Source organism: Burkholderia sp. USMB20, from assembly GCF_000949135.2.
Classification (GTDB): domain Bacteria; phylum Pseudomonadota; class Gammaproteobacteria; order Burkholderiales; family Burkholderiaceae; genus Burkholderia.
In genome coordinates, this window is the sequence record NZ_JTAN02000007.1 from 1 (window position 1) to 41,432 (window position 41,432).

Genomic DNA, 41,432 nt, shown 5'->3' on the forward strand with positions numbered 1-41,432 from the left:
GAACCGGTCGCTCACTCAAAGCTGACAGGAATATGAATCACTTCATAAACCTGACTTACTTTAGTGTGAGACTCTTGATACTTTCGCTATCTGATCCGAGGATCAGCTCGCTGCCATCAAGCGCCCACACTTATCGGCTGTTAATTTTTAAAGAGCATTTCTGCGAGAAACTTCGTGTTTCTCAGCAGCGCTGCGTTTTCAGCAGCAGAGAAGCGAGATTATCAACCGTTTTTTAAAACTCGTCAACAACTTTTTTAACTACTTCGTTGCGACGACTGCGGTTTAAATTCGTATGCACTGGAGTCGATAAAACCGACTTCAACAGTACCGCTTCCCTTCTTTCCCCCGCGCTGCGTTTCCGTTAGCGCGAAAGAGGCGTGATTCTAAGCACCTGCCCCGGTCTCCGCAACCCCTTTTGTGAAATATTTTTGACGTGCTAGGCCGGGAGCGCGCTGCGCCGCCGCCGCGGTCATATATAAGCAACACGGCAGGAGCAGCCTCGGTCGCCCGTGAACCGCCCCGCCGCAGCGAACTCAATCTTCTGTCGATTACCGCCCAACCATCGCCCTCACCACGCCGTCCCGTCGAATCAGTCCGTGATACAGCGCCGCCGCGAAGTGCGCGAGGAACGTCAAGAAGAACAGATAGGCCAGCACGCGATGCGCAACCCGGAGCCAGGCGAACGCGACCGGATCAGCCGCAACGATCGCCGGCAACTGCACGCCGCCGCCCAAGGTCACCGGATACCCGCCAGCCGACAGCATCGCCCACCCGATCAGCGGCATCGCCAGCATCAGCGCATACAGCACCAGATGCGACCCATGCGCGGCAATCTTCTGCCACCAAGGCAAATCCTCAGGCAACGCCGGCGGCTTCGACGACAGCCGCACCACGATCCGCACACACACCAGCACCAGCACGGCAATCCCCAGCGGCTTGTGCAACGCCACCAGGAAATCGTGCCGCCCGGAAACCGACGCCACCATTCCTACCCCGATGAACAGCATCGCGACGATCATCGCGGCCATCACCCAGTGCAGCAGCCTCGCCGGCAAGCCAAACTTCGTAGCAGCCTTCATCATCGTCCCTCCGCACTCAATCGCGCCGCGCCGGCCACGCCGGCCTCTTCACTCGTCCTGCGCAGATACGAATCCGCATAAGCCGCCGACCGCGCCGCCAGCAACGGATCCCCCGACACCTGAATCCCCTGCGGCAGCACCGTCGGGTCGTAATTCACGTCCCGGCACGGCCCGCTGTCCTGCTGCTCCACGCGATCGAGCACGAGCGTGCCCGCGTCGATCGTCATCCGCTGCGCGGGCCAGGTCTTCGTCGCGTCGTCCACCGGGTCGCCGGGTTCCGCCAGCGTGACCAGCAGCTTCCACTTCTGCGCGCCGTCCGCGATGCGCCGCGTCAGGTCCTGCTGCAAAACGTTCGGATCCGCGGCCGTCGCGACGTCCCCGGCGCCCGCCGTCTGCTCCGGCACGACGCGCCACCGCACCGCCTGGCGCTTGCCGGTCGCATCGACGAAGTAGAACGCGTTCAGCCCGTAATAGCTTTCGGTGACGTAGCTCGCGCTCGGCTTCGCACCCTTCACCCAGGCGCGGAACGCGGCCGTCTCCGGATGCGCGCCGAAAAACGCCTTCACCTTCTCCGGATCGGGCTTGCCCGTCGCCGGATCCGGCCGGGTCGCGAGCAGTTGCGCGTAGAACGCCTTCGGCGTCGCCACCGGAAACACCGGCATCGCGTTCATCCCGGTCCGCCATTGCTGGCCGTCCGGTGCGGTGAGCTTCAGCGCGAGACTGCGGATCGGCACGCTGCTGTCTGGCGCATACGGATTTCCGCCCGGCAGCGCAAAGCGGCCGACCACCGGCGTGCGCACCGCCTTGAAGAACGGCGCGACCGAATACGCGCTCGCGGCGCCGTTGCCTTCGAAATAGCCGGTCACGCACACGCCCTTCGCGTGATTGCGCCGGAAACCCGGATGCTCGCCGCCGGCCGTCTGCAGCGCGTCGACGAGCCGGTGCGGGGTCAGACGCGCCGGCGCGAGCCAGCCGCCGACATACCCGAACGCCACGGCCACGCCGGCCACCGCGCCGCCGATCACGGCCCAGCGCCACCATCCGCGCCCAGGCTCGCGCGGCGGTGAAGAAGAGGATGATTGCTTCATGGATGCACTCCCGATCGTCAGATCATTGTCGAACGCGTGTAGGACGCCACCCGCGCCGCTTTATTCCATGAGGAAATTTTTCGTATGCTGACGGAATAAGCGGCGCCGACCGGCGTCCTACGCGGCATCTCCACGCTTATCGGCTCGCGCCCCCGGCCATGCCCTCAAACGCCCCCGACGACGACGCATTGCGCGAACTCATCCCCAGGCTGCGACGCTTCGCGCTCTGGCTGGCACGTGATGTCCACGCGGCCGACGATCTCGTCCAGTCGACGCTCGAGCGCGCGCTGTCGCGCTGGGCGAGCCGCCGCGACGACGCGTCGCTGCGCAGTTGGCTCTTCACGATCCTTTACCGGCAATTTCTCGACGGCAAGCGCAGCGCGAAGCGCTATGCGTGGCTGCTCGGCCGCATTCGCGACGACGACGAAGCGCACTGGCCGTCCGCCGAACGCGAGGTGGCCGCACGCGCGACGCTCGAAGCGTTCGGCCGTTTGTCCGACGAGCAGCGCAGCCTGCTGCTGCTCGTCGCGGTCGAGGGCTTCACGTATCGGGAAGTCGCCGACCTGCTCGACGTGCCGATCGGCACCGTGATGTCGCGACTCTCCCGCGCCCGCCAGGCGCTGCGCCAGCTCAGCGACGGCGAGCTTCCCACTCCTTCTCTCCGTTTGATGAAATGAATACGCTCCGTCCCGACGAACACGATCTCCAGGCCTATGTCGACGGCCAGCTCGACGACGATGCGCGTGCCGCGGTCGAGCGATATCTCGCGCTGCATCCGGAGAGTGCGGAACAGGTGAAGCAATGGCAGCAGGATGCGCAGCGGTTGCGGGCCGCGCTCGAAGGCGTGCGGATGCCTGGCGAGAATCCTGCGCTGGATCCGGCGGCGATTCGTGCGAAGCGTGCGGAGCGCTCGCGGGTGCGGTTCGCGATGGCGGCTTCGTTCGTGTTCTGTATCGGGCTCGGGACGTTCGGTGGGTGGCAAGCGCGCGGGTGGAACGCGGCGCCGCCGATTGCGCCGATGAGCGATGCGGTCGAGGCTTACCGGATGATGGTGGTCGATCAAACCGCGAAGGTGGATTTCCGGCCGAACGGTGCGGGCGATTTGCAGGGGTGGCTCACCCGCCGCGTCGGGGCATCGGCGAGGCTGCCGGATTTGAGTGCGGCGGGGTTCAGGCCGGTCGGCGGACGGTTGTTTACGACGGACAGTGGGGCCACGGCCGCGATGGTGCTCTATGAGGACGACGCCGGGCGGACGCTGAGCTTCTATCTCCGGCCCGCGGAATCGAAACATCGGCTGCTGCCGGCCGGGCAACGCGTGGATGGGTCGTTGCTGGCGCGGTATGGGTCGGTGAATGGGCTCAACTTCGCGGTGGTCGGGCCTGTGGATAGTCTTGGTGAGCACGCGGTCGTGAGGGCGCTCGATCAGCAGATTTGAGCTGGACGATATGCTGTCCGTTGGTGGCTGTTGTGCGCTGACTGCGGTCCGGCCGATGCGGTTCGACAAGCCTGAAAGCACTCACGTTCACCGTTCGGGGTCACAGCGTTTAAATTCGCTTTCGTGGTGGTTGTCCACACCGCGAACCTCGTCGCGGTGCGTTCCCGGATGGGTAGACCCACTTCGGTTCCGACGTCACAGGGTTTGGCGCCTTCTGGACGCAGGATATCCACATCGGCCGCAGCGGCTCGGCATGCCGTCTCTGGTTGAATCACTCACCTTCGGCCCGCACAGCAATTCGAGTGTCTTTGGGTCGCGATATCCACATCGCCCTCGCCGAGCTGGTACACAGGATTTCGATTCGGCCGCTCACGGGTTGTTCCCATGCGCGTGAGCGCTTCGAATCAATGTATCCCGGGGGCACACAGCGTTCCTGATTGTTTGCGTGCCGGTTGTCCACTCGCGACAATCGGGCGCTACGGCCGCACGGACTCCAGCGTCGTGTCGTACGACGGTGGCGTGGTCGTCATAACGGACCTTGTGCAGCCGCATCGGTCATGAGCACCCACGACGCAGCCAGCAATATCGATCACCAGCATCTCATTGACGGGAGCCTTCATCGATCGCCGGGATCGAACTTCACGTTGAATCGCTCGCCCTTGAACCGACAACGATCCCGAACCCCGGCGATTCTACAGATACGAGCGTTCGAGCTGGTCGCGGGCTTCGGCTTCGCTTGATCCATCCACCGCACGCAGTGCATATCCCGCCCGGATCACAGTCGGCGGACTGTGCTTATCCAAAGGTGTTAACAGAGTTCGTATATATACGTAGTGATAGTTAACAAGCCCGCAGCCTCACAGTGGATAACTTCCGTAACGCCCTGAATTTTCAGCACGAAGTGGAATGCATAACCACAGGCGATGCACAGGAAAATCGCTGTGCATCACAGAACAACTTTCCGTCGATTCACAGTCGCGCCGACATATCCTCAATCGTTCCACTGTGAATCCAGAGGCTTGCCGGACGGTTATCCATAGCGCGCTGTGGATAAGTTGCAGCGCCAGTCCGCCCCGCTATCGAACCATGGCAATCAGATACAGCCCGCCGAGGATCATCGCGACGCCTCCCCATTGCGCATACGACACGCGCTCGCCGAAGAACACGATTCCGGCCAGAAAGACGAGTGCGAACGTAAGCGCGGTAAACGGATACACGACGGTGAGCCCGGTCTTGCTCAAAGCGAAGATCCAGAGCACCGTGCTTGCGCCGTAGCAGAGCAACCCGAGCGCGACCCACGCATTGATGAATTCGGTCAATGCATGGCGGCCGTCGGCACCGATCTTGAACGCGACCTGACCGGTTGCCGCGAGGAACACGCCGGCCAGAATGAGCACGTAGATGGACGGTTTCACCGGTGTTCCTCGTGGAGCTTCAATCGGTTGGCGACCCTGCGGCTCTTCAGCATGGCGATGCCGGTTTTTACGCGCACCGGCGGCCAGCGCAGCAGGAACTTGCGTGCCTTGTAGCCGGGCGGCGACACGTCCGGTATGCCCGAACGGCTGTCGACGCGGTGTTGTCCGATCGCGTCCGGCAGCCGTTCCGCTTCGTCGGCGGCAACGAAAAAGAGCAGGTTGTAGCGGTACCACGGCTCGATGCGCATGTCTGCGGCGATTATCGGCCGGACGAAATCGAACAGCTGGTAGCCGTGGCGCGCGAACAGGTCACGCCAGAATTCGTAGCGCTGTTCGTTGATGTGGTTCTCGCCACCCTGGCCAGGCACGGCGGCGGAAAACAGCACGCGCTTGCCGTGCCGGACGAGATTGTCGACGAGTGCCTCGCTGGATGCCTTTGGCACGTGCTCGCCGACTTCGAGGCACTGGACGAGATCGAACGATCGCCCGAGATCGAAGCGCTTCGAAATATCGGCCGGTACGAAATGGGTGGGGTCGATCATCAGCACCGAACGATCGACATAGTCGCCGTCGATGCCGGTGATGTCCTGCACGCCGAGCTGGCGATGCACGCTTAGCCATGCTCCGGCACCGCAACCGACGTCGAGGATACTCGCAGGCTTCAGCAGCGCGTTGACGCCGGGCAGCACGCCATGCGCCGACCGCGCCGATCCCTCGCGCTGGTACCGGTAGAAGATCTCGTCATACGAGCGCGGCGTATCGTCCGCGATGAATCCAGGTGACATCGCAATCTCCCGATGGCGCGATCGGTGCACGACGTGGCGCGACGCATCGCACCGCATGCGACGCAGTGCAATCAATCGCCACGACAAGCCTGCTTCTCGTACACCGACCATTCGCCCGCCGTCTTCACGCGCACGACGCGACAGTCCGGATTGGCGAAAAACGTGTCCGGCAGCGGCGTCTCGGCGCGGACGATGAAATAACGGTACAGGCGCCCCTGGTGTCGCTGCCAGTTGAAGTGCCGGTACAGCGGCAACGGCGAAACGTCGGACGGCCCGACACCGGGCAGCCGGTCGAGCCGAAAGCGGACGATCTGCGGCGGAAATCGCGCGGCATTGAAATCGACGAATCCGCGGTGCTCGGCCTGATACCAGAGCGCGAAGTTCTCGTAGGCATACGGGTTGCCGGCAGCCGGGCTCGTCCTGTCGACGATGATCGCAAGGCCGCGCTGCGCGGGTTCGATCGCGTTGGCAACCACGTCGAAATCAGCGCTCTCGTCGGCGAAGCGCAGCGCGCGGACACCTTGCTGAACGACGAAACCGGCGCAGATCACGGCAAGGAGCAGTTGCGTCGTCAGCGCAAGCCGTGGGATCCGTCGGCCTGGTTCCGCCGGTGCGGGCGCCCGGAACATCAGCGCATAAAACGGAAACAGGAACAGCGCAAAGCGCGGATACAGGAAAAACGTGTTGATCGCGAACAGCGGCACGGTAAACCAGACGATGGTCACGATGATTGCCGGTACATAGGCGGCGACTTGCCGGTTCGGTTTCGATGCCATCACGAACGGTGCGGCAGCGATCAGCAGGAATGCCAGCAGCGAACGGCTGTCGCCGGCGACACCCCACGGATAGAGCACGGCCGCGAACACGCGCACGACCGGGCTGATCCCCCACATCACGGTGAACGGATACATCGGCGTCAGATCGACGTCACGATGCAACGCCGCGTACAGCACGGTGACGGGGGCGAGGATCGCATACGGCCACGAGGCGAGCAGCACGCGCGGCAACATGCTGGTCGTGCGCAGGCGCACGAGCAGGAACAGCACGCCGATCGCGTTCGCGAACACGAAGAGTAGTCCGTGCGAGAAAAACAGCGCGAGATTCACGAGCACCAGCATTGCGCCGCGGCGGGCTGTCGGCCGCCCGGCATAGTCGAGCGCGAGCGCCAGGAAGATCATCGCGACCGGTACGGCGACGAGGTACGAGTAGAAACCGAACTCGTATGCGAAGCCGAAGAATCCGGGCACGCACAGCCAGTCGAGGCGCGGGTCCGTACCGAGACGCCGGCGCAGCGCGAGGTACGCGGCGACGAAACCATAGAACGACAGGGTCAGCATGACCTTGAACGCAGCCGCGACGGGCATCACGAACGAAAGCAGCGCTGCCGCGCCATAGCCGAGCAGGTAGGGCGTAAACAGATTGATCCGCAGCAATGGCGCCCATGGCGACTGGCCGCGCAGCATGTCGCGCAGCGTGGCGACCTGCGCCGCATGCTGCGGAAGATCGACCATCGGCGGGTGCGGCGCGAGCCAGAACAGCAGGCCGGCGGCGGCGACCGTCGCAACGAACAATGCGCGCAACGTGCGATCGGCTGTGCGATATGGCCACGCACGCGGCAAGCGGCCGCTTACCGTGCTGTCATCCATTGCACGACGCCCCCCGTAAGATACCGCCGCCGCCGGCCTCGTGCCGGGGTGTTGCGCGACAGGACCGATGGCCTGTCATAGCGTCTTCTCGACGATGAAGCGCGGGCGCTGCTTCGTCTCCGAATAGATCTTCGCGACATAGCCGCCGATCACGCCGAGGAACAGCAACTGCAGGCCGCCGAGAAAGTACATCGGGATCACGGTGGACGCCCAACCGGGCACCGAACGGTCGGTGAACAGCCGGATCGACAGCGCCCAGATGCCGAACACGGTCGAGGCCAGCGCGAGCAGCGCGCCAACGTACGCGCTCCATTGCAGCGGCTTCGTCGAAAACGACGCGACGCCGTCCGACGCGAGCAGGATCATCCTCGCCAACGGATATTTGCTTTCGCCGGCGAAGCGCGGCTGCCGGTCGTACCGGACGATCGCGGTACGGAAGCCCAGCAGCGGCACGATGCCGCGCAGGAACAGGTTGACCTCGCGGAAGCCGCGCAATTCTTCGATCGCCCGGCGGCTCATCAGGCGGAAGTCCGCGTGATCCGGCAAGATGTCGACGCCGAAGCGGCGCAGCAGCCGGTAGTAGCCGCGCGCACTGACGCGCTTGAAGAAGCCGTCGCTGTCACGACGCTGCCGCACGCCGAATACGATCTCGGCGCCGGACTGGTATTCGCGCAGCATGCGCGGAATCGCGTCGAGGTCGTCCTGGAGATCGGCGTCGAGACTGATCAGCACGTCGCCGTTGACTCTCATGAGCCCGGCAAGCAATGCGTTCTGGTGCCCGTGGTTGCGCGACAGCTTGAGGCCGTGGATACGTGGATCGGCTGCATGGAAGCCTTCGATGAGGGACCAGGTCCGGTCGTGTGAACCGTCGTCGACGAAGGTCACGCCGCTCGCGCCGTCAATGATGCCGTCGCGGGTAAGCTGATCAAGCAGGATCGTGAGCCGGCGTACGGTTTCCGGCAACACGGCTTCTTCGTTGAAGCAGGGAATTACCAGATTGAGCGCGACCATACCCACCCCGATATCGTTACGCGTGCGTTGCGGTCTGCCGTCGTCACGAGGTGCTACTGGTTCATGCAAGGTGGCACGCGGATCGTGCATCGCGCGCGCCTGTTCCCCGTGACCGGATCGGGCCGGTTCCTGCTCTTGATTGTCGTTCGCAACCCCCGGCCCCGGATTCGCGACGAATCCATTATGACGGAACGTACCCGGGCCCGGTGAGACGTCGCAGTGAGGATGAACCCGGATGCGATTGCGGTCTGCGCTCGAGCGCCGGACGATCCCCCAACGCATCCACCCCGATTCAAAAAATTTTCACGAAGGGGCTTGCGCACCTCCAAAACCCTCTCTATAATTCGCGGCTTCTTAGGCTCGTAGCTCAGTTGGTTAGAGCACCACCTTGACATGGTGGGGGTCGTTGGTTCGAATCCAATCGAGCCTACCAACGAACAAAATGAAGGGGTCCGGCAGCGCAAATTGCCTACAGGCAATCCGGCTCGCCAAACATACGAACGCCACGCGGCAACATCGCGTGGCGTTTTTCTTTTTGCGGCCGAAACTGCGCAGGCATGTGCCGATGCGTTGCATGCAATCCATGCGCAACAAGCAGTCCGCATTCGACAAGTCAGGTAGCAGAGCAGGGAAAGCGGGCGCAAAGCGCCCACCCGCCGAGCATCAATGCAGATGCTTCAACTTGTCAGGATTCCGCACGACATAGATCGCGACGACCTTCCCGCCCTCGATCTGGAGAGCCGTCGTCTGCAGCTCGCCATCCGCTTCCAGTGTGACGAACCCCGGCAGCCCGTTGATGAACCCCGCGCGCACGAGCTTCGACGCATGCGTGGCGAACAGCTCGGCGAGGTACGCGTGCACCTTCATCACGCGCTCGAAGCCGAACACCGGCTTGCCCGCGGCCGTGCGCTTGCCGCCGCCGTCCGAATGCAGGCTCACGTCCTCGGCGAGCATCGCGCCTAGCGTGCGCATGTCGCCGCTGCGCGACGCCGCGAAAAACGCCTCGGCCAGCTCGATCCCGCGCTGCCTCTCGACATGAAACCGCGGCCGCGCCTCGCGCACATGCGTGCGCGCCCGCGCGGCGAGCTGCCGGCAGGCGGCCGGGTCACGCTGGATCGTCGTCGCGATCTCGTCGAACGCGAGGCCGAACACGTCGTGCAGCAGGAACGCCGCACGTTCGAGCGGCGACAACCGTTCGAGCGCGAGGATCAGCGGCAGCGTGACGTCCTCCTGTTCATCTTCCTCGACGACCGGCTCGGGCAGCCACGGGCCGATGTAGGTCTCGCGCTGGTGCCGCGCGGACTTCAGCTGGTCGAGGCACATGCGCATCACCATGCGGCGCAGGAACGCCTCGGGCACGCGCACCTCGGTGCGATCGACGTCCATCCAGCGGATGAATGCCTCCTGCACGATGTCCTCGGCGTCCGCGACGGAACCGAGCATCCGGTACGCGACGCGCATCAGCGTCCGACGCAGCGGGTCGAAGCTCGCCGCTGCGTCGGCCCGGTCTGCGGCGCTGCCGGCGGCCGGATCGAGGTGGGTCATCACGCCACCATCTTCGCGGCAGCGGCCTTCGCCTCGGCGGGATCGATCCACAGCCCGAAGCCGACGGCCAGCCGGTTCCAGCCGTTGATCACGTTGATCATCACCGTGAGTTTCACCTGTTCCTCCTGGCTGAAGTGGTCGTTCAGCACCGCATACGCGGCCTCGTGCGCGCCATGGCCTTCCGACAGCCGCGTGAGCGCGTCGGTCCAGCCGAGCGCCGCGCGTTCGCGGTCGGTGTAGCAGGGCGCTTCACGCCACGCGGCCAGCAGGTTGATGCGCTGCTCGGTCTCGCCTTGCTCGCGCGCCGCGACGGTGTGCATGTTAAGGCAGTTCGCGCACGCGTTGATTTGCGACGCGCGGATCTTGACCAACTCGATCAGTGTCGGCTCGAGGCTCCCGGCAGCGGCGACCGAGACGGCCATCCAGTTCTTCATCAATGCGGGCGCGGCGGCAAACGGATTGAGTTTCGCAGTCATGGTTCCTTCTCCTTTCGTGTGGGTTCCGGCGATATGACGAGCGAGCCCTGCGCCCCTGTGACATCGACGCAAAAAAATTTTCAAAAACGGGGAAGCGCGCGGAGGGCAGAGCGGTTGAACGGCGGTGTCGTGGTCCGCGACACCGACGCGCGGACCCGTGCCGATTTCAATTCCATGGCGCCGCTCCCATGGCGAACCCGTGTCATCCGATCTTTCATGACGCCGGCGTGGATGTCATGAGGCGTCGGCATGGAGAACCCGCGGGCATACACATTGCGTTCACCCTCCGAGCCGCCGTCATGACGGGCATCGACGGTTCGTCACGCCGCCGCCCCGCGCATGATCAATGCTTTCATTTTTCTTTCGCGCTCGTTTCACCAGAAATCCGATTCGCGACGTTCACATTTCTGGCCCATACTGTTCTGCACGGGCAGATGAAGTCACGCCGCACCAGCGGCCCGGCGCGCGCGCCGGCTGTCCGACGACGCAGCAATGAAGGTCGCACGTCAGCCGCGCGCATCCGAGCGCAAGGCTTTCCTTTTTCCGGCAACGCAACGCAGCGAATCGCGACGTGAACGGTAAACCGATGAGCCTCCTTGCATCCCAGCTTCAGCGCCGTTACCAGGACGTGCGCGCCCATAGCATCGCGTTGACCGCGACGCTGTCCGCCGAAGACCAGGCCGTGCAGTCGATGCCCGACGCGAGTCCAGTGAAATGGCATCTCGCGCATACGACCTGGTTTTTCGAAACCGTCGTACTGATGCGTCGCGTGCGCGGCTACGCGCCGTTCGACGACGCGTTCCAGTTCCTCTTCAATTCCTATTACGAAGCACTCGGCCCGCGCCATCCGCGGCCGCAGCGCGGGCTGCTCACGCGTCCGTCGCTCGATGAGGTGCACGCGTACCGGCAGTACGTCGACGATGCGATGCTGCGCGCGCTCGACGGTGCCGATCCGGCGTTGCTCGCCACGATCGCGCCCGAGATCGAGCTCGGCCTGCATCACGAACAGCAGCATCAGGAACTGATCGTCACGGACATGCTGCATGCGTTCTCGTGCAACCCGCTCAAGCCCGCGTTCCGGCCGCGCAGCGGCGCCGATGTGCACGCCGGGCACGCCGCCCTGGCCGCGGGCGACGCCGGCCCGTTGCGCTGGCTGCATCAGCCGGGCGGGCTCGTCGAGATCGGCCACGATGGCGCCGCGTTCTCGTTCGACAACGAACGGCCGCGCCATACGGCGCTCGTGCGTCCGTGCGAGATCGCGAACCGTCTCGTGACGAACGCCGAATTCGCGGCCTTCATCGCGGACGGCGGCTATGCACGCCCCGAATACTGGCTGTCCGACGGCTGGGCGACGGTGCAGCGGGAAGGATGGCAAGGGCCCGCGTACTGGATTCCCGGCGACGACGGTGATCCGGCAGCCGCACACGCCTGGCGTGCGTTCGGCCTGCACGGCGTGGAGCCACTCGCGCCCGATGCGCCCGTGTGTCATGTGAGCTTCTACGAGGCGGCGGCGTATGCGGAATGGGCCGGCGCACGCCTGCCGACCGAATTCGAATGGGAGGCCGCGTTCGGCGCGGATGGCATCGCGCAGATGCTCGGGCACGTCTGGCAGTGGACGCGTTCGTCCTACGAGCCGTATCCGGGCTTTCGGCCGCTCGCAGGCGTCGCCGCGGAATACAACGGCAAGTTCATGGTCGGCCAGCAAGTCCTGCGCGGCAGCAGCATCGCGACCCCGCCGGGGCACGAACGGCCGACGTACCGCAATTTCTTTCCGCCGGCCGCGCGCTGGCAATTCACGGGAGTGCGACTTGCGCGAGACGTCTGATCTGACGGCCACGAGCGGTGGCCTGCAACCCGCCCGCGATGCGCGGCCGAGCGCGTTCGAGCGCGACCTGATCGACGGGCTGTCGCGCACGCCGCGCAGCATTCCGCCGAAATACTTCTACGATGCGGCCGGCTCCGCGCTGTTCGATCGCATCTGCGAACTGCCGGAGTATTACCCGACGCGGACCGAACTCGGAATCCTGCGCGATCGCGCGGCCGAGATCGTGCGGCGCGTCGGCCCGCATGCGGACATCGTCGAATTCGGCGCGGGCTCGCTCGAGAAGATCCGCGTGCTGCTCGACGCGTGCGCGGACAACTACGCGAACGCGCCGGCGCGCTACGTGCCGATCGACATCTCGGCCGAGTACCTGCACGGCGCGGCCGCGCGGCTGCGTGCCGCGTATCCATGGCTCGACGTCGCGCCGCTCGCGGCCGACTACACGAAGGCCGAGCAGCTGGCCGAGCTGACCGGCACGCCACGCCGGCGCATCGGCTTCTTTCCCGGCTCGACGATCGGCAACTTCTCGCCGGAGGAAGCCGATACGTTCCTGCGGGACGCCGCGCGGCTGTTGCGCGGCGGCGGCCTGCTGGTCGGTGCGGATCTCGTGAAGGACGAACGCATGCTGCATCACGCGTACAACGACGCGCAGGGCGTGACCGCCCGGTTCAACCTGAACCTGCTCGCCCGCGCGAACGCGGAGCTCGGCGCGGATTTCGATCTCGACGCGTTCTCGCATTGCGCGTTCTACGACCGTGAGCTGCAGCGCATCGAGATGCATCTCGTCAGCGATATCGCGCAGACGGTGTACGTGCGCGGCCACGCGTTCCGCTTCGAGGCCGGCGAACGCATCCACACGGAGAACTCGCACAAGTTCACGATAGACGGCTTCCAGGCGATCGCGCGGCGGGCGGGCTTCGAGCCCGACACCGTGTGGACCGACGCGGACCACCTGTTCAGCGTGCACTGGCTGCGCAGCGTCGACGATATCCGCGCGTAACGTCGTCGCGAGTCGTCGCGATCCGCTCACGCGGCGTGCGCGGCGTGTGCGCGGACGCGTGCGGTCTGCATCGCCGGCCCGCGCGCCGGCAAGATTTCCCGACTCTCCCGATTCGATGCGTCGTTGCAACGGCGTGTCGAATCGCTCGTCACCCTTGTCCCGCAAGGCTTCGCGCCCCTCCGTAAACGTCCGTTACCGGTCTCGCATACCGGTTTCACCTGTGTCCGCCCGTGGTGCCTAGACTCCGAACCGTAGTCACATGACGCACGACACGTGCAGGGAGTCGCGAAATGAGCAAGAAACTTATCCTCGGTGCAGTTCTCGGCGTAGCGGCGCTGGCAGCTTCGGGCGTCGCATCGGCCCACGTCGACCTGTCGGTCGGCATCGGTGTGCCGGGCGTCTATGCGGCGCCGGCGCCGGTCTACGTCGCGCCGCCGCCGGTGACGTACGCGCCGGTTGGCTACTATCGCGATGACGACTGGCGTGAGCGTCAATGGCGCGAACACGAATGGCGCCGCCGTGAATGGCGCGAGCACGAGTGGCGCGAGCGCGGCTGGCGTGACGGCGACGGCTGGCGCGGCCGCTGGAACTGAACCGGGCAACCGGTTCACGAGGACACCGAGTACGACGACGAGAGGAGCGTGATCGCATGATGCCCATTCGACACATCAGGTATAGCGCGGCGGCCGCCGTCGTCGCGCTCGCAACGATCGGCAGCGCGCACGCGGCGGGCTGCATGAAGGGCGCGGTGGTGGGCGGCGTCGCCGGCCACTACGCGGGACATCACGCCGTGGTCGGCGCGGTCGGTGGCTGTATCGTGGGCCGCCACATGGCGAAGAAACACGAGCAGGAACTGGCCGCGCAGCGCAAGGCCGCAGCGCAGGGCGTGCAGCCGGCGCAGTAAGCGTAGCCACCGGCGGAACGGCGTGATCGCGCCGTCTCGGCCTTTCATTTCCCTTGCCGGGTGGCGGCCGATCGGCCGGTTCATCAAGCGTGCCGAACGCCGGCGGATTGATCCGACGAAACCGCGCCGCGCGCGCCGTTACGATCATTTACAACGCCGCGCCGCACGAAGCGCGCGCGTACCTAGAATGCAGTCACTCGAACGCGCTCCAGGGAGCAAACAATGAAAACGCAACGATATCTGTCCGTGCTCGCAGCTGCGCTGCTCGCACTCGGCGCCGTTTCCGCGCAGGCGGCGGGCGGCGGCAATGGGGGTGGTGGCGGTGGTGGTGGTGGCAACGGCGGCGGCCATGGTGCCGGCGGGATGGGCGGCATGGGTGCCAATGCGGGCGGCATGTCCGCCGGCCACATGAGCGGTGAAGCGCTGAGCAACTCGAACGGCATGCACGCGGGCGACCGCGACAAGGGCCTGTCGCGCGCAGCCGATCGCTCCGATTCGATCGCCGATCGTGCCGGCGCGCAGCCGGGCAGCGGTCACGGGCGCTCGCACGGGCACACCGCGCATGCATCGAAGTCCACGCGCCACGCGCATCGGAACGCATTCGGCCACACACTGTAAGCGCGGCGCACGCATGCGGAAGAAGGGCGCTTCGGCGCCCTTTTTCATTGCCAGCGGACCAAGGGGCGCCGCGGTGTGTCGCGTTGCTCGTCGCGCATCGACCCCGATTTGCAACCAGCCGTAACCGCACGCATGAACGCGCCAGAATACGAACCGCTTTCACGCGAATGACAGGCGGATTCGCTCCCCCATACGCGAGCATCGCGGCAGCGCCGCGGCCCGCGCCATGAAAAAAGGGCGGCTCGTCGCCGCCCTTCGTTTCAGCGTCCCGCGCCCGCCAGCGGCGCGACGGCTGCAACAGGCTCGAACAACGCGTCGGCCTGCCTGACGCGCACGAACCGCGCGGCCGCCCCGCCGTCCGCCAGCGCCCGGAAATGCGCTTCGCCGCACGCGAGCTTCGCGCGCTCGTGCTCGCTCGTCACGTCGCCGTCTGCATTCGGCGTATCGACGACGAAGTACAGCCGCTCGCCGCCATCCTGCTCCGCGAGCACCGCCCAGTCGGGGTGATAGCTGCCGAGCGGCGTCGGCACGCGGAACCATGCGGGCAGCTTCGCGTACAGCTTCACGCCGTCGTGCGCTTCCAGCGCATCGGCGAACGCGCGCTCGGCGTCGGTCTCGCACACGACGGCCTCGTGGATCGACTTCCGCGCATCCGGCCGCAGGTTGCGCAGATAACCGGTCAGCGCCTCGCTTTCGAACGACTCGAGCGCATGCACGTGGCGCTCGCCGAGCTTCCGGTACGCGATGCCGGCAACCAGCGCGAGCCGCTTGCAGCGGTTGATCGCATCGGCGGCCAGCGCGATGAACTGCTGCGGATTCACGCGGAAATCGTCGAGCCGGCCGCTGTCGGCCAGGATCGTCGCGAGCGAGCGGCGCGTGAGCTGCGTGCGGTCCTGCAGTTCGGTGAGCAGGTCGGGCAGCGGCAGCTCGCCTTCGTCGATCAGCACCGTGCCGGCGCCGGCCACCTCGATCGCCTCGATGCCGGCCTTGCCGATGTCGATCTCGGCCTTGCGCCACTGCAGCCGCGCGCGCGCGATGTCCGGCGCGTCGCGCAGCGCGGCCGTGCAGTCGCGCACGAGCTTCGCGTTGTCGAACTCGACGCTGTACACGGTGCGATGGCGGATGCGGTCCCACAACGCGCGGAAGTCGTCGCCGAACACGACGGCCTTGCCCGACGCGTCGCGCCGCAACGCGATCGCGCGCCGCTCGTCCGCATTGCGCACCGCGAAGCGGCCCGACAGCTTGCGCAGCGTCGCGACGATCGGCGCGCGCAGCGTCTCGAACGCCGCGGGCAGCACGAGCGCGCTCTGGCGCAGCGCATCCTTCAGCCGGTCGAGCACCTTGCCCTGCGCGTCGACGTAGCCCTGCTCGTGCAGATGGGTCCACAGCACGCGCGACAGCTCGATGCCGAGCGCATGCGCGGGCCCGTCGCCTTCCTGCACCGGCAGCGCCGCGAACTGGTGTTCCTCGACGATCCCGAAACGGATGCCCGTATCGGCCTCGATTTCCTTCTGCAGGTTCTCCGCGAACGACTCGTAGCGCTCGGTCGCGATCACGGTGAGCGTGTTTACGCCCGGATCGCGCACGCGTTCGCCGTCCTGGTCGACCGCGAGGCGCAGCCCGCGGCCGAGCGTCTGGCGACGCTCGCGTTCGGTCTGGATGTCGCGCAGCGTGCAGATCTGGAACACGTTCGGGTTGTCCCAGCCTTCCTTCAGCGCCGAGTGCGAGAAGATGAACTTCAGCGGTGTGTCGAACGACAGCAGCGCTTCCTTCTCGCGCATGATGAGGCCGTACGCGCGCTCCGCGTTCTCGCGGGCCGCGGCGCTGCTTTCGCTCGTGTCGGTCCAGCCGCCCTTGCGGTCGATCGAGAAGTAGCCGTTGTGCGCGCGCTCGACTTCGAGCGCGACGTCGACGCCGTCGAACAGCGCACGGTAGGCCGGCACGCGCGCCGCGCGCGCATATTCCTCTTCGAAGATCAGCGCGTAGTCGCCCTTCACCGGCATCCCGTGCTCGTCGTAGCGGCGATAGCGTTCGACCGAATCGACGAAGAACAGCGACAGCACCTTCACGCCGCGCTCGGCGAGGCGCAATTCCTTGTCGAGATGCTCGCGGATCGTGCGGCGGATCATCTCGCGCTGCACGGCGAGTGTGTCGATGTCGCCGAACGCCTCGCCGAGCGACAGGAACGCCTCGCCTTCCGGATGACGCAGCTCGACGTACTCGGCGCCCTTCACCGCATGCACTTCGCCGATCCGCAGCCCCGCGTACAGCGCGCGCCTGGTCAGGCGCTCGAGATCGTCGCCGTCGGTGGCCGTCACGATCTGGCGCTTCACGCCGGCCGCGGTCGCGACGTCGAGCTCGATGCGTGCGCTGATCGCACCGCGCCGGTTCGACACGCCGACGAGCCGCACGTAAGGCTTGTTGTGCGCATCCTCGACGATCGCCGACGCGATCTCGATCTGCTTGACGAGCTTGCGTTCGTACGCGTCGACCGCGTCGAGCCGGTACACCATGTGGTGACGGTCGACGTGCGTGGCCGAATAGCGCAGCGTGCAGAGCGGCGCCATCGCGGCGAGCGCTTCGCGGCCGCGCCCTTCGAGCCCGCCGTCGACGCTCTGCGGCTCGTCGACGATCACGATCGGCCGCGTCGCGCGGATCAGGTCGATCGGCTTCTCGCCGCCGGTCTTCTCGCTGTCCTTGTAAAGGTTGTTGATCTCTTTCTTGTTGATCGCGGCGACCGTCATCACCATGATCTGGATCGCCGCGCTCGCCGCGAAGTGGCGCACCTGGCCGAGCTTCGCGGAGTCGTACAGGAAGTAGTCGTACGGCACGCCCGCGTACAGCGCGCGGAAATGATCCTCGGTGATCGAGAGCGTCTTGTGCACGCCTTCCTTGATCGCGATCGACGGCACGACGATCACGAACTTCGTGAAGCCGTAGCGGCGGTTCAGCTCGAAGATCGTGCGCAGGTACACGTAGGTCTTGCCGGTGCCGGTCTCCATCTCGACGGTGAAGTCGCGCGAGCCGGGCTGGCCGGACGGCGGCAGCCCGCCGCGCAGCTGGACGTCGGCGAGGTTGCGCGCGAGCGCGTCGTCGGTCAGCGACAGCCGGTTGCCGACGCCTTGCTCCGACACCGCGAAGCCGAGCGAGCCTTGCGCCGCGGCCGTCGTGCCGGGCGCGGCGTTCGCGAGCACGCTGAAGTCGCCGCGATACGATTCCTGGCCGCGAAACAGGTCGCAGACGGCGTCGATCGCCTCGCGCTGGTAGTCGAGGTCCGCTTCGAAATGCAGCCGCATCACAGGCTCCGCACGCGCTTCACGCCGTGCTGTTCGAGCAGCGCGGCGAGATTGAGCTTCGCGACGTCGTCGACGAAGCCGCTGTCGCGGAACAGGCACGTGACGTCGCGCGTGGCACCCGTCACGTCGAGCAGCTCGACGATGCCGTCGGCGAGCGGGCCCGCGTCGTCGCGCGCGATGCGCGCGTCGAAGCACGCGACGATCGAGCGGCCGATCAGGTGCACCGTCTTGCCCGCGACCGGGTGATGCTCGACCGGCGTGCACAGATCGAGGCCGAGCTTCAACGTGAGTTCGGCGAGCAGGTCGTCCTCGCTGCGGCCGGTCTTCACGTGCTCGACGGATGCGAACAGCGCGTGGTCGAAGTCGTCGCGGCGCGGATCCCATTCGATCACGTTGGTCGTATCGAGCCGGTACACGCGGAAACCGAGGTCGCCATAGCTTTCCGGGTAGTCGCGCGCGACCTGCTGCGCGGTGCGGCGCAGGCGTTCCTTCGTGATTTCCGCGAGCGTCAGCGGCTTCTTCAGCTTCGCGCAGAAATCGGCGGCTGCGAGCTGCGTCTTGTCGCGGCGGTCGAGCGCCTCGGGCAACTGCACGAGGATGTAGCGGCGCGCGCCGCCGTCGGTCGCGTTCACCTGCATCACCGCGTGGCCGGTCGAGCCGGAGCCGGCGAAGCAGTCGAGCACGATGTCGTCGCCGCGCGTGCACCAGCCGATCACGGCCGCCGCGAAATCGACCGGCTTCGGCTGGTCGAACGGGATGCCGAGCGTCTTCAGCAGCGCGTCGTCGGAGCCGGCGAACGGCAGCACCGACGGCACGTTCTCGTACATGTTCTCGTCGAGGTAGTAGATCCGCTGCGGCTGCGTGGTTTCATCCGGACCGAATTCGATCTGGCCGCGCTCGATCAGCGCCTGCATCGTCGCGGGCGGGTTGCGCCAGCCGCGCGCCGGCATCGCGCACGGCTTGCCGGTGACCGGGTGGATCAGCGGCGTGAAATACTCGTCCGGCGCCTTCTTCTTGTTCGGCCACGCCATCGACACGAGGCGGTACACGCGCCCGTCGGCCGACAGCCGGTCATACATCACCTCGCCGCCCGACAGGTTGGTCTGCGCCTTCATCCAGGCGCGGTAGGCCTTCTGCGCGTCCTTCGCGTTGCCGCTGCGGTACACCGCGTCGTGCGCGGCATCCAGCATGCGCTGCGCATTGCGCTTCGGGCGCTTCAGCGGCGCCTGCTCGAGCAGCGTCTCGGCGTTGCGCGCGAACAGCACCAGCGATTCGTGCTGGTACGCGACGCCGCGCGCATCGCCCTTCGGATTGCGCTTGTCCCACACGGCGACGCCGAGCTCGTTCTCCTCGCCGAAGATCTCGCGCAGCATCAGCACGAGCGCATGCACCTCGTGCTCGTCGATGTGCACGGCGATCAGCCCTTCGTCGGACAGCAGCGCGTGCGCGAGCTTCAGGCGCGGATACATCATGTTCAGCCAGTCGGTGTGGAACCGGCCGTTCGCCTCGGTGTTGGTGCTGCGCTTCACGCCGCCTTCGGTCTGGCCCGTCATCGCCAGATAGTGGCGGATGCTGTCGCTGAAGTCGTCCGGATAGACGAAATCGCTGCCGGTGTTGTACGGCGGGTCGATGTAGACGAGCTTCACCTTGCCCGCGTAGCTCTTGTGCAGCAGCTTCATCACGTCGAGGTTGTCGCCCTCGATCACGAGGTGGCGCGTGTCGTCCCATGCGACGCTGTCGGCAGGGCACGGACGCAGCGTGCCCGTCGACGGCGTGAGCGCGGCCTGGCGCGCGCTGCGCTTGCCGTGCCAGTGGAAGCCGTAGCGCTCGTCGGCGTCGCCGACGGTGCGCTCGCCGACCAGCGCCTTGAGCACGTCGACGTCGACCGACGCGCCGTCCGGGCCTTCGGTCACGAGTTCGGGGAACAGCGCCTTCAGGCGCGCGACGTTGTCGGCGGTGAAATCCGTCGACATCGCCTGCGGGCTCGCCGCATCGAGTTTCTGCATCGTTTTTTCCATCGGAGCCCGGCCGCGTGCGCCAGGACGTCGGGCGCACTCACGGCACCGGCGGCAATGGCCACCCGGGCAAACCCGAAACGCTAGCGAGTCGGTCGGCGCAGGTCAAGCACCGATGTGAGGGCATCGTGCGCGCATCGGCCGCGATCGCCCGTCCGACGGGCCGCAAGCGGCTTCGGGCCGGTGGTCGCGGCGGCGGCCGACCGGCGTTCCCCGGGGGCGCTGCGCGGGCCAAAAGCGACGAAAAAACGGCGAAAAAAAGGGCACGGTCAGCGCGATGCGCCGCCGTGCCAGCATGGAGAATCCCGGATGGAGGGTGTGGCGGAGCCCGGCGGGCCCCGCCCGGATGACCGGCCCTCGGGTCAGAAGCGCGTGCGGATGCCCGACGTCAGTTCGAGCTGGTTCTTCGCGCCGAACGTCGACGACACCGTGTAGCCGCCATGCAGCTTCATGTAGTCGCCAGCCAGATACACCTCGGTGCGCTTGCTCAGGTGGTAGAACACGGACCCGTAGATCGTCTCCTTGAAGCCGTTGCCGACGCCGTTGGTCAGGCTGAACGCGCCGAGGTTCGCGTTCGGCGTGAAGCCGTCGGCGTTGTACGCGGCGTTCTTGATGCGCATCTGCTGATAGCCGAGCTCGTAGTCGAGCGGGCCCTTCGGCGCGATCTTCATCGACACGGTCCACGAATCGTCGTGGCGCTGGCCGAGCGCGCCCTGGTCGCCGTTGTAGCGGAAGTAGCCGGCATTCAGGCGCACGATGCTGAACGAGTAGTTGCCGCCGACCGAGAACGTCTGGTTCCTGAAGCCGTTGTGGTTCACGTGGTTGTAGAAGCCCGACACGGCGAACGGCCCGCCGTTGTAGCCGAGCGCGACCTGGTATGCGGAGCCGGTCGCGAACGAGGTCGAGTTGCTGAACTGGTAGCCGGCGCTCGCGAAGATGCCGTTGCTGAACAGCTTCTTCCACGCGACACCGTTGTTGTACCGCGTGCCGGTCGGGCCGGCCGCGTAGAAGATCATCTGCTTGAAGTTGTTCGAGTTGGTCCAGCCGCCTTCCTCGGTCGTCAGCTTCGCGGAGCCGTACGCGTCGCCGTAGATCGCCGATGCGTCGCGCGCGATCGTGTTCTGGAAGCCGGCCGTCAGCTTGCCGAAGCGCTCGTCCTCGACGCCGACCCATGCGTCACGGTCGAAGATCTGGCCTTCGTCTTCCATCTGGCCGTTCGCGACCACGAATTCGCTTTCGAGGCGGAAGATGATCTTCGTGCCGCCACCGATGTCCTCGGCGCCTTTCAGGCCCCAGCGGCTGCCGCTGAACCACGGCTCGCCTTCGTTGCCCATGCCGATCACATGGTTGCCGTTGGCGTCGGCGTGGGTCCGGTAGGTCGGAAAGCTCAGGTCCATCAGGCCGTAAAGCTGCACGCTCGACTGCGCCTGCGCCTGGGTGCCGGCGCACAGGCCTGCCGCCGCGATGGAAAGGGCAAGGGTTTTTCGTTTCAAGATCGTCTCCTCCGAGCTGCCGCATTGAAATCTGTTTGTTGGCAGTACGTAATGTATGCCGATTGTTGCCGACCACAGCGAGAGGGCCGACGCATAGCATCGTAGAGGGGGCAATCCTTCACGCCGCTTTCCCGGAGGAAAGAATCGGATCGGTGAAAACACCGAAATCGCAATAATCGGGAATCGGGCAAGCGGGCAGCCCGCGGGCTGCCAAAACAACATTACGTGCTGCGAATCGATGCCGCGGGCCGCGCCGTCAGTCCTGCGCGGTCTTCGCGCGCAGGATATAGCCGAGCCCGCGCAGCGTGATGATCTCGGCCGTGCTGAGCGCGAGATGCTTGCGCAGCCGGTGGATGTAGATGTCGATCGCATCCGCGCTCGGCTCGTCGTCGAGCGCGAATACGCTGTCCATCAGCCGCGCTTTCGATACCGTCTTGTTCTGTTGCAGCATCAGCGTTTCGAGAATCGCATGCTCGCGGCGGCGCAGCGCGAGCACCGTGTCGCCGCAGCGGAATTCACGCGTGCCGAACGCATAGACGAGATCGCCGCACACGAGCTGCGTCGTGCCGACGCCGGCCTGCCGGCGGATCAGCGCGCGGATCCGCGCGACCAGCTCGCGCGATTCGAACGGCTTGACCACGTAGTCGTCGGCGCCCGCGCCGAAGCAGTCGACCTTGTCGTCGACCGAGCCGTGCGCGGTCAGCATCAGCACCGGCACGTTGTCGTTGCGGCGCCGCAATCGCGCGAGCACCTCCTTGCCGCTGATGCCAGGCAGCCGCATGTCGAGCAGCACCGCGTCGTAGCGCTCCGTTTTCAGCACCGTATCCGCGCGCTCGCCGTCGCCGACGCAGTCGACCGCGAAATCCTCGCCGCGCAGCAGGTTCACGATCCAGTGCGCGAGTTCGGCGTTGTCTTCGACCAGCAGGAGTTTCATGGCAACTTCATCTCTTCAAGGAAACGTCGGGCCGCCCCAAGTTTCCCGCCCGGCAGGAAGTCCCCTTGGGGGATTGCCCCCTTCGGGGGCCTGGCGCGCAGCGACCGGTTTGGGCGCACTCTTCAATCGTACGCGGGCAGCCGCACGGTCACGACGATACCGCGATTGCCGGGGCCCGGCGCGAGCGACGCGCTGCCGCCGTGCGCCTGCGCGATCTCGCGGACGATCGCGAGGCCCAGGCCCGAGCCTTCGGTGTCGGCCGACACGCGGTAGAACCGCTTGAACACGTGCGGCCGTGCTTCGGCCGGAATGCCGGGGCCGTTGTCGACCACCTCCAGCACGACCGCGGCGCCGTCGCGCCGTGCCGCGACCGTCACGCAGCCGCCCGGCTGCGTATAGCGCACGGCGTTGTCGACGAGGTTCATCACCAGCGCGGTCAGCAGGCTGTCGCTGCCCGCGACGTCGAGCCGTTCCCCGAGATCGGCGCCGAGGTCGATGTCGCGCTGCTGCGCGAGCACGATCGTTTCCTCGAGCACGCTCGATACGACGGCGGCGAGATCGACGCGATGCGTGAGCAGCGTCGACGGCGTCGCTTCCGCGTGCGCGAGCAGCAGCAGCTTGTCGGTCACGTCGGCCATCTTGCGGCTGCTGCGCTGCATGCTGTCGAGCACCGACGCCAGCTCGCGATCGTCGTGGTCGCGCTGCTGCGCGTACTGGATCTGCGTGTCGAGCACCGCGATCGGCGTGCGCAGCTGGTGCGCGGCGTCGGCGATGAAGCGACGCTGCGTGGCCGTGTGCGTATTGAGCCGCGCGATGCACTGGTTGATCGCGTCGACGATCGGCCGCAGCTCGTGCTGCAGCCGCTCCGGGCGGATCGGCTCCAGTTCCATCGGCCCGCGGTCGGCGACGTCGTCCTTCAGCTTCATCAGCGGGCGCAGCTCGAGCGTGAGGCCGAGATAGACGAGCACGATCGCGAGCACCAGCATCAGCGACAGGCGCACGAGCTGCGGCCGCCAGATCGTCGCGACCATCGCGTCGTACGAGCGCGTCGTCTTCGCGACGATCACCGTGACCGTCTCGATCTGCCCCTCGTCGTACAGCTGGCGATCGTAGGCGGCCGCGCGCAGCCGCACGCCGTCGAGCGACGTGTCGTACAGCGTCGGCTCGACCCCGTGCCGCCCGGGCACCGCGAGCGCCGGGTTGCCCGCGAGCAGCCGGTCGTGACCGTCGATCACCTTTGTAGAACACCGAATCGCCCGACGGGCGATTCGAAGATCTCCAGCGCGGCCGGCGGCACGTCGGCCGCCGGCCGCCCGTTACGCCATTCGACGTCCTCGCCGATCGTGCGCGCGGACGCGACGAGCGCGCTGTCCTGCACGAGCCCGGCCGTGCGCCGCGCGGTGTCGTACGACATCGCGCCCGCGATCAGCACGAAAGCCGCGAGCGGCAGCAGCAGCCACCACAAGAGCCGCCCGCGCAGGCTGTGCGCCATTCCGTCTCCTCAATGCCGAACCGCGCCGGGGCAACCGGCGCGGTTCGGGCGTGTCATTCGATGATGCGTGCGTTGCTCAGAACGCGGCGGGGCGCCACTTGAGCAAGCGCTTCTCGAGCCAGGTCAGCAGGTAGTCGGCGGCCAGCGCGACCACGGCCAGCACGATCATCGCCGCGAACACGCCGCTCGCGTTGAACGCGCCCTGGGCGGTGGAGATTAGCAGGCCGATGCCCTGCTTGGAACCCAGGAATTCGCCGACGACCGCACCGACCAACGCGAAGCCGAAGCTCACGTGCAGGCTCGCGAGAATCCAGCTGAGCGCGGACGGAATCACGACCGACGTGGTGATCTGCCGGCGCGACGCGCCGAGGATCTGCGCATTCGCGATCAGGTAGCGGTCGGCTTCGCGCACGCCCTGGAACGCGTTGCCGAACACGACGAAGAACACCATCACGACGGCCAGCGCGATCTTCGACGCCATGCCGAGGCCGAGCGCGATCACGAAAATCGAGCCGAGCACGACGCGCGGGATCGAGTTCGCGATCTGGATATAGAGGCCGAACACGTCGGACATCAGCTTGTTGCGGCCGAGCACGATCCCGCAGAGCACGCCGGCGACCGAGCCGATCAGGAAGCCGATCGTGGTTTCCTCGAGCGTCACCCAGACCTGCGTAAGCAGCGGCCCCTGCGACGTGCCGTTGATGAACCAGTCCTGGAGCTGCGCGAAGATCAGCGTCGGCTGAGAGAAGAAGAACGGATCGATCCACTTCAGGCGTGCGGCCAGTTCCCAGCCGCCCAGCACGACGACGAGCACGGCGATCCGCAGGCCGATGATCAGTTGCCGGCGGCGGCGCAGCCGGGTTTGAGCGGCACGCGACTCGTCCTCGAGCGACGGTGCCGGAATGGCGGTGGGGGGAAGCGTCATGTCGGTCATGCTCCTGTCCTATCCTGTCCTTGCTGCTGTCAGCCGATCTGCACTTCTTCGCGCAGGTCGTGCCAGATGTCCTTGGAAATTTCGATGAAGCGCGTGTCGTAGCGAATCTCAGACGTGACGCGCGGGCGCGGCAGGTCGATCTCGTACACGCGCTTGAGCGTCGCGGGGCGCGCGGTCAGCACGAACACGCGGTCGGCGAGCGCGATCGCCTCCTCGAGATCGTGCGTGACGAACACGACCGAGCCCTTGTTCGCGGACCACAGCTGCAGCAGCTCGTCCTGCATCAGCGTGCGCGTCTGCATGTCGAGCGCGGAGAACGGCTCATCCATCAGCAGGATTTCCGGCTGGTTGATGAAGGTCTGCGCGAGCGCGACGCGCTTCCGCATCCCGCCGGACAGCTGGTGCGGGTAGTGTTTCGTGAACTTGTCGAGGCCGACCTTGCGGATCCATTCCTCGGCCTGCGCGTAGGCGACGTCCTTCGAGCGGCCGCGAAACAGCGGGCCTGCCGCGACGTTGTCGATCACGTTGCGCCACGGGAACACCGCGTCGGCCTGGAACACGAAGCCGATGCGCGGATCGATCCCGTCGACCGGGCGGCCCATCACGCGCACCTCGCCGGAAGCCGGCTTCAACAGCCCGGTGATCAGGTTCAGCGTGGTCGACTTGCCGCAGCCAGTCGGCCCGACGATCGCGATGAACTCGCCGCGCGCGACGCTCATGCTGAAGTCGCGCAGCGCGACGGTGGCCTTGCCTTCCGGCGAGATGAAGCGGCACGACACATTGCGAAACTCGATCGCCGGTGTGCTCGGAGAAACTGCCTGGGTCATCGCATTCGTCCTGCGGGTGATGAGGGCGCCGCATCGTGGCGGCGCCGGGCCGGTCAGCCGGGCCGGAACGGGGAATGCGCGGCGGCGGGATCGCCGCCGCCGGCGCCGAGATCGATTACTTCGCGTTCACGAAATCGTTGGTGTAGGTGCGCGCCAGGTCGATGTGCTTGCCCTTCACCGACGGGTTGAACGCCGACAGCACCTTCAGCACGGTCGCCGGGCCGTCGGCCGGCATCTTCGCGTCGGCGGTGTACATCGGCAGTGATGCCTTCAGCGCGGACACGTACAGCGCCTTGTCCTTCTGGTAGTCGGCCGGCATCTTCGCGGCGATCTCCTCGGCGCTGTGCGTGTGGATGAACTGCATCGTCTTCGCGAACGCGTGCGCGAGCTTGGTGGCTTCGGCCTTGTGCGAATCGGCCCACGCCGACTGCACGTACAGGCTCGCCGCCGGATAGGTGCCGCCGAGCGCGGCGCGCGTGCCTTCCAGCGTGCGCAGGTCGACCAGGACCTTCGCGTCGCCCATCTTCTCGAGCGCGGACACCGTCGGCTCGGTCGTCATCCCGGCGTCGATGCGGCCTTGTTTGATCGCGGCGATGAAGCTCGCGTCGGCGCCGACCGGCAGCATCGTGTACTGCGTCGACGGCACGCCGTGCTGCAGCGCGAGATATTGCGTGAGGAAGCTCGTCGACGAGCCGAGGCCGGTCACGCCGAGCGTCTTGCCCTTCGCGTCGGCCATCGACTTGAAGGTGGGTGCCGCCTTCGTCGACACCATCTCGACCTCGCCCGGCACCTGGCCGAACACGGCGATCGCCTTCACGTCCTTGCCCTTGCTCTGCAGGTCGATCGTGTGGTCGTAGAAGCCGACGACGCCCTGCACGGCGCCCGCCAGCAGCTCGTTCTCGGCGTCGACGCCGGCCGGCTGCGACAGCAGCTCGACGTCGAGCCCTTCGGCCTTGAAGTTGCCGAGCTCCTGCGTGAGCCGCGCGGGCAGGTAGATCAGCTTCGCGATCCCGCCGACCATGATCGTGATCTTGCCGCCGTCGTCGGCGAAAGCGGGGTGAGCGGCGAGCGCGCAGCTCAGGCTGGCTGCCACGGCGAGGGTGCGCAGGATGGGTCGCATCGGGGTCGTCTCCTTCGTTGTATTCGTATGGCGCGATGCTTGCTGCATCGTCCTGACGAGTATAGGGAGGCGAAACCTTCCGGTACCTTTCGCGGGCGGGCGATTCCTTTAGGGGTTTTCCAGCAATCGGCGGCTCAAGCGACCTGGCGCCACCCGATCAACACCCGCCCCATCGCATCCAGCCCCATGTCGAACAGATGCGACACGAACGGCACGAGGTTCGGGATCATCAGTTGCACGAGCAACAGCCCGACCAGCATCGTGACCGGAAAGCCGATCTGGAAGATGCCGATCTGCGGCGCCGCGCGGTTCAGGATCCCGAGCGCGAGGTTCGCGATCAGCAGCGCCGCGACGACCGGCAGCGCGAGCAGCAGCCCCATCTCGAACACGGTCGCGCCGAACGCGGCCAGCGTGCGCCAGCCGGGCGCGTGCAGCAGGTCGGCCGACACCGGCAGCGTCTGGAACGACGCGGCCAGCGCCGCGAACACCTGCAGGTGGCCGTCCACCGCGAGAAACGCGAGCATCGCGATCGCATTCAGGAAGCGGCCCATCGCCGGCGTCGCGCCGTTCGAATGCGGGTCGAAGAAGGTCGCGAAACCGAGCCCCATCGACAGGCCGATGAAGTCGCCGGCCGCCTCGACGGCCGCGAACACGATCTGCATCGTGAAGCCCATCGCGGCGCCGATCAGGAACTGCGTGACGACGATCCAGATGCCCTGCGCGGAGAACACAGTGACGCCCGGCATCGCGCCGAGCGTCGGCGCGACGACCAGCGCCAGGAACGCGGCGATGCCGATCTTCACGCGCACCGGCACGGCCGCATGGCCGACCACGGGTGCCGTCGCGACGAGCGCGAGCATCCGCACGAACGGCCACAGGAAGGCCGTCAGCCAGCCGTTTAGCTGCGCGTAGGTAACCGAGAACATCGGCGGGGAACGAAAGCCTGGCGCGCCGCTCAGCCGGCGCCGAGCGTCGCGACGTGCAGCAGCGTCTGCCGCAGGTAGTCGAGCATCGTCGTCAGCATCCACGGGCCGGCGATCACGAGCGTCGCGGCCACCGCGAGCAGCTTCGGGATGAACGACAGCGTCGATTCGTTGATCTGCGTCGCGGCCTGGAACAGGCTCACGACGAGGCCGACCGCGAGCGCGACCAGCAACAGCGGGGCGGCCAGCAGCAGGCCGACCATCATCGCCTGGTGCGCCAGCGTCATCACCTGTTCGGGTGTCATCGTGCGCGTCCTCCGCTTACGTGAAGCTCTGCGCGAGCGAGCCGATCAGCAGCTGCCAGCCGTCGACCAGCACGAACAGCATCAGCTTGAACGGCAGCGACACGGTGGACGGCGACACCATCATCATCCCCATCGACATCAGCACGCTCGCGACGACCATGTCGATGATCAGGAACGGGATGAAGATCGTGAAGCCGATCTGGAAGCCGGTCTTCAGCTCGCTCGTGACGAACGCGGGCACCAGCAGCGACAGCGGCACGTCTTCCGGGCCCTGCATCGGCGCGGCCTTCGAGATCTTCGCGAACAGCGCGAGATCGGTCTCGCGGGTCTGCTTTAGCATGAAGGTCTTGAACGGCGCGACGCCGCGCTGCACGGCCTGCTCCATCGGCATCGAGCCGTCGGAAAACGGCTTGTAGCCGTCGGCGTACGCGCGGTCGAGCACCGGCGACATCACGAAGAAGGTGAGGAACATCGCGAGGCCGACCAGCACCTGGTTCGGCGGCGTCGTCGCGGTGCCGAGCGCCTGGCGCAGCAGCGACAGCACGATGATGATGCGCGTGAAGCTCGTCATCATCAGCAGCATCGCCGGCAGGAACGACAGCATCGTGAGCAGCAGCATCGTCTGCACGCTCAGCGAATAGGTGGTGCCGCCGTTCGGGCCCGGGCTCGTGTTGAACGCGGGCAGGCCGGCCGCCTGCGCGCACGCGAGCGCCGGGGCGACGCAGAGGATCAGCACGGGCGCGAAGCGCGCCGCGCGACGCAGGAATTCGTGTTTCATCGGAATGCGAGTACGGAAAGAGGGCGCGACGCCATGTCAGCGGTCCTTGCCGCGTCCGAAGCGCTTCGCGGCTTCGCCCGCGAGCGCGTCGCGAAACCGCGCGCCGAACGTGCCGGGCTGGCCGCCGCCGGATGCGGGGCCGCCGGCAGGTGCCTCGACCGTCGTGGTGGCCGCCGCCGAGCCGGCCGGCAGCGTATGCAGCAGCCGCACGTTGCCCGGCGCGACGCCGAGCACGAGCCAGGTGTCGCCGATCTCGACGATCGTCGCGCTTTCCTTCGCGCCGAGCGCGACGCTCGACACGACCTTCAGCGGGCCGCCGCGCCGCGCGGGCTGGAACCCGAAGCGGCGCGCGAGCCACGCGCAGCCGAACACGAGGCCGATCACGACCGCGAGCCCGACGAGCGTCTGCAGCACCGCGCCGACGCCGAGCGACGGCACGGCCGAGCCGACCGTCACGCTCGATGCGATGGCGCCGGCGTTGTTCACCGCGTTCATGTCGGCGGCGCCGGCCGGCGCGCACGCAAGCGACGCGGCAGCCGCCGCCGCGATCGCGAACAGGCGCGCGTGCCGGCCGGACGTCACGACCTTCATCGATTCAGCTTCCGGATCCGTTCGGCCGGCGTGATGATGTCGGTCAGCCGGATGCCGAACTTGTCGTTGACCACCACGACCTCGCCCTGCGCGATCAGGCAGCCGTTCACGAGCACGTCCATCGGCTCGCCGGCGAGGCCGTCGAGCTCGACGACCGACCCCTGCGCGAGCTGCAGCAGGTTGCGGATCGCGATCTTCGTGCGGCCGAGCTCCACGGTCATCTTGACCGGGATGTCGAGAATCATCTCGATGTCGTTGTGCGTCGAGCTGGCCGCGGCCTTCGACAGCGGCTGGAACACGCCGGCGCCGGTCGCGCCCGCCTGCACCGGCTGCTGGTTCTGCTCGGCGAGCGCGGCGGCCCAGTCGTCCATGCCCGAATCCTCTTCCGCTGCGGCGGGTGCCGCCTGCACGGCCGCGGCCGATTCCGCGAGGGCCGCGTCGGCGAGTGCCTGCGGGTCGAGTTCGGTCGTCGGGTTCAACTCACTCATATCCACCTTCCTTCATCGTGTCGCCCGCGCTGATCATCTTCTGTACGCGCAACGCATATTGACCATTGAAAATGCCGTAGCCGCATTCCATCACCGGCACGCCGTCGACCTTCGCGATGATCGTGTCGTCGATCTCCAGCGGCAGCACGTCGCCCGCGCGCAGGTTCAGGATCTTCTCGAACGTCGACGGGATCTCGGCGAGATCCGCGCTCAGCTCGACCTCGGCCGACTGCACCTGCTGCGACAGCACGCGCACCCAGCGGCGGTCGACTTCGAGCGCCTCGCCCTGGATCGGCGATGCGAGCACGTCGCGGATCGGCTCGACCATCGAGTACGGCATGCAGATGTGCAGCGTGCCGCCCGTCGGCCCGAACTCGATCGAGAACTGCGTGACGATCACGATCTCGTTCGGCGTCGCGACGTTCGCGAACTGCGTGTGCATCTCCGAGCGCACGAATTCGAACTGCAGCGGCCGCACGCTCTTCCACGCGGTCGTGTAGTGCTCGAACACGAGATTCAGCAGCTTGCCGATGATCCGCTGCTCGGTGGCCGTGAAGTCGCGGCCCTCGACGCGCGTGTGGAAACGCCCGTCGCCGCCGAACAGGTTGTCGACGACGAAGAACACGAGGTTCGGGTCGAACACGAACAGCGACGTGCCGCGCAGCGGCTTCACGTGCACCAGGTTCAGGTTCGTCGGGATCGGCAGGTTGCGGGTGAATTCGCTGTACTTCAGCACCTTCACCTGGCTCACGGAGATTTCCGCCGTGCGCCGCATGAAGTTGAAGATGCCGATCCGCAAGAGGCGCGCGAAGCGGTCGTTGATGATCTCGAGGCCGGGCATCCGGCCGCGGACGATCCGCTCCTGCGTCGCGATGTTGTAGGGGCGGACGCCCGACGTATCGCGCTGCTCGTCGATTGCGTCGGTTTCGCCCGTGACGCCCTTGAGGAGGGCATCGACCTCCTCCTGGGACATGAACTCCTGGTGGCCCATGCGCGCTCCTTTTCCGGCCGCGTTACTGGACGACGAATTCGGTGAACAGCACGTCGTCGACCTTCGCGCGCTGGTTGCCCGGCTGCGTCGGCTGTTCGATCAGCTCGCGCAGCTCCTTCGCGAGCGAACGCTTGCCGTCCGGCGTCGCGAGATCCTCGGGATGCTTGTTCGACAGCGCGAGCAGGATCCGGCTGCGGATCTCCGGCATGCGCGCGGTCAGCTGCTCCTGCGCCTTCGGGTCGGTGAGCTTCAGCGACAGGCCGACGCGCAGGTAGTGCTGCACGCCGTCCTCCGACTGCAGGTTGACGGTGAGCGGGTCGAGCGGGAAGAACACCGGCGCGGCCAGCGGCGCCGGTTCGGCGGGCGCGCTCGCATGGCCGACGCCGGCCTTGCTCAGGAACACGTACATGCCGCCCGCGGCGGCGGCCGCTGCGCCCAGCGCGATGACGGCGATGAGCGCGATGCGCTTGAACTTGCCGGACGAGGCCGGCTTGTCGGCAGTCGGGTTTGCGGTCGTGGAGGCCATGTGAATGCGTGCGTGATGTCTCGTAGCATGCATTGTTCGGCATCCGGGCCGAGCCCGATGGGCGGAAAAGAGGGGGGAATTGCGGCTATCTCAGCCGATTGTCGGCCGGGTGTCGGCTCGATGCAGGGTACGAGCGGCGGGAAAACGGCGTCTGCGAGCGGTGAGGCAGGCGACCGGCGGGCATCCGGGCCTTCGGGCGGGAAGGGCGGGCGGCGGCACCCGCCCGCGCATCGTCAGATCGGCAGCAGCGACAGCAGCGGCGCGATCAGCACCATCGCCACGCCCGCGATCATCATCGTGAGGCTCGACACGACGCCTTCCTCGCTGCCGATCTCGCGCGCCTTCGCCGTGCCCACGCCGTGGGCGGCCGCGCCGAACAGCGCGCCGCGCGCGAGCCGCGTGCGCATCGGCACCAGCGCGAGCACGATCTCGCCGAGCAGCATCCCGCAGATGCCGGTCGCGATCACGAACAGCGCGGTGAGATCCTTCGGCGCATGGATCTTGTCGGACACGGCGAGCGCGAACGGGGTCGACACCGAGCGCGTCATCAGCGAGCGCTGCAGCTCGGGCGACAGGTGCAGCAGCTTCGCGAGCAGCAGCGATCCGCACACGCCGGCACCGATCCCGACCGCGACGCCGACCGACAGCGACAGCCAGTGGCGGCGGATCAGGTCGCGATACTCGTAGATCGGCACCGCGAACGCGATCGTCGCCGGGCCGAGCAGCCACATCAGCCAGCGCGTGTCGCGGAAGTAGACCGAATACGGGATGCCGGTCAGCACGACGAGCAGCGCCAGCACGCCCGGCACGAACACGAGCGGCGAGAACAGCAGCGTCTTCCTGTATGCGTAGAGCCGCTTCGACACGAAATACAGGACGACCGTCAGCACGAAGCAGCCGACGGAGATCGCGGTATTCACGCGGTCGGCGGACAGGTTCGACAGCAGCGCAAGCATCGCAGGCCCCGGCTCAGTGGGCCGACGCGGTCGCGAGGCGCGCACGGCGGCGCTCGGCGAACACGCGCTGCGCGGCGAGCCGGCGCTCGAGCTTCGCGGCGAGGTCGACCGCCACCGCCACCGCGACCATCACGAACGCGGTGCCGGCGAGCATGACCAGCGCGATGCGCCAGCCGTCCTCGCGGAACAGCCCGCCATACTGGACGGCCGCGACAGCGGCCGGCACGAAGAACAGCAGCATGTCGGACAGGAGCCAGTTCGCGCCGTCCTTCACCCACGCGGGCGCGACGCGGCCCGAGAACAGCAGCGCGAGCAGCACCGCGAGGCCGACGACGCCGGACGGCACCGGCAGCCCGACCGCGCGCACGGCCCAGTCGACCGCCATCCACAGCACGCCGAGCGCGGTGGCCTGCAGCACGATCCGGCCCGTACGCGCAACGTTGCCCGCGGCGGCGGGGCGGGCGGCGGCAGTGGCGGTCGGCTTGGTCATGGCGGGCTCCATACAGATATTGCGTTGATGGTGTGAGTATAGGGTTTCCCCTAACCATAAATAAAATGACTTGTCTCTATCCTTGTCATTCCAATTCGGAATTCAGCTTGGTTCGTTGCACCAACTTGGGGAGTCATCGATGGAATTGCGCGCGCTGCGGTACTTCGTCGAGGTGGTCCGTCAGCAGAGCTTCACGGCGGCCGCCGACCGGTTGTTCGTCACGCAGCCGACCATCAGCAAGATGGTGAAGGCGCTCGAGGACGAGATCGGCTCGCCGCTGTTGCTGCGCGACGGCCGGCAGATGGTGCTGACCGACGCGGGGCGGATCGTGTTCCAGCGCGGCCAGGACGTGCTCGCCGCGCAGGCGCAGCTGCAGTCGGAGCTGAAGGATCTGGGCACGCTCGGGCGCGGCGAGCTGACGATCGGCATTCCGCCGCTCGGCGGGTCGCTGTTCACGCCGATCATCGCCGCGTACAAGCAGCGTTATCCGAACATCGAGCTGAAGCTGTTCGAGCAGGGCGCGCGGATGATCGAGGCCGCGCTGATGTCGGGCGAGCTCGAGCTCGGCGGGCTGCTGGAGCCGGTCGATCCGGCCACGTTCGAGCGACTGCCGATGGTGCGCGCGCCGCTGTGGCTGGTCGCGCCGCGCGAGTCGCGCTGGGAGGATCACACGGCCGTGCCGCTCGCCGATCTGGCGCGCGAGTCGTTCGTGTTCTACGCGGAAAGCCTCGCGCTGCACGACGCGGTGCTCGACGCGTGCCGGCAGGCCGGCTTCACGCCGTCGATCGTGAGCCGCAGCGGTCATTGGGATTTCATGGCCGCGCTGGTGCACGCGGGGGTCGGCATCGCGCTGTTGCCGGAGCCGTACTGCCGGCGGCTCGATGCGCGGCAGTTCACGTGCCGGCCGATCGTCGAGCCGGAGATCACCTGGGCGATCGCGCTCGGCTGGCTGAAGAAGGGTTACCTGTCGCACGCGGCGCGGGCGTGGCTCGACGTCGCGCGGGCGACGCTGCCGATCGCGTCGGGCGACGATCTGGCCTTCGGCGGGTTGCGGGCGCGGGAGTGAGGCGCGCGGCGCGGGCAGAATTCAGACGTGCTGAATCGGGCCCGCGTACCGCGCAACGGTGTGGTCGTGCGTGAGCAGCGATACACCTTCCGAAATTGCCTGCGCGATCAACAGCCGATCGAACGGATCGCGATGGACCGCCGGCAACTGCTCGACGCAGAGAACGTGCGCACTCGTGATCGGCAATTCCACGTAGCCGACATCGAGCAGGTTGCGACGGAGCAGATGGGGATCGACCTGGAAATCGTCCCGATCCAGTCTGCGCTTGATTACGATTTCCCAGAGACTCACGACACTGAAAAGCAGGGTATGAGCCGGATCCTGAATGATCGACCGGGCGCTGCTCGGTAGTTCCGCAGCGTCGGCCGCCGCCCAAACGAGCAGACGGGTGTCGAGCAGGACTTTCACGCGTCGCCCTCGAACAGCCTCCGAATGGCCTCGTCACCCATCGTGTCGAAATCGTCGGGAACCTGAATCTGTCCCTTCATGAAGCCGATCCGAGCCGGTGGAACGGCTTCAGGCGCATTGATCGGCACCACCTTGACGAGCGGCTTGCCGGCTTTCGCGATCACGAACGGTTCGCCCGCGTGGACGGCTTCGTCAATCAAACGCGATAGATTCGTCTTCGCGTCATGCATGTTGTAGGTCTGCATTACCTCATCCCATGTGAACTAAGTTCAGTAATTTACTTAGCTTAGTCCGAACGGAAGGGGCTTGCAAGACGAACAAGGTGCAGCGAAAACGGTCCAGCCTCCGCGTTCAATGCCCCATCGCCGGCCCCGCGCCTTTCCTCGGCTTCGTGATCCACACGAGCGCCGCGAGCGCGATGAACACGCCCGCCGACAGATGGAAGAAGTCGTTGGTCGCCATCATGAAGCCCTGCTGCGTGACGAGCTGGTTGAGCTGCGCGTTGGCCGTCTGCCCGACGATCCCGAGCTGCGCGAGCGCGCCCTGGTAGTCGGTCGTGTTCTGCGCGTAGATGCTCACCGATTCCGACAGCCGCGCGTGGTGATAGATCGCATCGTTCTCCCAGAACGTCGAGCTGGCCGCGGTGCCGATCGCGCCCGACAGCGTGCGCAGGAAGTTCGACAGCCCGGACGCGCTCGCGAGCCGCTCGTCGGAGATGCTCGACAGCGTGATCGTCGTCATCGGCACGAAGAAGCAGGCGACGCCGATCCCCTGCACGAGCCGCGGCAGGATCACGTGGTTGAACGGCACGTCGAGCGTGAACGTCGAATTCCAGACCGATACACCCGCGAACACGATGAACGCGAAGCTCGCGACCATCCGCAGGTCGAGCCGGTGCATGTTGCGCCCGATCAGCGGCGACAGCACCAGCGCGAGCAGCCCGACCGGCGCGGTCGCGAGGCCGGCCTTGCCGGCCGTGTAGCCCATCACCGTCTGCAGCCACAGCGGGAAGATCACGACCGAGCCGAAGAACGCCATGAAGCCGAACGAGATGATCAGCGCGCCGAGCGCGAAGTTGCGGTCCTTGAACAGCGACAGGTCGACCACCGGTTCCTTCTCGGTCGCCTCCCACACGAGCATGAACGCGAGCGACACGACCGCGATCAGCGCGAGCGCGACGATGAAGCTCGAGTTGAACCAGTCGCGGTCCTTGCCGAGGTCCAGCATCATCTGCAGGCACGACACGCCGATCACGAGCAGCGCGAGGCCGATCGCGTCGATCCGCTGCTTCGTCGTCTTCGTCTCGCGGCCGCGCAGCAGGAAGTATGCGCAGGCCGCGGAGAAGATGCCGATCGGCAGGTTGATGTAGAAGATCCACGGCCACGTGTAGTTGTCGCTGATCCAGCCGCCCAGCAACGGGCCGAAGATCGGCGCGACGATCACCGTCATCGCCCATAACCCGAGCGCGAGCCCGCGCTTCGCGGGCGGATAGCTGCGCATCAGGATCGTCTGCGACAGCGGCACCATCGGCCCGGACACGAGGCCCTGCAGCAGCCGGAACGCGATCAGCGTCTCGAAGTTCTCCGCGAGGCCGCACAGCGCCGACGCGATCGTGAACGCGAGCACCGACAGCGTGAACAGGCGCACCTCGCCGACCCGCCGTGCGAGCCAGCCGGTCAGCGGCACCGCGATCGCGGACGCGACCGAATACGACGAGATCACCCACGTGCCTTCGCTCGTCGCGACGCCGAGGCTGCCCGAGATGGTCGGCACCGCGACGTTCGCGATCGACGTGTCGAGCACTTCCATGAAGGTGCCGAGCGCGAGCCCGACGGTAAGGAGCGCGAGCGCGCCGCCGGTGAGCGGCGCGGGTTGGGCGGCAGGTGGCGCGGCGGATGCCGTGGTGGCGGACATCGGAATCTCCTAGACGCGGCACGCGCAGCGCGCCGGCACAACACACGGGCGCACCCTATCGCGCGGCCCGGACGGGTGGAACGGGGGGGAGAGATGGAGCACGTGCCTCGTCATCTTCTGCCCAGACAGAGAAATAAGCGAATGCTTAACCTAGACATCGGGCCTCCCGCGCTCAGCAATCCGGTTCGTCGGGCTTCGGGCAGCCGGCATCGCCGGGCCCGTTGGCGATGAACCGCTGCAGCAGGCCGGTGAGCAGCGCGAGTTCGTCGGCCGAGAAACCGGCGAGCTGCGCGTTCAACGCGGTCGCGATCAGCGACGGCAGCGCGCGGGCCGCGTCGGCGCCGCGCTCGGTCAGCGTCAGCTCGATCACGCGGCGGTCCTGTTCGCTGCGCGAGCGCGCGATCAGGCCCTTGCGCTCGAGGCGGTCGAGCATCCGGGTCATCGAACCGCTGTCGTACGACATCTTGCGCGACAGCTCGAACGGCGTGCGCGCATAACCGCGCGACAGCAGCAGGATCACGCCGATCTGCTGCGCGGTGAGGTCGTACGGCTCGAGTGCGCGGTCCATTCTCTCGACGAGCGCCTGCCGGGCCTTGGTCAGGTAATAACCGAGGCTCGTTTCCAGTGCAATGGTGTCGGGATCGTAGAGGCCGCCGTTCATGCGAATTGCGCGCGCAGCAACAGTGCGTTTCAGGTCAAAACGCGCCCAGTATCTTGAAAAATGATTGCTTAGTCAATATTATTTCAGGCAACCAGTTACGACGTGCATGCCGCACTGCCGGAGACGATGTTCTGACCGCTCAGCCCGCGCTGCCGGGCACCCGAGGATGTTCGCAATGCTGTTCCTGAAAAATGCCGCCGGCGCGCTGCGCCGCAACCTGACCGATACCGCTCATCATGTGTTCTCCGGGCCGCACCGCGGCTGGAAGATCGCGCTGTACGTGACGATGCTGGTGGTGCCGGGCGGGTCGCTCGCGGCGCTCGGGTTTGCCTGGTTCGATCACCGCCGGCAGCGCAACGCGAAGGGCGCCGCCCGCCGCACGAGCCGGCCGGCGGCCACGGAGCCGTCGACATGGCGGTCCGCTGCCGATCCCGTCCCGGTGCCCGCGCGCTGCCACTGACACCGCTCGCTCCCGTCATCCCGACCGAATGCCGGCCGCACCCCGCGGCCCGGCTTCGTCTGCGCCGCATTCGTCGCCTGCCTCGAGCGCAAGCGATCCGTAATGACCGGTAAACCGGCCGGCCGCGCCGGTAACACATTCGTGTCGCCGCGCACCGTACCCTTAGGGCTGCGCGGCTTTCCCGCCGTCAGTTACCATTTGTCCGCCAGCGGCACGACGACCGCATCGCGCGACGCCGCTCGCCGGCCGCAGCATCCCGACAGGAAAACCACCATGCCGTACGCTCCCCTCCCGCGCGCCATTCGCCCGCTGAGCGCCGCCGTCGCCGTCGCCGTCGCCGTCGCGACGGCCGTGCTGCTCGCCGGCTGCGCCGTCGGGCCCGACTATCACCGGCCCGACACGTCGATCCCCGCCGCCTTCAAGGAAGCGCCGGCCGGCTGGAAAGTCGCGCAGCCCGCCGACCGCGCCGACCGCGGTCCGTGGTGGAGCGTCTACAACGACCCGCAGCTCGACGCGCTGGTCGGCAAGCTCAACGCATCGAACCAGACCATCGCGCAATCGGCCGCCGCGTACCGGCAGGCCCGCGCGCTCGTCGCCGAAGCGCGTGCCGCGTACTTCCCGACCGTCGGGCTGACCGCCTCGGGCTCGCGCTCCCGGACGGGGCGTACGTCGTCTTCGTCGAGCTTCGGCAGCAGTTCGTCGATCAGCAACAGCTACAGCGTCGGCCTCGACGCGAGCTGGGAACCCGACCTGTGGGGCAAGGTGAGCCGCACCGTCAGTGCGCAGCGCGCCGGCGAAGCGGCCGCCGCGGCCGATCTCGCGAACGCGCGGCTCTCGCAGCAGGCGCTGCTCGCGCAGACCTACTTCCAGCTGCGCACGTCCGACGCGCTGCAGAAGCTGCTCGACGACACCGTGAAGTCGTACGGCGAATCGCTGAAGCTCACGCAGAACCAGTACGCGCAGGGCGTCGCCGCGCGCGCGGACGTGATCCAGGCGCAGACGCAGCTGCAGAGCGCGCAGGCCGCGTCGATCGACAACGGCGTCGCGCGCGCGCAGTACGAGCATGCGATCGCGACACTGATCGGCGAACCGGCATCGACGTTCTCGCTGGCGCCGAACCCGCTCGCGGCGGAGCCGCCGATCACGCCGGTCGACGTGCCGTCCGCGCTGCTCGAGCGCCGGCCCGACATCGCGGCGGCCGAGCGCCGCGCGGCGGCCGCGAACGAGCAGATCGGCGTCGCGATCGCCGCGTTCTTCCCGACGCTCACCCTGTCGGCCACCGGCGGCTTCCAGAGCTCGGTGTGGTCGCAACTGTTTACGCTGCCGGCGCGGTTCTGGACGGTCGGCCCGCAGCTCGCGGCGACGCTGTTCGACGCCGGCCTGCGCGCCGCGCAAACGGATGCCGCGCGCGCGACCTACGACCAGGACGTCGCCGCGTACCGCCTCGCGGTGCTCACCGCGTTCCAGGACGTCGAGGACAACCTCGCGTCGCAGCGCATCCTCGCGCAGGAAGTCGACGTGCAGCGGCAGGCCGTCGACAGCGCCCAGCATGCGCTCGCGATCGTCACGAACCAGTACAAGGCCGGCACGGTCGCCTACCTGAACGTGCTGACCGCGCAGACCACCGCGTTCACCGCGCAGCAGAAGCTCGCGACGATCGCCGGCCAGCGAATGGTGTCGTCGATCGGGCTCGTGAAGGCGCTCGGCGGCGGCTGGGATGCGTCGGACCTCGCGCGCGAAACGGGTGACATGGCGGCACCGGCGCCGGCATCCGGTGCGGCGGCGCCGGCCGCGACCGCGCCGTCGGCCGCCGTGCCGCTCGCGCAGAAGTAAGACGGAAAGGAGAGGGTGGCGCGCGTCAGCGCGTCGCGTCGCCGAAGATCAGCGACACTTCGTTGTTGCCGATCGGATGGCCGAGCAGGTTCAGCAGCCCCGCGAGGTTCGCCTGCTGCTCGGGCGCCGCATGCGCGGTGCCGCGAAACGAACCCTGGCCGGGGCCGAAGCTGCCGTGTCCGTCGAGGAACAGCGGGCCCTGCGTCGTCGACAGGTCGAGATCGGCGCCCGAGCCCTTCGCCTGCAGCACTGCGCGATACGACCCGAGCGGCTTCACGCGCGACACGCGCGAACTCATCGAATCGATCGTCACCGTCAGCTGGCCGAACGCGCTGTTGCCGATCATCCGCCAGTCGGTCCAGCCGAGCCGCACGTCGCCCTGCAGGTCGAGCGTGTTGAACGGCGTGCCGAGCCCGGCAAGCAGCGACGCGGGCACGGCCATCGTGCCCGCCGACAGCACGGCGCCGCGCCACGTCGCGTCGAGCGTGACGGCGTCGGGCATCGCCTCGGTCTGCCGCATGCGCATCCGCACGCGCCCGGTCAGGAGCGGCCAGAAGCCCGTGGTCCATTCGACCCGCCCCGGCAGCAGCGTTGCCGCGCTCTGGTCCGCGCCCGGTGCGAGCATCAGCGTGCCCGACCCGTGCCACAGCGATCCGTCCGGATCGACGAGGTTCACGTGGCCGCCGCTCGCGCGCGCGAACTGCGGCGCGATCCACGCGGCCGGCGCGAGCGCGACGAGCGTCAGCGCCGTCGCGAACCCACCCGCCACCACCCACGGCAATGCGGCGACGAGCCGCCTGATCCCTGGCCTCATCGGCCGACCGTCGCTGGTTTCATCCACTGCGTCATTTCTGCGTCGAGGGTTGCATCACGGCCGTCAGGTCGACCTGGCCGTCTTCCTTCAGTCCGGTCACGTGCGCTTCGCCGACCTGCACCTTGAACTGCCGGCGCGCGTCGTCGAGCCACTGCGTCCACACCGGAAACGAGGCGTTCTTCATCTGGATCTGCACGCCGTTGCCGACGACCTGCACCTGCGCGCCCTGCAGCCCGTGATCGGACAGCGACGCGGTGAGCGCGTCCTTCAGCGCAAGACCGGTCGGCGCGACGCCTTGCGCGGCGGCCGTCAACGACTTCGCCTCGTTGGCCTGCGCGGTCATCTGCGCGAGTTCCTGGCGCATCGTCGGCAGCGCGCGCCGGATCCGCGCGCGGCCTTCCTCCGCGGGCGACCACAGTACCGAATACGCGATCGCGACGGCCAGCACGGCGCCGCCCCAGCCGAGCAGCGTCCGCTCGCGCGGCGTGCGCTCGCCCCAGAACTGGGCCAGCGCCTGGGTCAGTTGTTCCGTCTTCATGAGCGGCTCCGGATCGTCCATTTGCCGGTGCTGCTGTCGACTTCGCCGGTTAGCCCGTTGCGCGCGAGACGCTGCGGGAAATCGGGGTCGACCTTGACCTCCGGCTTGAAGCCGACGTCGAGCCGCCGGTCGTGATAATCGAGCGACGCGATACCGTTCAGCGGCAGCGCGCCCATCGAACGCGACAGCCCGCTCGACAGCGCGAGGAAATCGTTCGGCGACAGCTCGCCCGCCGCGAGGCGCAGCTGGTCGAGCTGACGCTGCATCTGCGCGGGCGGATCGAGCACCGTCGTCGTCTTCGGGAAGGCCGACAGCAGCGTCTCGGTGATCTGCGCGGACAGCGCGTCGCGCTCGCGCGACAGCTTCCACCAGTGCAGGTTCATCCCGATCACCGCGACGCCGAGCGTGGCCGCGGCGAGTGCGATCGGCACACGCAGGCGCTTCAGCGTCGCGCGGTCGAAGCGCCACGGCTGCGATTCGAACTCGAACTGGCACAGATCGAAGCGCTCGGTCAGCGCACGCCGCGCGAACGCGTCGAACGGCAGCGGCTGCGCGCCCGGCAGCAGCGGGCCGTCGGCGCGTCCGACCGACGCGAGGCGCGGCTCCGCGCCCGGTTCGCCGAGTTCGTACAGTTCGACGTCGCCGCCGCCCGCGAGCGCGGCGAGCGTGCCGGCCGCGCGCGACGCGGGCGCCGCGAACCCTTCGCCGAGCGCGCCGCGCGCGACCGCAAATTCGAGACGCGGCGCACCGGCCGC

42 protein-coding genes, 1 tRNA gene and 1 pseudogene are annotated in these 41,432 nt (G+C 67.1%); 12 read left to right on the plus strand and 32 right to left on the minus strand.

The genetic code is table 11. The features are described 5' to 3' along the window. Positions 1-548: 548 nt before the first annotated feature. Both PL79_RS10340 and PL79_RS10345 read right to left on the minus strand, forming a co-directional pair. Entirely contained in the window at positions 549-1,082 is a 534-nt protein-coding gene (locus PL79_RS10340; RefSeq protein WP_044845169.1) for a cytochrome b, read from the minus strand. Beyond that, positions 1,079-2,167 (minus strand): catalase family peroxidase, encoded by a 1,089-nt coding sequence (locus PL79_RS10345; protein WP_044845170.1) that lies wholly within the window; start codon positions 2,165-2,167, stop codon positions 1,079-1,081. Before PL79_RS10345 ends, PL79_RS10340 begins: the two co-directional genes overlap by 4 nt. Before the next feature lie 158 nt (positions 2,168-2,325). Between PL79_RS10345 and PL79_RS10350 the strand changes: the two genes are divergently transcribed. Then, a complete protein-coding gene (locus PL79_RS10350) occupies positions 2,326-2,844 on the plus strand; it encodes a sigma-70 family RNA polymerase sigma factor (RefSeq protein WP_044845171.1) in 519 nt (172 codons plus the stop codon). Then, positions 2,841-3,602 carry an anti-sigma factor family protein gene (locus PL79_RS10355; RefSeq protein ID WP_044845172.1) on the plus strand — a complete coding sequence of 254 codons (762 nt, stop codon included), beginning with the start codon at positions 2,841-2,843 and terminating at the stop codon, positions 3,600-3,602. The genes PL79_RS10350 and PL79_RS10355 overlap by 4 nt, the downstream gene beginning before the upstream one ends. Before the next feature lie 1,076 nt (positions 3,603-4,678). Here PL79_RS10355 and PL79_RS10360 read toward each other — a convergent pair. From PL79_RS10360 to PL79_RS10375, 4 genes are all read right to left on the minus strand, one after another. Next, on the minus strand, positions 4,679-5,017 hold the full coding sequence (locus PL79_RS10360) for an EamA family transporter (RefSeq protein ID WP_044845173.1): 339 nt from the start codon (positions 5,015-5,017) through the stop codon (positions 4,679-4,681). Continuing rightward, positions 5,014-5,802 (minus strand): class I SAM-dependent methyltransferase, encoded by a 789-nt coding sequence (locus PL79_RS10365; protein ID WP_044845242.1) that lies wholly within the window; start codon positions 5,800-5,802, stop codon positions 5,014-5,016. Before PL79_RS10365 ends, PL79_RS10360 begins: the two co-directional genes overlap by 4 nt. Before the next feature lie 71 nt (positions 5,803-5,873). Further along, the gene (locus tag PL79_RS10370; RefSeq protein WP_235879247.1) at positions 5,874-7,382 is read right to left on the minus strand and encodes a hypothetical protein; all 1,509 of its coding nucleotides are present in this window, start codon (positions 7,380-7,382) and stop codon (positions 5,874-5,876) included. Between the two features lie 141 nt (positions 7,383-7,523). Further along, on the minus strand, positions 7,524-8,741 hold the full coding sequence (locus PL79_RS10375) for a glycosyltransferase family 2 protein (RefSeq protein ID WP_235879248.1): 1,218 nt from the start codon (positions 8,739-8,741) through the stop codon (positions 7,524-7,526). A 74-nt stretch (positions 8,742-8,815) separates the two neighbouring features. Here PL79_RS10375 and PL79_RS10380 point away from each other — a divergent pair. Further along, positions 8,816-8,892 (plus strand) — tRNA-Val (locus PL79_RS10380). Between the two features lie 230 nt (positions 8,893-9,122). Here PL79_RS10380 and PL79_RS10385 read toward each other — a convergent pair. Both PL79_RS10385 and PL79_RS10390 read right to left on the minus strand, forming a co-directional pair. Then, on the minus strand, positions 9,123-10,004 hold the full coding sequence (locus tag PL79_RS10385) for a sigma-70 family RNA polymerase sigma factor (RefSeq protein ID WP_044845243.1): 882 nt from the start codon (positions 10,002-10,004) through the stop codon (positions 9,123-9,125). Next, positions 10,004-10,480 (minus strand): carboxymuconolactone decarboxylase family protein, encoded by a 477-nt coding sequence (locus PL79_RS10390; RefSeq protein ID WP_044845176.1) that lies wholly within the window; start codon positions 10,478-10,480, stop codon positions 10,004-10,006. Before PL79_RS10390 ends, PL79_RS10385 begins: the two co-directional genes overlap by 1 nt. Before the next feature lie 299 nt (positions 10,481-10,779). On the opposite strand from PL79_RS10390, the gene PL79_RS10395 reads away from it, so the two are divergent. From PL79_RS10395 to PL79_RS10420, 6 genes are all read left to right on the plus strand, one after another. Then, positions 10,780-11,055 (plus strand): hypothetical protein, encoded by a 276-nt coding sequence (locus tag PL79_RS10395; protein WP_193759835.1) that lies wholly within the window; start codon positions 10,780-10,782, stop codon positions 11,053-11,055. An 11-nt stretch (positions 11,056-11,066) separates the two neighbouring features. After that, positions 11,067-12,305 (plus strand): ergothioneine biosynthesis protein EgtB, encoded by a 1,239-nt coding sequence (gene egtB, locus PL79_RS10400; RefSeq protein WP_044845177.1) that lies wholly within the window; start codon positions 11,067-11,069, stop codon positions 12,303-12,305. Beyond that, positions 12,289-13,302: an L-histidine N(alpha)-methyltransferase gene (gene egtD / locus PL79_RS10405; protein WP_044845178.1), complete on the plus strand. Its 1,014-nt coding sequence runs from the start codon at positions 12,289-12,291 to the stop codon at positions 13,300-13,302. Before egtB ends, egtD begins: the two co-directional genes overlap by 17 nt. 290 nt (positions 13,303-13,592) lie before the next feature. Beyond that, entirely contained in the window at positions 13,593-13,895 is a 303-nt protein-coding gene (locus PL79_RS10410; RefSeq protein ID WP_044845179.1) for a hypothetical protein, read from the plus strand. Positions 13,896-13,951: 56 nt separating this feature from the next. Then, complete coding sequence (locus tag PL79_RS10415; protein WP_044845180.1) at positions 13,952-14,206, plus strand: glycine zipper 2TM domain protein; 255 nt, start codon at positions 13,952-13,954, stop codon at positions 14,204-14,206. Positions 14,207-14,428: 222 nt separating this feature from the next. After that, positions 14,429-14,824, plus strand: coding sequence for a hypothetical protein (locus PL79_RS10420; protein WP_044845181.1), 396 nt, complete (start codon positions 14,429-14,431; stop codon positions 14,822-14,824). A gap of 260 nt (positions 14,825-15,084) precedes the next feature. On the opposite strand, the gene PL79_RS10425 is transcribed toward PL79_RS10420, so the two are convergent. From PL79_RS10425 to PL79_RS10505, 17 genes and pseudogenes are all read right to left on the minus strand, one after another. Continuing rightward, a complete protein-coding gene (locus PL79_RS10425; protein ID WP_044845182.1) occupies positions 15,085-18,120 on the minus strand; it encodes a type III restriction-modification system endonuclease in 3,036 nt (1,011 codons plus the stop codon). After that, complete coding sequence (locus PL79_RS10430) at positions 18,120-20,138, minus strand: site-specific DNA-methyltransferase (RefSeq protein ID WP_044845183.1); 2,019 nt, start codon at positions 20,136-20,138, stop codon at positions 18,120-18,122. The genes PL79_RS10425 and PL79_RS10430 overlap by 1 nt, the downstream gene beginning before the upstream one ends. Positions 20,139-20,497: 359 nt before the next feature. Continuing rightward, on the minus strand, positions 20,498-21,628 hold the full coding sequence (locus PL79_RS10435; RefSeq protein ID WP_044845184.1) for a porin: 1,131 nt from the start codon (positions 21,626-21,628) through the stop codon (positions 20,498-20,500). 256 nt (positions 21,629-21,884) lie between these two features. Continuing rightward, positions 21,885-22,562, minus strand: coding sequence for a response regulator (locus PL79_RS10440; protein ID WP_044845185.1), 678 nt, complete (start codon positions 22,560-22,562; stop codon positions 21,885-21,887). Positions 22,563-22,684: 122 nt separating this feature from the next. Then, positions 22,685-24,054: pseudogene (locus PL79_RS36860) on the minus strand (sensor histidine kinase). 76 nt (positions 24,055-24,130) lie between these two features. Further along, positions 24,131-24,988, minus strand: a complete 858-nt coding sequence (locus PL79_RS10450; protein WP_135801030.1) for an ABC transporter permease — start codon at positions 24,986-24,988, stop codon at positions 24,131-24,133. Positions 24,989-25,017: 29 nt separating this feature from the next. Beyond that, positions 25,018-25,815, minus strand: a complete 798-nt coding sequence (locus PL79_RS10455; protein WP_044845187.1) for an ABC transporter ATP-binding protein — start codon at positions 25,813-25,815, stop codon at positions 25,018-25,020. Positions 25,816-25,930: 115 nt separating this feature from the next. After that, a complete protein-coding gene (locus PL79_RS10460; protein ID WP_044845245.1) occupies positions 25,931-26,935 on the minus strand; it encodes an ABC transporter substrate-binding protein in 1,005 nt (334 codons plus the stop codon). A 134-nt stretch (positions 26,936-27,069) separates the two neighbouring features. Then, positions 27,070-27,861 (minus strand): flagellar biosynthetic protein FliR, encoded by a 792-nt coding sequence (fliR, locus tag PL79_RS10465; RefSeq protein ID WP_044845188.1) that lies wholly within the window; start codon positions 27,859-27,861, stop codon positions 27,070-27,072. Between the two features lie 29 nt (positions 27,862-27,890). Beyond that, the gene (gene fliQ / locus PL79_RS10470; protein WP_006750427.1) at positions 27,891-28,163 is read right to left on the minus strand and encodes a flagellar biosynthesis protein FliQ; all 273 of its coding nucleotides are present in this window, start codon (positions 28,161-28,163) and stop codon (positions 27,891-27,893) included. Positions 28,164-28,179: 16 nt separating this feature from the next. Further along, entirely contained in the window at positions 28,180-28,941 is a 762-nt protein-coding gene (gene fliP / locus PL79_RS10475; RefSeq protein WP_044845189.1) for a flagellar type III secretion system pore protein FliP, read from the minus strand. A 36-nt stretch (positions 28,942-28,977) separates the two neighbouring features. After that, complete coding sequence (fliO, locus tag PL79_RS10480; RefSeq protein WP_044845190.1) at positions 28,978-29,532, minus strand: flagellar biosynthetic protein FliO; 555 nt, start codon at positions 29,530-29,532, stop codon at positions 28,978-28,980. Then, complete coding sequence (gene fliN / locus PL79_RS10485) at positions 29,529-30,020, minus strand: flagellar motor switch protein FliN (protein ID WP_044845191.1); 492 nt, start codon at positions 30,018-30,020, stop codon at positions 29,529-29,531. Before fliN ends, fliO begins: the two co-directional genes overlap by 4 nt. Next, positions 30,013-31,011 (minus strand): flagellar motor switch protein FliM, encoded by a 999-nt coding sequence (gene fliM / locus PL79_RS10490; RefSeq protein WP_044845192.1) that lies wholly within the window; start codon positions 31,009-31,011, stop codon positions 30,013-30,015. Before fliM ends, fliN begins: the two co-directional genes overlap by 8 nt. Before the next feature lie 22 nt (positions 31,012-31,033). Continuing rightward, on the minus strand, positions 31,034-31,570 hold the full coding sequence (fliL, locus tag PL79_RS10495; RefSeq protein WP_044845193.1) for a flagellar basal body-associated protein FliL: 537 nt from the start codon (positions 31,568-31,570) through the stop codon (positions 31,034-31,036). 200 nt (positions 31,571-31,770) lie between these two features. Then, a complete protein-coding gene (locus PL79_RS10500; RefSeq protein WP_044845194.1) occupies positions 31,771-32,493 on the minus strand; it encodes an LrgB family protein in 723 nt (240 codons plus the stop codon). A 13-nt stretch (positions 32,494-32,506) separates the two neighbouring features. Then, complete coding sequence (locus PL79_RS10505; protein WP_044845195.1) at positions 32,507-32,983, minus strand: CidA/LrgA family protein; 477 nt, start codon at positions 32,981-32,983, stop codon at positions 32,507-32,509. A 139-nt stretch (positions 32,984-33,122) separates the two neighbouring features. Between PL79_RS10505 and PL79_RS10510 the strand changes: the two genes are divergently transcribed. After that, positions 33,123-34,049 (plus strand): LysR family transcriptional regulator, encoded by a 927-nt coding sequence (locus PL79_RS10510; RefSeq protein ID WP_044845196.1) that lies wholly within the window; start codon positions 33,123-33,125, stop codon positions 34,047-34,049. Between the two features lie 21 nt (positions 34,050-34,070). Here the strand turns inward: PL79_RS10510 and PL79_RS10515 are convergent, their stop codons facing one another. From PL79_RS10515 to PL79_RS10530, 4 genes are all read right to left on the minus strand, one after another. Next, positions 34,071-34,457, minus strand: a complete 387-nt coding sequence (locus PL79_RS10515; protein ID WP_044845197.1) for a type II toxin-antitoxin system VapC family toxin — start codon at positions 34,455-34,457, stop codon at positions 34,071-34,073. After that, positions 34,454-34,702: a type II toxin-antitoxin system Phd/YefM family antitoxin gene (locus tag PL79_RS10520; protein WP_044845198.1), complete on the minus strand. Its 249-nt coding sequence runs from the start codon at positions 34,700-34,702 to the stop codon at positions 34,454-34,456. Before PL79_RS10520 ends, PL79_RS10515 begins: the two co-directional genes overlap by 4 nt. 106 nt (positions 34,703-34,808) lie before the next feature. Further along, positions 34,809-36,371, minus strand: a complete 1,563-nt coding sequence (locus tag PL79_RS10525) for a DHA2 family efflux MFS transporter permease subunit (RefSeq protein ID WP_044845199.1) — start codon at positions 36,369-36,371, stop codon at positions 34,809-34,811. Positions 36,372-36,543: 172 nt separating this feature from the next. After that, positions 36,544-37,032 carry a MarR family winged helix-turn-helix transcriptional regulator gene (locus tag PL79_RS10530; protein WP_044845200.1) on the minus strand — a complete coding sequence of 163 codons (489 nt, stop codon included), beginning with the start codon at positions 37,030-37,032 and terminating at the stop codon, positions 36,544-36,546. A gap of 175 nt (positions 37,033-37,207) precedes the next feature. Here PL79_RS10530 and PL79_RS10535 point away from each other — a divergent pair, with 175 nt between their 5' ends. Beyond that, positions 37,208-37,492, plus strand: a complete 285-nt coding sequence (locus PL79_RS10535) for a multidrug ABC transporter ATPase (protein ID WP_082088525.1) — start codon at positions 37,208-37,210, stop codon at positions 37,490-37,492. A 273-nt stretch (positions 37,493-37,765) separates the two neighbouring features. Then, the gene (locus PL79_RS10540) at positions 37,766-39,325 is read left to right on the plus strand and encodes an efflux transporter outer membrane subunit (RefSeq protein ID WP_044845202.1); all 1,560 of its coding nucleotides are present in this window, start codon (positions 37,766-37,768) and stop codon (positions 39,323-39,325) included. A 25-nt stretch (positions 39,326-39,350) separates the two neighbouring features. On the opposite strand, the gene PL79_RS10545 is transcribed toward PL79_RS10540, so the two are convergent. From PL79_RS10545 to gspL, 3 genes are all read right to left on the minus strand, one after another. Continuing rightward, positions 39,351-40,139, minus strand: a complete 789-nt coding sequence (locus PL79_RS10545) for a type II secretion system protein N (protein ID WP_044845203.1) — start codon at positions 40,137-40,139, stop codon at positions 39,351-39,353. 31 nt (positions 40,140-40,170) lie between these two features. Next, positions 40,171-40,677: a type II secretion system protein GspM gene (gspM, locus tag PL79_RS10550; RefSeq protein ID WP_044845246.1), complete on the minus strand. Its 507-nt coding sequence runs from the start codon at positions 40,675-40,677 to the stop codon at positions 40,171-40,173. After that, positions 40,674-41,432: type II secretion system protein GspL (gspL, locus tag PL79_RS10555; RefSeq protein WP_135801031.1), on the minus strand; the 759-nt coding region annotated here is incomplete at its 5' end. The genes gspL and gspM, both read right to left, overlap by 4 nt.

Coding starts and splice junctions, on each gene's coding strand:
- PL79_RS10340 (WP_044845169.1), bottom strand. CDS start 1,082: ATGATGAAGGCTGCTACGAAGTTTGGCTTGCCGGCGAGGCTGCTGCAC.
- PL79_RS10345 (WP_044845170.1), bottom strand. CDS start 2,167: ATGAAGCAATCATCCTCTTCTTCACCGCCGCGCGAGCCTGGGCGCGGA.
- PL79_RS10350 (WP_044845171.1), top strand. CDS start 2,326: ATGCCCTCAAACGCCCCCGACGACGACGCATTGCGCGAACTCATCCCC.
- PL79_RS10355 (WP_044845172.1), top strand. CDS start 2,841: ATGAATACGCTCCGTCCCGACGAACACGATCTCCAGGCCTATGTCGAC.
- PL79_RS10365 (WP_044845242.1), bottom strand. CDS start 5,802: ATGTCACCTGGATTCATCGCGGACGATACGCCGCGCTCGTATGACGAG.
- PL79_RS10375 (WP_235879248.1), bottom strand. CDS start 8,741: ATGCGTTGGGGGATCGTCCGGCGCTCGAGCGCAGACCGCAATCGCATC.
- PL79_RS10385 (WP_044845243.1), bottom strand. CDS start 10,004: ATGACCCACCTCGATCCGGCCGCCGGCAGCGCCGCAGACCGGGCCGAC.
- PL79_RS10390 (WP_044845176.1), bottom strand. CDS start 10,480: ATGACTGCGAAACTCAATCCGTTTGCCGCCGCGCCCGCATTGATGAAG.
- PL79_RS10395 (WP_193759835.1), top strand. CDS start 10,780: ATGACGGGCATCGACGGTTCGTCACGCCGCCGCCCCGCGCATGATCAA.
- egtB (WP_044845177.1), top strand. CDS start 11,067: ATGAGCCTCCTTGCATCCCAGCTTCAGCGCCGTTACCAGGACGTGCGC.
- PL79_RS10410 (WP_044845179.1), top strand. CDS start 13,593: ATGAGCAAGAAACTTATCCTCGGTGCAGTTCTCGGCGTAGCGGCGCTG.
- PL79_RS10415 (WP_044845180.1), top strand. CDS start 13,952: ATGATGCCCATTCGACACATCAGGTATAGCGCGGCGGCCGCCGTCGTC.
- PL79_RS10420 (WP_044845181.1), top strand. CDS start 14,429: ATGAAAACGCAACGATATCTGTCCGTGCTCGCAGCTGCGCTGCTCGCA.
- PL79_RS10425 (WP_044845182.1), bottom strand. CDS start 18,120: ATGCGGCTGCATTTCGAAGCGGACCTCGACTACCAGCGCGAGGCGATC.
- PL79_RS10430 (WP_044845183.1), bottom strand. CDS start 20,138: ATGGAAAAAACGATGCAGAAACTCGATGCGGCGAGCCCGCAGGCGATG.
- PL79_RS10440 (WP_044845185.1), bottom strand. CDS start 22,562: ATGAAACTCCTGCTGGTCGAAGACAACGCCGAACTCGCGCACTGGATC.
- PL79_RS10450 (WP_135801030.1), bottom strand. CDS start 24,988: ATGACCGACATGACGCTTCCCCCCACCGCCATTCCGGCACCGTCGCTC.
- PL79_RS10455 (WP_044845187.1), bottom strand. CDS start 25,815: ATGACCCAGGCAGTTTCTCCGAGCACACCGGCGATCGAGTTTCGCAAT.
- PL79_RS10460 (WP_044845245.1), bottom strand. CDS start 26,935: ATGCGACCCATCCTGCGCACCCTCGCCGTGGCAGCCAGCCTGAGCTGC.
- fliR (WP_044845188.1), bottom strand. CDS start 27,861: ATGTTCTCGGTTACCTACGCGCAGCTAAACGGCTGGCTGACGGCCTTC.
- fliQ (WP_006750427.1), bottom strand. CDS start 28,163: ATGACACCCGAACAGGTGATGACGCTGGCGCACCAGGCGATGATGGTC.
- fliP (WP_044845189.1), bottom strand. CDS start 28,941: ATGAAACACGAATTCCTGCGTCGCGCGGCGCGCTTCGCGCCCGTGCTG.
- fliO (WP_044845190.1), bottom strand. CDS start 29,532: ATGAAGGTCGTGACGTCCGGCCGGCACGCGCGCCTGTTCGCGATCGCG.
- fliN (WP_044845191.1), bottom strand. CDS start 30,020: ATGAGTGAGTTGAACCCGACGACCGAACTCGACCCGCAGGCACTCGCC.
- fliM (WP_044845192.1), bottom strand. CDS start 31,011: ATGGGCCACCAGGAGTTCATGTCCCAGGAGGAGGTCGATGCCCTCCTC.
- fliL (WP_044845193.1), bottom strand. CDS start 31,570: ATGCATGCTACGAGACATCACGCACGCATTCACATGGCCTCCACGACC.
- PL79_RS10500 (WP_044845194.1), bottom strand. CDS start 32,493: ATGCTTGCGCTGCTGTCGAACCTGTCCGCCGACCGCGTGAATACCGCG.
- PL79_RS10505 (WP_044845195.1), bottom strand. CDS start 32,983: ATGACCAAGCCGACCGCCACTGCCGCCGCCCGCCCCGCCGCCGCGGGC.
- PL79_RS10510 (WP_044845196.1), top strand. CDS start 33,123: ATGGAATTGCGCGCGCTGCGGTACTTCGTCGAGGTGGTCCGTCAGCAG.
- PL79_RS10520 (WP_044845198.1), bottom strand. CDS start 34,702: ATGCAGACCTACAACATGCATGACGCGAAGACGAATCTATCGCGTTTG.
- PL79_RS10525 (WP_044845199.1), bottom strand. CDS start 36,371: ATGTCCGCCACCACGGCATCCGCCGCGCCACCTGCCGCCCAACCCGCG.
- PL79_RS10530 (WP_044845200.1), bottom strand. CDS start 37,032: ATGAACGGCGGCCTCTACGATCCCGACACCATTGCACTGGAAACGAGC.
- PL79_RS10535 (WP_082088525.1), top strand. CDS start 37,208: ATGCTGTTCCTGAAAAATGCCGCCGGCGCGCTGCGCCGCAACCTGACC.
- PL79_RS10540 (WP_044845202.1), top strand. CDS start 37,766: ATGCCGTACGCTCCCCTCCCGCGCGCCATTCGCCCGCTGAGCGCCGCC.
- PL79_RS10545 (WP_044845203.1), bottom strand. CDS start 40,139: ATGAGGCCAGGGATCAGGCGGCTCGTCGCCGCATTGCCGTGGGTGGTG.
- gspM (WP_044845246.1), bottom strand. CDS start 40,677: ATGAAGACGGAACAACTGACCCAGGCGCTGGCCCAGTTCTGGGGCGAG.